The sequence below is a fragment of the Pseudomonas sp. PA-6-3C genome, assembly GCF_021605825.1.
Classification (GTDB): Bacteria; Pseudomonadota; Gammaproteobacteria; order Pseudomonadales; family Pseudomonadaceae; genus Aquipseudomonas; species Aquipseudomonas edaphica.
In genome coordinates, this window is the sequence record NZ_WKDV01000006.1 from 1 (window position 1) to 56,805 (window position 56,805).

At 60.4% G+C, this 56,805-nt stretch carries 55 protein-coding genes (1 of these 55 only partly in view); 12 read left to right on the forward strand and 43 right to left on the reverse strand.

Annotated features, from left to right (window positions below; all coding sequences use genetic code 11):
- From GIW48_RS05960 to GIW48_RS06140, 37 genes are all read right to left on the reverse strand, one after another.
- Window positions 1-476 (reverse strand): HipA N-terminal domain-containing protein (locus tag GIW48_RS05960; RefSeq protein WP_236460386.1); only part of this gene is annotated, 476 nt, incomplete at its 3' end.
- Window positions 473-769, reverse strand: coding sequence for a helix-turn-helix domain-containing protein (locus tag GIW48_RS05965; RefSeq protein WP_099548883.1), 297 nt, complete (start codon window positions 767-769; stop codon window positions 473-475). The genes GIW48_RS05960 and GIW48_RS05965, both read right to left, overlap by 4 nt.
- Window positions 770-1,123: 354 nt before the next feature.
- A complete protein-coding gene (gene flhB, locus GIW48_RS05970; RefSeq protein ID WP_056859763.1) occupies window positions 1,124-2,260 on the reverse strand; it encodes a flagellar biosynthesis protein FlhB in 1,137 nt (378 codons plus the stop codon).
- Between the two features lie 3 nt (window positions 2,261-2,263).
- The gene (fliR, locus tag GIW48_RS05975; RefSeq protein WP_017134949.1) at window positions 2,264-3,049 is read right to left on the reverse strand and encodes a flagellar biosynthetic protein FliR; all 786 of its coding nucleotides are present in this window, start codon (window positions 3,047-3,049) and stop codon (window positions 2,264-2,266) included.
- 4 nt (window positions 3,050-3,053) lie between these two features.
- On the reverse strand, window positions 3,054-3,323 hold the full coding sequence (gene fliQ / locus GIW48_RS05980; RefSeq protein ID WP_003214552.1) for a flagellar biosynthesis protein FliQ: 270 nt from the start codon (window positions 3,321-3,323) through the stop codon (window positions 3,054-3,056).
- A gap of 4 nt (window positions 3,324-3,327) precedes the next feature.
- The gene (gene fliP / locus GIW48_RS05985) at window positions 3,328-4,071 is read right to left on the reverse strand and encodes a flagellar type III secretion system pore protein FliP (RefSeq protein WP_056859761.1); all 744 of its coding nucleotides are present in this window, start codon (window positions 4,069-4,071) and stop codon (window positions 3,328-3,330) included.
- Entirely contained in the window at window positions 4,071-4,511 is a 441-nt protein-coding gene (fliO, locus tag GIW48_RS05990; RefSeq protein ID WP_170040638.1) for a flagellar biosynthetic protein FliO, read from the reverse strand. The genes fliP and fliO overlap by 1 nt, the downstream gene beginning before the upstream one ends.
- 1 nt (window position 4,512) lies before the next feature.
- Window positions 4,513-4,980, reverse strand: a complete 468-nt coding sequence (gene fliN, locus GIW48_RS05995; protein ID WP_017134946.1) for a flagellar motor switch protein FliN — start codon at window positions 4,978-4,980, stop codon at window positions 4,513-4,515.
- A 45-nt stretch (window positions 4,981-5,025) separates the two neighbouring features.
- A complete protein-coding gene (fliM, locus tag GIW48_RS06000) occupies window positions 5,026-5,994 on the reverse strand; it encodes a flagellar motor switch protein FliM (protein ID WP_010166091.1) in 969 nt (322 codons plus the stop codon).
- A 9-nt stretch (window positions 5,995-6,003) separates the two neighbouring features.
- A complete protein-coding gene (gene fliL, locus GIW48_RS06005) occupies window positions 6,004-6,507 on the reverse strand; it encodes a flagellar basal body-associated protein FliL (RefSeq protein ID WP_017134945.1) in 504 nt (167 codons plus the stop codon).
- A gap of 222 nt (window positions 6,508-6,729) precedes the next feature.
- Entirely contained in the window at window positions 6,730-8,070 is a 1,341-nt protein-coding gene (locus tag GIW48_RS06010; RefSeq protein WP_236460385.1) for a flagellar hook-length control protein FliK, read from the reverse strand.
- 218 nt (window positions 8,071-8,288) lie between these two features.
- Complete coding sequence (locus GIW48_RS06015; protein WP_099548879.1) at window positions 8,289-8,633, reverse strand: Hpt domain-containing protein; 345 nt, start codon at window positions 8,631-8,633, stop codon at window positions 8,289-8,291.
- A 30-nt stretch (window positions 8,634-8,663) separates the two neighbouring features.
- Window positions 8,664-10,382: an ATP-binding SpoIIE family protein phosphatase gene (locus GIW48_RS06020; protein WP_236460384.1), complete on the reverse strand. Its 1,719-nt coding sequence runs from the start codon at window positions 10,380-10,382 to the stop codon at window positions 8,664-8,666.
- Window positions 10,379-10,684 carry an STAS domain-containing protein gene (locus GIW48_RS06025; protein ID WP_017134941.1) on the reverse strand — a complete coding sequence of 102 codons (306 nt, stop codon included), beginning with the start codon at window positions 10,682-10,684 and terminating at the stop codon, window positions 10,379-10,381. Before GIW48_RS06025 ends, GIW48_RS06020 begins: the two co-directional genes overlap by 4 nt.
- A 129-nt stretch (window positions 10,685-10,813) precedes the next feature.
- A complete protein-coding gene (gene fliJ, locus GIW48_RS06030) occupies window positions 10,814-11,263 on the reverse strand; it encodes a flagellar export protein FliJ (RefSeq protein WP_236460383.1) in 450 nt (149 codons plus the stop codon).
- A gap of 3 nt (window positions 11,264-11,266) precedes the next feature.
- Window positions 11,267-12,625 (reverse strand): flagellar protein export ATPase FliI, encoded by a 1,359-nt coding sequence (gene fliI / locus GIW48_RS06035; RefSeq protein WP_017134940.1) that lies wholly within the window; start codon window positions 12,623-12,625, stop codon window positions 11,267-11,269.
- Window positions 12,615-13,379 carry a flagellar assembly protein FliH gene (gene fliH, locus GIW48_RS06040; protein ID WP_170040635.1) on the reverse strand — a complete coding sequence of 255 codons (765 nt, stop codon included), beginning with the start codon at window positions 13,377-13,379 and terminating at the stop codon, window positions 12,615-12,617. Before fliH ends, fliI begins: the two co-directional genes overlap by 11 nt.
- Window positions 13,380-13,389: 10 nt before the next feature.
- Window positions 13,390-14,409, reverse strand: a complete 1,020-nt coding sequence (gene fliG / locus GIW48_RS06045; protein WP_010208743.1) for a flagellar motor switch protein FliG — start codon at window positions 14,407-14,409, stop codon at window positions 13,390-13,392.
- Window positions 14,402-16,177 (reverse strand): flagellar basal-body MS-ring/collar protein FliF, encoded by a 1,776-nt coding sequence (gene fliF, locus GIW48_RS06050; protein ID WP_236460382.1) that lies wholly within the window; start codon window positions 16,175-16,177, stop codon window positions 14,402-14,404. The genes fliG and fliF overlap by 8 nt, the downstream gene beginning before the upstream one ends.
- Before the next feature lie 16 nt (window positions 16,178-16,193).
- Window positions 16,194-16,523 carry a flagellar hook-basal body complex protein FliE gene (gene fliE / locus GIW48_RS06055; RefSeq protein WP_017134937.1) on the reverse strand — a complete coding sequence of 110 codons (330 nt, stop codon included), beginning with the start codon at window positions 16,521-16,523 and terminating at the stop codon, window positions 16,194-16,196.
- A gap of 131 nt (window positions 16,524-16,654) precedes the next feature.
- Window positions 16,655-18,034, reverse strand: coding sequence for a sigma-54-dependent transcriptional regulator (locus GIW48_RS06060; RefSeq protein WP_236460381.1), 1,380 nt, complete (start codon window positions 18,032-18,034; stop codon window positions 16,655-16,657).
- Between the two features lie 7 nt (window positions 18,035-18,041).
- Window positions 18,042-19,253 carry a sensor histidine kinase gene (locus GIW48_RS06065; protein ID WP_176991503.1) on the reverse strand — a complete coding sequence of 404 codons (1,212 nt, stop codon included), beginning with the start codon at window positions 19,251-19,253 and terminating at the stop codon, window positions 18,042-18,044.
- 110 nt (window positions 19,254-19,363) lie between these two features.
- Window positions 19,364-20,839, reverse strand: a complete 1,476-nt coding sequence (locus tag GIW48_RS06070) for a sigma-54 dependent transcriptional regulator (RefSeq protein WP_017134934.1) — start codon at window positions 20,837-20,839, stop codon at window positions 19,364-19,366.
- Between the two features lie 169 nt (window positions 20,840-21,008).
- Window positions 21,009-21,305, reverse strand: a complete 297-nt coding sequence (gene fliT, locus GIW48_RS06075; RefSeq protein WP_170040633.1) for a flagellar protein FliT — start codon at window positions 21,303-21,305, stop codon at window positions 21,009-21,011.
- Window positions 21,306-21,330: 25 nt separating this feature from the next.
- Window positions 21,331-21,735, reverse strand: coding sequence for a flagellar export chaperone FliS (gene fliS, locus GIW48_RS06080; RefSeq protein ID WP_138452693.1), 405 nt, complete (start codon window positions 21,733-21,735; stop codon window positions 21,331-21,333).
- Between the two features lie 139 nt (window positions 21,736-21,874).
- On the reverse strand, window positions 21,875-23,281 hold the full coding sequence (gene fliD, locus GIW48_RS06085; RefSeq protein WP_170040632.1) for a flagellar filament capping protein FliD: 1,407 nt from the start codon (window positions 23,279-23,281) through the stop codon (window positions 21,875-21,877).
- Between the two features lie 81 nt (window positions 23,282-23,362).
- Window positions 23,363-23,713, reverse strand: coding sequence for a flagellar protein FlaG (locus tag GIW48_RS06090; protein WP_170040631.1), 351 nt, complete (start codon window positions 23,711-23,713; stop codon window positions 23,363-23,365).
- Between the two features lie 74 nt (window positions 23,714-23,787).
- Window positions 23,788-25,206: a flagellin N-terminal helical domain-containing protein gene (locus GIW48_RS06095; RefSeq protein ID WP_170040630.1), complete on the reverse strand. Its 1,419-nt coding sequence runs from the start codon at window positions 25,204-25,206 to the stop codon at window positions 23,788-23,790.
- A gap of 285 nt (window positions 25,207-25,491) precedes the next feature.
- The gene (locus GIW48_RS06100; protein WP_170040629.1) at window positions 25,492-26,421 is read right to left on the reverse strand and encodes a ketoacyl-ACP synthase III; all 930 of its coding nucleotides are present in this window, start codon (window positions 26,419-26,421) and stop codon (window positions 25,492-25,494) included.
- A gap of 279 nt (window positions 26,422-26,700) precedes the next feature.
- Complete coding sequence (locus GIW48_RS06105; protein WP_170040628.1) at window positions 26,701-28,302, reverse strand: flagellar hook-associated protein 3; 1,602 nt, start codon at window positions 28,300-28,302, stop codon at window positions 26,701-26,703.
- A 14-nt stretch (window positions 28,303-28,316) separates the two neighbouring features.
- The gene (gene flgK / locus GIW48_RS06110; protein ID WP_236460380.1) at window positions 28,317-30,362 is read right to left on the reverse strand and encodes a flagellar hook-associated protein FlgK; all 2,046 of its coding nucleotides are present in this window, start codon (window positions 30,360-30,362) and stop codon (window positions 28,317-28,319) included.
- A gap of 10 nt (window positions 30,363-30,372) precedes the next feature.
- Complete coding sequence (gene flgJ, locus GIW48_RS06115) at window positions 30,373-31,644, reverse strand: flagellar assembly peptidoglycan hydrolase FlgJ (protein ID WP_236460379.1); 1,272 nt, start codon at window positions 31,642-31,644, stop codon at window positions 30,373-30,375.
- Between the two features lie 4 nt (window positions 31,645-31,648).
- Complete coding sequence (locus GIW48_RS06120; RefSeq protein WP_225933067.1) at window positions 31,649-32,737, reverse strand: flagellar basal body P-ring protein FlgI; 1,089 nt, start codon at window positions 32,735-32,737, stop codon at window positions 31,649-31,651.
- Window positions 32,738-32,764: 27 nt separating this feature from the next.
- Window positions 32,765-33,460 (reverse strand): flagellar basal body L-ring protein FlgH, encoded by a 696-nt coding sequence (gene flgH / locus GIW48_RS06125; protein WP_017134923.1) that lies wholly within the window; start codon window positions 33,458-33,460, stop codon window positions 32,765-32,767.
- A 53-nt stretch (window positions 33,461-33,513) separates the two neighbouring features.
- Window positions 33,514-34,299: a flagellar basal-body rod protein FlgG gene (gene flgG, locus GIW48_RS06130; RefSeq protein ID WP_056859743.1), complete on the reverse strand. Its 786-nt coding sequence runs from the start codon at window positions 34,297-34,299 to the stop codon at window positions 33,514-33,516.
- Window positions 34,300-34,366: 67 nt separating this feature from the next.
- Window positions 34,367-35,107 (reverse strand): flagellar basal body rod protein FlgF, encoded by a 741-nt coding sequence (locus GIW48_RS06135; RefSeq protein WP_017134921.1) that lies wholly within the window; start codon window positions 35,105-35,107, stop codon window positions 34,367-34,369.
- 306 nt (window positions 35,108-35,413) lie between these two features.
- Window positions 35,414-36,979 (reverse strand): sigma-54-dependent transcriptional regulator, encoded by a 1,566-nt coding sequence (locus GIW48_RS06140; RefSeq protein ID WP_138450660.1) that lies wholly within the window; start codon window positions 36,977-36,979, stop codon window positions 35,414-35,416.
- 257 nt (window positions 36,980-37,236) lie between these two features.
- On the opposite strand from GIW48_RS06140, the gene phhA reads away from it, so the two are divergent.
- The 3 genes from phhA to GIW48_RS06155 all read left to right on the forward strand — a co-directional run bounded on the left by phhA (window position 37,237) and on the right by GIW48_RS06155 (window position 39,690).
- The gene (gene phhA, locus GIW48_RS06145; RefSeq protein ID WP_017134919.1) at window positions 37,237-38,043 is read left to right on the forward strand and encodes a phenylalanine 4-monooxygenase; all 807 of its coding nucleotides are present in this window, start codon (window positions 37,237-37,239) and stop codon (window positions 38,041-38,043) included.
- 97 nt (window positions 38,044-38,140) lie between these two features.
- Window positions 38,141-38,497, forward strand: coding sequence for a 4a-hydroxytetrahydrobiopterin dehydratase (locus tag GIW48_RS06150; RefSeq protein WP_017134918.1), 357 nt, complete (start codon window positions 38,141-38,143; stop codon window positions 38,495-38,497).
- On the forward strand, window positions 38,497-39,690 hold the full coding sequence (locus GIW48_RS06155; protein ID WP_236460378.1) for an amino acid aminotransferase: 1,194 nt from the start codon (window positions 38,497-38,499) through the stop codon (window positions 39,688-39,690). The genes GIW48_RS06150 and GIW48_RS06155 overlap by 1 nt, the downstream gene beginning before the upstream one ends.
- A 130-nt stretch (window positions 39,691-39,820) precedes the next feature.
- Here the strand turns inward: GIW48_RS06155 and GIW48_RS06160 are convergent, their stop codons facing one another.
- Window positions 39,821-40,630 carry a UDP-2,3-diacylglucosamine diphosphatase gene (locus GIW48_RS06160; protein ID WP_017134916.1) on the reverse strand — a complete coding sequence of 270 codons (810 nt, stop codon included), beginning with the start codon at window positions 40,628-40,630 and terminating at the stop codon, window positions 39,821-39,823.
- A gap of 137 nt (window positions 40,631-40,767) precedes the next feature.
- Between GIW48_RS06160 and GIW48_RS06165 the strand changes: the two genes are divergently transcribed.
- Together GIW48_RS06165 and GIW48_RS06170 are read left to right on the forward strand one after the other, a co-directional pair.
- Window positions 40,768-41,517 (forward strand): AraC family transcriptional regulator, encoded by a 750-nt coding sequence (locus GIW48_RS06165; protein ID WP_169984830.1) that lies wholly within the window; start codon window positions 40,768-40,770, stop codon window positions 41,515-41,517.
- Between the two features lie 276 nt (window positions 41,518-41,793).
- Complete coding sequence (locus tag GIW48_RS06170) at window positions 41,794-42,678, forward strand: DMT family transporter (protein WP_170040623.1); 885 nt, start codon at window positions 41,794-41,796, stop codon at window positions 42,676-42,678.
- Window positions 42,679-42,681: 3 nt separating this feature from the next.
- On the opposite strand, the gene GIW48_RS06175 is transcribed toward GIW48_RS06170, so the two are convergent.
- A complete protein-coding gene (locus GIW48_RS06175) occupies window positions 42,682-42,969 on the reverse strand; it encodes a SelT/SelW/SelH family protein (RefSeq protein ID WP_099548866.1) in 288 nt (95 codons plus the stop codon).
- Window positions 42,970-43,053: 84 nt separating this feature from the next.
- Here GIW48_RS06175 and GIW48_RS06180 point away from each other — a divergent pair, with 84 nt between their 5' ends.
- Window positions 43,054-45,243: a patatin-like phospholipase family protein gene (locus GIW48_RS06180; protein ID WP_099548865.1), complete on the forward strand. Its 2,190-nt coding sequence runs from the start codon at window positions 43,054-43,056 to the stop codon at window positions 45,241-45,243.
- 150 nt (window positions 45,244-45,393) lie between these two features.
- Here GIW48_RS06180 and GIW48_RS06185 read toward each other — a convergent pair whose 3' ends face one another.
- Window positions 45,394-45,828 (reverse strand): MarR family transcriptional regulator, encoded by a 435-nt coding sequence (locus tag GIW48_RS06185; RefSeq protein ID WP_017134911.1) that lies wholly within the window; start codon window positions 45,826-45,828, stop codon window positions 45,394-45,396.
- A gap of 121 nt (window positions 45,829-45,949) precedes the next feature.
- On the reverse strand, window positions 45,950-48,079 hold the full coding sequence (gene recQ / locus GIW48_RS06190; RefSeq protein WP_058422156.1) for a DNA helicase RecQ: 2,130 nt from the start codon (window positions 48,077-48,079) through the stop codon (window positions 45,950-45,952).
- Window positions 48,080-48,355: 276 nt separating this feature from the next.
- On the opposite strand from recQ, the gene GIW48_RS06195 reads away from it, so the two are divergent.
- The 3 genes from GIW48_RS06195 to GIW48_RS06205 all read left to right on the forward strand — a co-directional run bounded on the left by GIW48_RS06195 (window position 48,356) and on the right by GIW48_RS06205 (window position 52,937).
- On the forward strand, window positions 48,356-48,943 hold the full coding sequence (locus GIW48_RS06195; RefSeq protein ID WP_017134909.1) for a UPF0149 family protein: 588 nt from the start codon (window positions 48,356-48,358) through the stop codon (window positions 48,941-48,943).
- Window positions 48,944-48,954: 11 nt separating this feature from the next.
- Window positions 48,955-49,347 (forward strand): YbaN family protein, encoded by a 393-nt coding sequence (locus tag GIW48_RS06200; protein WP_169984834.1) that lies wholly within the window; start codon window positions 48,955-48,957, stop codon window positions 49,345-49,347.
- Between the two features lie 119 nt (window positions 49,348-49,466).
- Entirely contained in the window at window positions 49,467-52,937 is a 3,471-nt protein-coding gene (locus tag GIW48_RS06205; protein ID WP_017134907.1) for a hybrid sensor histidine kinase/response regulator, read from the forward strand.
- Window positions 52,938-52,972: 35 nt separating this feature from the next.
- Here GIW48_RS06205 and rmuC read toward each other — a convergent pair whose 3' ends face one another.
- Window positions 52,973-54,337 carry a DNA recombination protein RmuC gene (gene rmuC / locus GIW48_RS06210; RefSeq protein WP_163005473.1) on the reverse strand — a complete coding sequence of 455 codons (1,365 nt, stop codon included), beginning with the start codon at window positions 54,335-54,337 and terminating at the stop codon, window positions 52,973-52,975.
- A gap of 175 nt (window positions 54,338-54,512) precedes the next feature.
- Window positions 54,513-54,836, reverse strand: coding sequence for a hypothetical protein (locus tag GIW48_RS06215; RefSeq protein WP_099548863.1), 324 nt, complete (start codon window positions 54,834-54,836; stop codon window positions 54,513-54,515).
- Window positions 54,837-55,309: 473 nt separating this feature from the next.
- Here GIW48_RS06215 and GIW48_RS06220 point away from each other — a divergent pair, with 473 nt between their 5' ends.
- The 3 genes from GIW48_RS06220 to GIW48_RS06230 all read left to right on the forward strand — a co-directional run.
- Window positions 55,310-55,615 (forward strand): hypothetical protein, encoded by a 306-nt coding sequence (locus GIW48_RS06220; RefSeq protein WP_099548862.1) that lies wholly within the window; start codon window positions 55,310-55,312, stop codon window positions 55,613-55,615.
- 440 nt (window positions 55,616-56,055) lie between these two features.
- Window positions 56,056-56,280, forward strand: coding sequence for a hypothetical protein (locus tag GIW48_RS06225; RefSeq protein WP_005790139.1), 225 nt, complete (start codon window positions 56,056-56,058; stop codon window positions 56,278-56,280).
- A 276-nt stretch (window positions 56,281-56,556) separates the two neighbouring features.
- Window positions 56,557-56,805: the 5' portion of a hypothetical protein gene (locus GIW48_RS06230; protein WP_017134903.1), read on the forward strand. Its footprint extends 234 nt past the window's final position; 249 of the gene's 483 nt are visible here — the first part of the coding sequence; its start codon is at window positions 56,557-56,559; its stop codon lies off the right edge, out of view.

Genomic DNA, 56,805 nt, shown 5'->3' on the forward strand with positions numbered 1-56,805 from the left:
ACTCTTGTTTTAGGCTCATGGCGTCTCTCGTGTTCCAGGGCATGATGGCCTCCCGGCGAAGCTGGCTTCGCCGAGAAGTGTCCACCATGTCCCCGCACACCCGTCAACCATGTGTCCGGTCCGTACACCATGTAAGCGAGCCGATCCAGGGCAGTAACTGTGTAAGCAGTTCCCTCACCGAATGTGGCATTAAGGAATCTGTCCATCAGCAGCATGCCCCAGCCGTCTGGAAGAGAGTCCGCAAAGGGGCCGTGCAATCCTTCGAACAGTTCAGGAGCACGAGCAAGCTGGGGCTTGTCGTCAAACTTCATCGTGAACGGCGACAGGTTGAAGCCTGTAGCGAGCCATACCGGGTCGTAAGTGAAAAAAATCCCAACCCCCTCCTCCCTGTACAGATCACCGACTTTCACACCGCTTTTGGTGACCTCAAGGGATTCGAAACGCTTCAGCTTCGGATAATCCTGGCGCGGTTTCATTTAGAACCCCGTTTGCGCTTTGAGTTTTTCAGCTCTGTGAGGGAGTTCGGCTGCGAAGGTTTAAACAGAGTCGTTAGCGGAGTCAGCTCATCGAGCGCGGTGGCGAGCAGAATCATCGATTCGAGAGTAATAGAACCTGCAGTCTCGAACCGCTGGATCGACGACTCCGATACCCCTGAAAGCTCTGCCAAGGTCTTCCTCGTGAGGTTTTTCGATAGCCGTAGCTTTTTTGCATTTTTCCCCACATCGCGAGCGATCTCTGCGGGGGAGCTGAGCAAATGCATGAAGGACATGGCAGGCCTCGTTTAATTTTTCCTAATGGCTAAATCTGACTTATTAATGGCATAAAATCAGCATTATTAGTCAGTTTTGACCATTATAGTGCTATTGGCGTGCGCGAGGAAAAATCATATACCTTGCTAACAGTCAGATATGACTATTTATATGGAAAAATTCGCTTTAATAGGTCAGTTATGACTAATTATATCTTCCATGCGCACAGCTCAAACTTTGGTTGTCCGTCAGCCTCCGTATCCATTGGGGTTTAGATCATGCGCCGAACGGCGCGCTGCAAGCTCGGCGCACGGGCAGGAAAAAACGCGAGGTCGGAGCCGGGCTTGCCTGCGATGGCGTCGGTGCAGGACGACTCAGGAATCGCGGCGCAGCTCCGGCGGAATCGGCAGGTCCTTGAGCGGGTCTGGCCGCTTGCCCTTGCCCGCGCGGTATTGGCGGATCTGGTACACGTAGGCCAACACCTGCGCCACGGCCAGGTACAGGCCAGCGGGGATCTCCTGGTCGAGGTCGGTGGAGTAGAAGATCGACCGCGCCAGCTCCGGCGATTCCAGCAGCAGAATGTCGTTGGCCACGGCGATTTCGCGAATCTTCAGCGCGGTAAAGTCGCTGCCCTTGGCCAGCAACATCGGCGCGCCGCCCTTCTCCGGGTCGTACTTGAGCGCCACGGCGTAGTGGGTCGGGTTGGTGATGACCACGTCGGCATCCGGCACCGCCGCCATCATCTTGCGCTGGGACATTTCGCGTTGCAGTTGGCGAATCCGCTGTTTGACCTCGGGGCGACCTTCCTGGTCCTTGTGCTCGTCACGCACTTCCTGCTTGGTCATCAGCAGTTTCTTGTGGCTTTCCCACAGCTGAATCGGCGCGTCCACGGCGGCGATGATGATCAGCCCGCAGGCCATCCACAGCGCACTCCAGCCCACCACCTGCACACTGTGAATAATTGCGGATTCCAGCGGTTCATGGGCAATGCGCAACAAATCGTCGATGTCGGAGGACAACACCGTCAACGCCACAAACAGGATCAGGATAAATTTCGCCAGCGCCTTGAGCAGTTCCACCAGCGCCTTGGTGGAAAACATACGCTTAAGCCCAGGCCCAGGGTTCATGCGGCTGAACTTGGGCGCCATGCTGCCGGCGGCAAACAGCCAGCCACCCAAGGAAACCGGCCCGATCAGCGCCGCCAGCAACAGGGTGATAAGCACCGGCTGCACCGCCAGAATCGCGATCTTGCCCGAGTGCAACAGGTACTGGCCCATGGCGCCGGGGCTCAGCAGCACTTCGCGCGGCAGCGAAAAGTTGAGCTTCATCAGCTCCATCAGGTCCAGCGCCAGGCCACCGCCGTAGATCAGCAGGCCCCCGGCACCGGCGAGCATCACCGCCAGGGTATTGAGTTCTTTGGAGCGGGCAATCTCGCCCTTTTCCCTGGAGTCCTTTTTACGTTTCTCCGTGGGGTCTTCTGTTTTGTCCTGGCCACTCTCGCTCTCGGCCATGGCTCAACGCGCCCGTGCCAGATCACGTAAGAACTGCAAGGCGTCGGTGGCCAGCGGTTGATACTGATTGAGAATGTCGGCCATGCCGATCCAGAAAATCCCCATGCCCAACACCAGGGTCAGCGGGAAACCAATCGAAAAAATGTTCAGCTGCGGCGCCGCGCGAGTCATCACGCCAAACGCGATGTTGACCACCAGCAGCGCAGTAATCGCCGGCAACACCAGCAACAACGAGGCGCCCAATACCCAACTCATGCGGCCGACCAACTCCCAGAAGTGGTTGACCACCAACCCCGAGCCCACCGGCAAGGTGGTGAAGCTTTCGGTCATGACCTCGAACACCACCAGATGGCCGTTCATCGCCAGGAAAATCAAGGTCACCAGCATGGTCAGGAACTGCCCGATCACTGCCACCGACACGCCGTTGGTAGGGTCGACCATGGACGCGAAGCCCATGCCCATCTGGATCGAGATGATTTGCCCGGCGATTACAAAGGCCTGGAAGAACAACGTCAGCGAGAAGCCCATCAGCGCGCCGATCAATATCTGCTCGGCAATCAGCAACAACGCACTGAGGTCCAGGGCATTCACCGGCGGCATCGGCGGCAAACCGGGCACGATGACCACGGTAATGGCGAAGGCAAAATACAGGCGGATGCGCCTCGGCACCAAGGTGGTCCCGAACACCGGCATGGTCATCAGCACTGCCGTGACGCGAAACATTGGCAGGATAAAAGACGCCACCCAGGTGCTGATCTGGGTGTCGGTCAAGGCCAGTACCGATTGCATCCGGTCAGCCGATCAACTGCGGAATACTGCCGTACAGCTGCAGGATGTATTCCATAAAGGTTTGCACCAGCCACGGGCCGGCGACGATCAGGGTGATCAGCATCACCAGCAAACGCGGGAGGAAGCTCAAGGTCTGTTCGTTGATCTGGGTCGCGGCCTGGAACATCGCCACCAGCAGGCCCACCAACAGGCTCGGCACCACCAGCACGGCGACCATCATGGTGGTCAGCCACAGCGCTTCACGGAACAGGTCGACCGCTACTTCTGGCGTCATGTCACTACACCCCGCCGAAACTGCTGGCCAGGGTGCCGATAATCAGCGCCCAGCCGTCCACCAGCACAAACAGCATGATCTTGAACGGCAACGAAATAATCAGCGGCGACAGCATCATCATCCCCATGGCCATCAGCACGCTCGCCACCACCAGGTCGATGATCAGGAACGGGATAAAGATCATGAAGCCGATCTGGAACGCGGTTTTCAATTCGGAAGTGACGAAGGCCGGCACCAGGATGGTCAACGGCGCCTGATCCGGTGTGGCAATGTCGGTGCGCTTGGACAGGCGCATAAACAGCTCAAGGTCGCTGGAACGGGTTTGCGACAGCATGAAGTCCTTGATCGGACCCTGGGCCTTGTCGATCGCGTCCTGAGCCGAGAGTTTCTCCGCCAGATAGGGCTGCAAGGCTTGCTGGTTCACCTTGTCGAACACCGGCGCCATGATGAACAAGGTCAAAAACAGCGCCATGCCGGTAAGGATCTGGTTCGACGGTGTCTGCTGCAGGCCCAGGGCCTGACGCAGAATCGAGAACACGATGATAATCCGCGTAAAGCTGGTCATCAGCATGACAAACGCCGGGATAAAACTCAGCGCGGTCATGATCAGCAAAATCTGCAGGCTGACCGAGTATTCCTGGGCGCCGGCCGCGTTGGTGCCCAGGGTGATCGCTGGGATCGACAACGGATCGGCTGCCAACGCCAGCGGCGCGGCCAGCAACAGCATGAGCGTCAATAAAACGCGCATTACTTCTTATCCTTCTGATCCTTGCCCAGCAACTCCATCAGGCGCTGGGCGAATTCCGGCGTGGCGGTCTCGGTCCTGGTCGCTTCCACCGGCGTCTTGAGTACGTGCAACGGGGTGATGCGGCCGGGCGTGATACCCAGCAGGATTTGCTCTTCGCCCACCTGCACCAGCACCAGCCGATCACGCGGGCCGAGGGCGCGCGAGCCGATCATCTCGATCACCTGGGCATTGCCCGGCCCGATGCGCTGCACGCGGCGCATCAGCCAGGCGAGCACGAAGATCAGACCGACTACCAGCAACAACCCAAGCACCAGCTGGGTCAACTGGCCGCCGATACCACTGCTGACCACAGGTGCCGCAGCCGCCGCTTGGGCGACCGGCTCAGCCGCCAGGGCGCTCAATGGCAGCGCCAGAAACAGTCCCGCCATCGAATACTTCATCTCAGCGCAACTTCTTGATGCGTTCGCTTGGGCTGATCACGTCCGTCAGGCGGATGCCGAACTTCTCGTTGACCACCACCACCTCGCCATGGGCGATCAGGGTGCCGTTGACCAGCACGTCCAGCGGCTCACCGGCCAGGCGGTCGAGCTCGATCACCGAACCCTGGTTGAGTTGCAGCAGGTTGCGGATGTTGATTTCGGTGCTGCCGACTTCCATGGAGATCGACACCGGAATGTCGAGAATCACATCCAGGTTCGGGCCGTCGAGGGTCACCGGGTCGTTGTTTTTCGGCACGCTGCCGAATTCTTCCATCGGCAGGCGTTTGCCGGCCGGCGCCATGGCGGCGTCGGCGGCCAGCAGCGCGTCGATGTCGTCCTGGCCGACATCGCCGGTTTCTTCCAGGGCCGCAGCCCATTCGTCAGCCAGGGCCTGGTCTTCGGCGGAAGTGTTTTCGTGTTCGGTAGCCATTACATGTCCTCGGCGCAGCAAAAATTCATCGATAGAAGGGGCAGATCAGCGACGGTTGATCGGTTCGATCACTTGCAACGCCAGGTTGCCCTTGTGGGAACCGAGCTTGACCTTGAACGACGGCACGCCATTGGCGCGCATGATCAGCTCTTCCGGCAACTCCACGGGGATCACGTCCCCCGGTTGCATGTGCAAAATATCGCGCAAACGCAGCTGGCGACGGGCCACAGTGGCGCTCAAAGGCACGTCGACGTCCAGCAGGTCTTCGCGCAGGGCCTTGACCCAGCGTTCGTCCTGGTCGTCGAGGTCGGACTGGAAACCGGCGTCGAGCATTTCGCGCACCGGCTCGATCATCGAGTACGGCATGGTCACGTGCAGGTCGCCGCCACCGCCATCAAGCTCGATGTGGAAGGTGGAGACCACAATGGCTTCGCTGGGGCCGACGATGTTGGCCATGGCCGGGTTCACTTCCGAGTTGATGTACTCGAAATTGACTTCCATGATCGCCTGCCAGGCTTCCTTCAAGTCGATGAAGGCTTGCTCCAGCACCATGCGCACCACACGCAATTCGGTAGGGGTGAATTCACGCCCTTCGATCTTGGCGTGGCGGCCGTCGCCGCCGAAGAAGTTGTCCACCAGCTTGAACACCAGCTTGGCGTCGAGGATGAACAGCGCGGTACCGCGCAACGGTTTGATCTTGACCAGGTTGAGGCTGGTGGGCACATACAGCGAATGCACGTACTCGCCGAACTTCATCACCTGCACGCCGCCTACCGCTACGTCTGCCGAGCGGCGCAGCATGTTGAACATGCTGATACGGGTGTAACGGGCGAAACGCTCATTGATCATCTCCAGGGTCGGCATGCGCCCACGGACGATGCGATCCTGGCTGGTGAGGTCATAACTTTTGACGCTGCCGGGTTCGGCAGCCATTTCGGTCTGTACCAGACCATCGTCGACGCCATGCAACAGCGCGTCGATTTCATCCTGGGACAGCAGGTCTTGCACGGCCATGTCGTGATCCTACTGCAATACGAAGTTAGTGAAGAGCGCCTGCTCGACCACGACTTTGCCGAGCTCTTTCTGGGCCACTTCCTGCACGCTGGCAGTGACCTTCTGGCGCAGCATTTCCTGGCCGACCGGGGTGGCCAGGCTGTCGAAGCTCTGCCCGGAGAACAGCATCACCAGGTTGTTGCGGATCACCGGCATATGCACTTTAAGCGCATCCAGGTCCGCCTGGTTACGCGCCAGCAAGGTGATGCTCACCTGCAGGTAGCGTTGGCGACCGTTCTGATTGTAGTTGGCGACAAAGGCCGGCAGCATCGGCTCGAAGATTGCCGGTTGCTTGACGTTAGTGGCGGTTTCGGCGGCGGGAGCCGGTTTGCTCGCGCTGCTGTGCATGATGTACCACGTGCCGCCAATCGAGGCGCCAATGGCCAGGAGCAGGCCCAGCACAATCAGCAGGATCAGCTTGAGCTTGCCTTTGCCTGCGGGTGGGGTTGCTGCTGCGTCGTCACTCTTCGCCATGCCAATAATCCGTCACTATTCGGGGATTCATAGATCTACGGGAAGGCAAGAGCAAGTGTTATGCCAGAGTTGTCTGACTAACCGGGGAACGGCGAACACCCAAAATCAAATGTGGGAGCTGGCTTGCCTGCGATAGCGGTGGATCAGCTCACATCTCTGTGCCTGATACAGCGCCATCGCAGGCAAGCCAGCTCCCACATTGACCGCGTTTTTTGGCTCAAGTCAGGCGTAGTAATCGACGGCGCTGGAGCCGATCACGGTCTGGCTCACCGGCGCGACCGCCGCCGCCACTTCAGCAGCGTCACCCGCATCGCCGCCATCACCACGCCCACCACTGCCGCTTATGCCGCGGGCCTGATTCTGCTGCTGTTGCTCCTGGCCCTGACCCTGCCAGCCACGCGACTGGTCGGAGACGTTGACGTCGACCTGCCCCATGCCTTGCTGGGCAAACATCTCGCGCAAACGGCCGGACTGGCTTTCCAGCGCTTCACGTACCACGGCGTGGCCGCTCATGAAGTTGACCTGGGCTTGCTGGTCGGCGGTCATAGTGACCTTGATATCCAGGCGCCCCAGTTCAGCCGGTTGCAACTGAATCTCCGCCGACTTGAGGTTGGTGCTGGACAGGTACATCACGCGGTTGACCACCTCTTCGGTCCAGCCGCTCTGGTGCATGGCCAATGGCGCATTGGCCACGGGCGGCAAGGCGTTCGCGGTTTTCGGCGTGGCAGCCTGGGTCAGCGCGGCCAGGCGGTTGGCGAAATCATCCACCCGCGTGTCGCTGCCGGCGTCTTTCAAATGCTTGAGGCCACCTTCGATCAGCCCACTGAAGGCCTTGTCGCCGCCCTGGTCAGTGCTGTCTTTGGTGGCTTGCTGGTCGACCATACTGGCAAGACCTGCGGCAAAGTTCTGCGCGGCGGTTGGCTGGTCCTGAGTGGAGGTCGGCGCGGCTTTCTGAGGCGTCTGGCTGCTGGCCGACACATGGCCGCCCTGCTCCATGGCCAAGCGCACGGCCGGCATCGAATCCAGCGGATCGGCTTCGGGGTCGAAGGCCGGTTGCTTGGCGTCATCGGTGCCTGCAAGCGGCGCCGCGACCACCGGCTGGGCCGTGTCGTCATGGGTGGCTACCGGCGCGGGCGTTGGCACCGGAACAGGCACCGGCGTAACAACGGCGACCAATGCCGGGTCGACCACCGGATCAGCCGGGGGCTGCTGCGCCAGGGCCGGGTCGGCGGACTTGTCGTCATCACTGCTGGCGCTGTCGTCGGCCTTGGCCGGCTTGGCAGGCAAGGGATTGCCGCTATCGGCAACCGCTGGCGTACTGGCGGCAGGCTTGTCGTTGCTGGCAACCGGCTTGGTATTGGCGTCCGCAGGCTTGTCACGCGAGATTTTGACCGGAGTGTCATTGGTCTTCAGCGTGGGCTTGGGGCTTTGGTTGGCAAACACTTGAGCGAAACCAGGGCCCTTGTCCCGTGGGTCCGCGGCCGCTACAGGCGGTGTGGCGGCCGGCGCTTGAGGCTTGGCCGCGGGGGCAGCCTGAAGGAGCGAATTGGGGGCGACTGGCATAGGTAAAGGTCTCCACTGCACTGGGGGTCGGGGATGCAGTATTGGGAGGTAGAGCAAGAGTTGGGCCAGGTTTGGTTTTTTGACGGTAGATCCATTGTGCTCTGTGGGAGCTGGCTTGCCTGCGATGCAGACACCTCGGTGTATCAGGCAAAACCAGTCGATGCCATCGCAGGCAAGCCAGCTCCCACATTTGGCCGAGACCGGCTTGGCGACTCAATTCAAAGCTGAAAGCGCTGCCTTTCCGACTCATACAGCGGCCGCACCAACGCAAACTCATGATCAATCTGATCAACCAGCGCACCCAAGTCCGCCGACAACTCGACGGACTCCACCTCCAGCCGCTGACACAACTGCGCCAACCGCACCGCCCCAAGGTTGCCACTGCTGCCCTTGAAGCTATGGGCAATCCGGCCCAACGCCTTGGCGTCACCACGCGACTTGCGCAACGCATCGATACGCTTTTGCGAATCGTCCAGAAAGGTATCCAGCAATTTCGGATATTCGCTTTCCATCACTTCCTGCAGGCCCGTCAGCACATCAGGGTCCAGATGAATCTCAAGCACTTGTTCGCTCCTTGATCAAGAATCGGCGGATTATGCCAGAGCCCCCCAGCAAAACTCCACGCACACACTGCGCCCGCCATCGGTCCAGCGTACATCGCTGCTCAGTTGCCGTACCAGGCTCAGCCCCCGGCCAGACAAACGGTCGATATCCAGCGGCCGCGCCAGCACCTGTTCCACGTCAAACCCTGGGCCACTGTCTTCGATGCGCAGCGTCATTTTGCCGCCCGTGGCAGTCGGCAACACCTGCACATGTACCCGCACGTAACCGCTGTTCAACTGCGTCAGGCGCTCATTGCGCTGGCGGTAATACTCGGCAAATCCTTGGGCATCGCGCTTGAGTCGCGAATCCAGGCCCAGCACGCCATGCTCCAGCGCATTGGAATACAACTCGGCCATCACGCTGTACAGCGCCCCGCTTTGCCCACGCAGGCCATGAATCTCCAGCAGCAATTGCAACAGGTACGGCAACGGGTTGTAGCTTTTGAGCGTTCGCGCACGAAACTCGAAGCTCACCGACCAATCCAACGGGCACGACTGGCCACTGTCGGCATACAGCGGCTCAGCCGCCCGCGACGGCTGGCCAGGCTGCAAGGTGATCTCCACCATGCTGACATCATCGCGCGCCTCACCCCGGAACGCCGCCAGGGCCTGCTCAATCTCCTCAAACAAGCGGTCAGGCTTGCGATTGCTGGCAAATACCTGCTGCAAACGCGCCGCGCCAAATAACTGTTCACTGGCGTTGGCGGTATCCAGCACCCCATCGGACAACAAGAACACCCGGTCGCCCAAGGCCATGGGCCAGACTTCGGTGCTGTCATCAAACGCCTGTGCCGAAAGCACACCCAGCGGCAGGTGCCGGGATAACAAAGGCGTACGCTTGCCGGTGGCGATCTCATGCACATAGCCGTCGGGCATGCCGCCGTTCCATACCTCCACCACGCGCCGCTGGGTACTCAGGCACACCAGCGTGGCGCAGCAGAACATGTCCACCGGCAAGATGCGCTTGAGCTTGGCATTCATCTCGCGCAGGGTCTGCGCCAGGCCGTAACCCTTGGCGGTCATGCCGTAGAAGACTTCCGCCAGCGGCATGGCGCCCACCGCGGCCGGCAGGCCATGGCCGGTGAAGTCACCGAGCAGCACATGCATGTCGCCGGACGGCGTATACGCCGCCAACAACAGGTCGCCGTTGAACAGCGCATAGGGCGATTGCAGGTAACGAATGTTCGGCGCCGCATTGATGCAACCCGAATGCGCTACCTTGTCGAACACCGCCTTGGCCGCGCGTTGCTCATGCAACAGGTAATCGTGGTGCCGGGCGATCTGGTCGCGCTGGCGCAGCACCGTGGCCTGCAGGCGCCGCAGACGGTCCATGGCATTGATCTTGGCGGCCAGGATCAGCGGGTTGTAGGGTTTGGGCAGGAAATCATCGCCACCGGCATCCAGGCATTGGGCCAGGGCTTCGCTTTCGCGCAGCGAGGTGAGGAAGATGATCGGCACCAGCGCCTCACCCGCCAACTGTTTGATCCGCCGCGCCGCTTCAAAACCGTCCATCACCGGCATGAGGGCGTCCATCAACACCAGTTGCGGGCGCTCGCGGGTAAACACCTCGACGGCTTGTGCGCCATTGGTGGCGGTGAGCACTTGGTGGCCCTGACGCCGAATGATGGTCGACAGCAACAGCAAATCGGCGGCGCTGTCTTCGGCGATCAGGATCGTCAGTGGTTCAAGGACCGGGGCCAAGGTGCTCAACTGATGTCGAACAGTTTGTCGAAGTTGGAGATGCCGAGGATCTTGCGCACATCGGAGTTGCTGTTGATGACCTGCACTTCGGCCTCATCGCCACCGGCATGGTCCCGCAGCAGCAGGAGCATGCCGAGCGCCGAGCTGTCCAGATAGGTGGCTTCTTTCAGATCTACCACGTAGATGTCGGGCACCTTGTAGAACCGCTCGTAGGCATCGCGAAAGGTCTGGTGGCTTCCGAAATCGAATCGGCCTCTTACTTTAATCGTCAACTTCGTCCCATCCAGGGATACTTCTGACTCGACTGACATGTGACTGCTTCCTTGTCATTGGCAATGTGCAACAAGGTTTAGCAGCTGAACCGGATCTGGGCAACACCGAGCTCCCACCTAAGCCAGCACCCACACAGCCCGGCTCCCACAGTAGGCAAGTGGAAACTGTTAGTACTGTGACTGGCGGGGAAGGCGCTGTGACAGCTCATCGAGCAGCTTCTGCTCACGCTTGTCCTCAATCGCCCGCGCTTCGTCGATATAACGCTGCACCAGCTTGCGCAAGCCTTCAACGCGGGCAAACGCCGCCTGCCAACTTTCACGGGCTTTATCGAGATTGTTCTGGTGCCAGGCCAGGCTCTGGCGCTGCTGGCCCACAGCGGTTTCCAACTGGTTGAGAAAGCCCTGGTAGCCCATCAACCACTGGCCGGAGACGCCCTTGCTGCCACGCTCGATCCACTGCTGCTGGTATTCGCCGCGAAAGCGCTCCAGATCGCCCAGCTTGCTTTCCGCCAGGCGCACCTGACCCTGGAAGTAACCCAGGCGTTGCACGGCGGTTTTTTCGGCCTTTTCGGCCATGTCCACCACTGGGGCCAGGCGTGAAGAACGGCTGCTGGCCATGGCTTAACCGCCCGGCGCCGGAGCGAAGATCGAGCCCAGGTGAGCTTCGCTTTCGCCCATGCTGATCTTGTCGTTGAGCCCCTGGCGCAGGTAGCTCACCAGTTGCGGTTGCAGCGCGATGGCCAGGTCGGTTTCGCGATCACCACCGGCCACGTAGGCGCCGACGCTGATCAGGTCGCGGCTCTGCTGGTAGCGCGACCACAGTTGTTTGAAGTGCTGCGCACGCGCCATGTGCTCGGGCGTGACCACCGCCGGCATCACCCGGCTGATCGAAGCTTCGATGTCGATGGCCGGGTAGTGCCCTTCCTCGGCCAGGCGCCGCGACAGCACAATGTGGCCGTCGAGCACGCCCCGCGCCGAGTCGGCAATCGGGTCTTGCTGGTCATCGCCTTCGGACAACACCGTATAGAACGCGGTGATCGAACCACCACCGGCCTCGGCATTACCGGCGCGCTCCACCAGCTTGGGCAGCTTGGCGAACACTGAAGGCGGGTAGCCTTTGGTGGCGGGCGGTTCGCCGATGGCTAAGGCGATTTCCCGCTGGGCCTGGGCGAAACGTGTGAGCGAGTCCATCAGCAACAGGACATTCTTGCCCTTGTCGCGAAAATATTCGGCGATACGCGTGCAGTACATGGCGGCGCGCAGGCGCATCAGCGGCGCATCGTCCGCAGGCGACGCGACCACCACCGAGCGTTTGAGGCCTTCTTCACCGAGGCTGTGCTCGATGAACTCTTTCACTTCACGGCCGCGCTCGCCGATCAGCCCGACCACAATAATGTCGGCCTCGGTAAAGCGCGTCATCATGCCCAGCAACACTGACTTACCCACGCCGGTACCGGCAAACAGGCCCAGACGCTGGCCACGACCGACCGTCAATAAACCGTTGATGCTGCGAATGCCCACGTCCAGCGGCACGCTGATGGGGTTGCGGTTGAGCGGGTTGATGGTCGGGCCGTCCATCGGCACCCAGTCTTCGGCCTTCATGCCGCCCTTGCCGTCGAGTGCGCGGCCGGCGCCGTCGAGCACGCGACCGAGCATGCTCATGCCCATGGGCAGGCGGCCGGTGTCGGCCAAGGGCACCACGCGGGCGCCGGGAGCGATGCCCGCGAGGCTGCCGACCGGCATAAGGAAAATTTTGCTGCCGGAAAAGCCCATCACCTCGGCCTCGACCTGCACCGGGTGGTAGCTGTCGTCGTTGATTACCAGGCAGCGGCTGCCCATGGCGGCGCGCAGGCCTTCGGCTTCGAGGGTCAGGCCGACCATGCGCAGCAGGCGCCCTTCAAGAATCGGCTGGCCGGGCAACTCCGTGGCCTCGGCGTAGCCGCCCAGGCGCTTGGCGAAGCTGGTGCGATCAAGGCGCATCGGTGGCGTCCAGATCAACGCTCAGGTCAGGTTCGGCGGGGTTCAACACCTGCTCATGCACCTGATCCAACAGCTTGGCCATGATCTGGCTGATGCGGGTTTCCACCGTGGCATCGATGCGGCTGTGTTCGGTTTCCACGCGGCAACCACCGGGCAACAACGCCGCGTCCTCGACGATACGCCAGGTTTCTTCATGGCGCTCGCGCAGGGCTTTGACCTGTTCGAAATCCTGCGGGTTGATGTACAGGCGCACATTGCCCACGCCCAACGGCAGCAGCTTGAGGGCTTCGCGCATGACGCTTTCGATATGGCTGGAATCGAGCACCAGCTCGCGCTGGATGACCTGCCGGGCAATGTGCTCGACCAGGCCGACCATGGCTTTTTCGATCTGCGAGTCCTGCTCGGCAATCGGGTCGAACAGCGTACCCATCAGCCGCTCAAGGCTGGCGAGTTTGACGCCGAGCGCCTCTTCGGCTTCCTGGCGTACTTTGAGGGTAGTGCTGCGAAAGCCGTCTTTTTCGCCGGCCGCAAAGCCTTCGTTGTAGGCTTCCTGGCGGATGGCTTCCAACTCTTCAAGGGTCAGTGGCTGGACTTCATCCAGTGGCACTTCTTCCATCTCTACCGGCGTTTCAACCAACGGCTCGGGCTCAGGTTCCGGCACATGTGGATCGAAGCTGGGCAGCGACCAGATGTCGAACCCGCCGACATCCCGCGCGCGAATCAGATCGCTGGGCGTCTCATCTTTGTTCGACATGGGACGCGCCTTAGATCATTTCTTCGCCGCCCTTCCCACCGAGAACGATTTCTCCGGCTTCGGCCATACGGCGGGCAATGGTGAGGATTTCTTTCTGCGCGGTTTCGACGTCGCTGACGCGCACCGGGCCTTTGGCTTCGAGGTCGTCGCGCAACAGTTCGGACGCACGCTTGGACATGTTCTTGAAAATCTTCTCTTTGACGTTTTCGTCCGAGCCTTTGAGGGCCAGCACCAGCACGTCGGAGGAGACTTCGCGCAGCAACGCCTGGATGCCACGGTCATCGACATCGGAGAGGTTGTTGAACACGAACATGAGGTCTTCGATCTGGCCGGACAGGGTGTCGTCGATCTCGCGGATCGAGTCCATCAACTGGCCTTCGACCGAGCTGTCGAGGAAGTTCATGATGTCGGCCGCACGCTTGATGCCGCCCAAGGTGGTGCGCGAAGCGTTCGAGTTGCCAGAGAACTGCTTCTCCAGAATCGTGTTGAGTTCTTTCAGGGCTGCCGGCTGCACGGTGTTCAGCGACGACACGCGCAGAATGATATCCAGGCGTACTTTATGGTCGAAGTGGCCGAGCACTTCACCGGCCTGGTCCGGGTCGAGGTAAGCGACGACGATGGCCTGGATCTGCGGGTGCTCGTAGCGGATCACGTCGGCCACCGCGCGCGGCTCCATCCACTTGAGGCTGTCCAGGCCACTGGTGTTGCCACCCAGCAGGATGCGGTCGATCAGGCCGTTGGCCTTGTCTTCGCCGAGTGCCGAGGTGAGCATCTTGCGGATATAGCTGTCGGAGCCGACGCCCAGGCTGGTCTGGTCGCCGACGATCTCGACGAACTCACTCATCACCTGTTCGACTTGCTCGCGGTGCACATTGCGCATCTGCGCCATGGCCACGCCCACGCGCTGGACCTCTTTAGGCCCCATGTGGCGCAGCACTTGGGCAGCGTCGGTTTCACCCAGGGACAGCAGCAGGACTGCGGCTTTGTCGACCTTGGTGAGCTTGGCAACAGCGGCTCGATTATCACTCATCTGCGTTGATCCACTCTTTCACGACCTGGGCCACACGGCCCGGGTCTTCTGCTACCAGACTCTTGATTGCGTTCAGCTGAGCGTCATAGCCTTCGCTCGGGCTTGGCAACAGGATGCTTTGCGGGCCGCCGAGGCTGACGCGGTCGTTGGCCAGTTCGCCGTCCAGGCCGCCCATGCCACCCAACTCGACGTCGCCACCGGCCAAGGCCAGCTGTTTCTTGCCGTTGCCGGTGATGTTGTTGAGCACCGGACGCAGCACGCCGAACACCAGCACCAGAATGAACAACACACCCAGCACTTGTTTAACGATGTCCCAGAACCACGGCTGCGTGTAGAACGCCGGGTCGGCGATCACTTCGGCGCGCTCGGCGGAGAACGGCATGTTGATCACGCTGACGCTGTCACCCCGGCTGGCGTCGAAGCCGACGGCGTCCTGCACCAGGCGCGTGAAACGGGCCAATTCATCAGTGCTCCACGGCGCACGGGTGACGGCGCCGTCAGCCGGGTTGACCTTGACCTGATCATCGACCACCACCGACACCGACAGGCGATTGATCTTGCCCTGCTGCTGCTTGGTGTGGCTGATGGAACGGTCGAGTTCGAAGTTCTTGGTCGACTGGTTACGCTTGTCCGCCGGGTACGGCGCGAGCATCGGCTGGCCGGTGGCCGGGTCCATGATCTGCTGGCCGTTGGCGTCCAACAATGGCTGCCCAGGCTGGATCGCGCCAGCCGTAGCGGCCGCGCCACCGGTGGTTTGTGGTGCAGTCGCCGGAGCCGGTGGCTGGTTGCTCAGGGCACCCGGCACACCTTGCGGGCCATTGCTGGCGGTGCGTTGTTCGCTGGTGGACTGCTCGCTGCGCAGCGCCGGTTGGTCGGGGTTGAACTGTTCGGAGGTCGACTCGACCGCGCTGAAATCCACGTCGGCGGACACTTCAGCCTTGTAGCGATCGTTGCCCAACACCGGTTGCAGGATGTTGTGCACGCGCTGGGTCAGCATGCTTTCCATGCGACGGCTGTAGTCGAACTGCTTGCCGGCCTGGGTCAGCGCGGAGTTCTCGGCCTGGTCGGACAGCAGGTTGCCCTTCTGGTCGACCACGGTGATTTGCGACTTGCTCAATCCGGGAACGCTGGTGGCCACCAGGTTGATGATCGCCAGTACCTGGCCAGGCTCCAGGGAGCGGCCGGAAAACAGTTCAACCAACACCGAAGCACTGGGCTTGCGTTCGTCACGCACGAACACCGAGCTTTTCGGGATCGCCAGGTGCACGCGGGCGCCCTTGACGTTGTTCAGGCTGCTGATGGTGCGCGCCAGTTCGCCTTCCAGGCCACGCCGATAACGGGTGGCTTCCATGAACTGGCTGGTGCCCAGGCCCTGGTCCTTGTCGAGGATTTCAAAACCGATATTGCTGTCGGACGGCGTTACGCCGGCTGCAGCCAGCTTCATGCGCGCACGGGCCACGTCATCAGCCTTGACCAGCAAGGCGCCGGAGTTGGGCTCCACGGTGTAGGCGATGTCGGCGGCGGCCAGGGTTTCCATGATCTGCTTGGAATCCATGCCGGCCAGGCTGCCGTACAGCGGGCGGTAATCAGGTTGTTGCGACCACAACACCACGGCAAAACCAATCGCCACACTGGCGGCCAGGCCGACCATCAGGCCCACCTGACGCAGCATGGTCATTTCCGAGAGGTTTTCCAGGAACGACAGGCCAAACAGCGGCGGCTTGCCGTCTGCCTTGGCGGGTACGTTGTCGGAGACTGCTTCTGCCATGACTTAAATCTCGTCCTTAAACCGGCATCTGCATGATGTCTTGATAAGCCTGAACCAGCTTGTTGCGCACTTGGGTCAAGGCTTGAAAGGAAACGCTGGCCTTTTGCGAGGCGACCATCACATCGGTGAGGTCCACGCCGCTCTTGCCGATCTCGAAGGCGGTGGCCAACTGACTGGAGGCTTGCTGGGTGTCGCTGACTTTGTTGATTGCCTGACCGAGCATGTCGGCAAAACTGCTTTGGCCCAATTCCGGCGCTGGCGCGACGGATTTCGGTTGAGCCATGGCATCCATTTGCATGGAGCGCATATCCAACATCAACCGATTGAACTCAATACCCTGGCTCATGACCTTCTCTCTCCGACGACCCGCAATTTTTTGACACTACGCAGCGGTTACTACGGGTGGTAGCAACAAGGGTGCCAGCTCCGTGGCAATTCGTAAGAAAAGGCGACAAACCCTGTCAGCCCAAGAATTTTTCACGTGGCGAAAAGGTAGGCTTCCACGTCCATCCCGGCGTCGCGCATCTGTGCCAGCTTGTAGCGCAGGGTGCGCGGGCTGATGCCCAGGCGTTCAGCGGCCTCTTTGCGACGGCCGCGCTCGGCACGCAAGGTGTCGATGATCATCTGGAATTCGCGGCGGCGCAGGTCGTCGCCCAGGGCACCGCCGGACTCGGTTTCGGCAGCCGCCACCGGTGCGGGCGCCAGGCTCGGCAACGGCGCGCTGCCATTGCCCATGGCCAGGCAGAAGTCTTGCGGCTGGATCAAGCCGCCCTGCTGCAAAATCAGCGCGCGCTGGATGGCGTTGTCCAATTCGCGCACGTTGCCGGGCCATGGGTAGCTGATCAGGCAAGCCTGGGCCTCAGCCGACAACCGCGCCTGGGCGTGCTTCATTTTTTTGACGTGGTTGTTCAGCAGGCGCTCGGCCAGCGGGATGATATCCGCCGGGCGCTCGCGCAACGGGCGCCAGGCCAGCGGGAATACGGATAGCCGGTAGAACAGGTCTTCACGAAAGCGCCCCGCCGCCACTTCGCCCGCGAGGTCGCGGTTGGTGGTGGCAACCACGCGGATATCCAGCTGGATCGGCTTGCGTGCGCCCACACGCTCAACCTCACGCTCCTGCAACACCCGCAGCAGCTTGGCTTGCAGGCCCAGGGGCATTTCCGAGATTTCGTCGAGCAGGATGGTGCCGCCGTCGGCCTGTTCGAACTTGCCGGCCTGGGCCGCGATGGCGCCGGTGAACGAGCCTTTTTCATGGCCGAACAAGGTGGCTTCAAGCATGTTGTCGGGGATGGCCGCGCAGTTGATCGCGATAAAGGGTTGTTTGGCGCGGCTCGATTGCTGGTGGATATACCGCGCCAGCACTTCTTTACCGGTGCCGGACTCGCCGGAGATCAGCACGGTGGAATCGCTACGCGCCACACGCGCTGCCAGTTCCAGCAACTGTGCGCTGGCCAGCTCAAAGGCAATCGGGCCTTCGCCGTCGGCATTCGAAACAACGCCGAGTGCATGCCGGGCAACCAGCTCGATCAGGGCTTTGGGTTCAAAGGGTTTGACCAGGTAATCCGCCGCGCCCTGGCGCATGGCGTCCACCGCCCGCTCCACGGCGCCATGGGCGGTCATCAGCAGCACCGGCAACTGCGGCTGGCGCGCGCGCAGCAGGCCGAGCAACTGGTGGCCGTCCATGCCGGGCATGTTGACGTCACTGACCACCAGGCTGAAAGATTCCTGCTCGACCGCCTCCAAGGCTTCCTCGGCAGAACCGACCGCCCGGTAGTCATGGCCCGCCAACAGCAGCGTGTCAGCCAATGCTTCACGCAGGGCACGATCGTCTTCGACCAATAAAACCTTGATAGCCATAGTCCTTTTACTCCGCGCTTACCGTGCTGGAAAACAGCGGCAAGGTCATCAATGCACAGGTGCCACGCCCCAACCGGGAGTGCAGCTGCAATTCTCCCTGATGCGCACGCGCCACTGCCTTGACCACGGTCAGGCCGAGGCCGGTGCCGTTGGTCTTGGTGGTAAAAAACGGTTCGCCCAGGCGTTGCAGCACACGCGGCTCAATGCCACTGCCGCTGTCGCTGATACACAGGCGCAGGGTTTGCTCGCGGGTGTACAGGTGCACCTTGAGCCGCGCCCCGGGCAGACTTGCCTGGGTGGCGTTTTCGATCAGGTTGAGCAAAGCGCCGACCAGGGTGTCGCGGTTGCACAGCAACTCGCCCTGGTGGCTGTCGCACTGCCAACGCACCTGGGCGTCCTGGATATGGGTGGCCGCCGCCGCTTGCAGCGACTGCATCAACATAGCGGGCGTAACGCGGTCGGTCAGCGGCAATTCGCCGCGGGCAAACACCAGCATGTCGCGCACCTGGTGCTCCAACTCGTGCAGACGCTCTTTGAGGCGGCCAGCAAAACGTTGGTGGGTGGCGGCCGGCAATTGCTCATCAGTCAAATGACTGGCGTAGATCAGCGCCGCCGACAACGGCGTGCGGATCTGATGCGCCAAAGAAGCAACCATCCGCCCCAACGATGACAAGCGCTCATGACGCGCCAGTTGGTCTTGCAGGTGACGGGTTTCCGTCAGGTCGTTAAGCAGCACCAGTTGGCCGGGCTCGGCGTCCAGGGAACGGGTGGCGATGGACAGACGCCGGCCGTCCTTGAGGGAGATTTCGTGGCCGTCGTCTTCACGGGGGGCGAAGCAGCGGGCGATGACTTCCCGCCACAACTCGCCTTCCAGCGGCAGGCCGAGCATGTCGACGGCAGCCGGGTTGGCTTCACGCACGCGGCCCTGATCATCAATGACGATCACGCCACCGGGCAGCAGCGACAGCAGGTTTTGCAGACGGTTGGCCAGGCGCTCTTTCTCGGCCAGCTCTTGCATGCGCTGGGCACTGACCACCGCCAGCTCGCCTTTAAGCTCGGAAACCCGCGCCTCCAGCAAGCTGTAAGAGTCAGTCAGTTGGCTCGACATCTGGCTGAACTGCGAGAACGCCTGCTCAAGACCCTGCCGGGTAAGCGGCTCTGCAGACGGAACGAGCCCCGGGATAGCAGGGGCTGTAGAAAGTTGGGCGGCGTGGGGCATCATGCTCTCTCGCTTGGCTGACCGTCAGTTAAACGGAACGTTGCGAGGGCTATAGCAATACCCGTGCCGAAAAAAAACTACTGATATTTCAGTAGCTTAAAAAACAGGCGTCAATCATCCGCCTGTTCATCACCTTCTCGCCGGCTCATACCGTACTTGCGCATCTTCTCCACCAGGGTGGTTCGACGGATACGCAGGCGTTCGGCGGCACGGGCGACAATGCCGTTGGCATCGTCGAGCGCCTGCTGGATCAGGCCTTGTTCGAGGCTGCCGAGGTAGTCCTTCAAGTCCAGGCCTTCGGGCGGCAACATGGCGGTGGAGCCGAAGTCCGGCGTGTGGCCGTTGATGGCCACGCGCTCTTCGAGGTCGGTGCGCAGGCTGTCGACCAGTTGCTCGTCTTCGTCGTCGACGTAGCGGAATTTCTTCGGCAGCTCGACCACGCCGATCACACCGTAGGGGTGCATGATCGCCATGCGCTCCACCAGGTTGGCCAGCTCACGCACGTTGCCCGGCCAGCCGTGGCGGCACAGGGACATGATCGCCGCGGAGTTGAAGCGGATCGAACCGCGCTTTTCGTGCTCCATGCGCGAGATCAACTCGTTCATCAGCAACGGGATGTCTTCCACGCGCTCGCGCAGCGGGGCCATCTCGATGGGGAATACGTTGAGGCGGTAGTACAGGTCTTCGCGGAAGCTGCCGACCTCGATCATGCTTTCGAGGTTTTTGTGGGTGGCGGCAATGATGCGCACGTCGACGCTCTGGGTCTTGTTGCTGCCCACGCGCTCGAAGGTGCGCTCCTGCAACACGCGCAACAGCTTGACCTGCATCGGCAGCGGCATGTCGCCGATTTCGTCGAGGAACAAGGTGCCGCCGTTGGCTAGCTCAAAACGCCCGGCACGGCTGGTGATCGCCCCGGTAAAGGCGCCCTTCTCGTGGCCGAACAGTTCGCTTTCGAGCAGCTCTGCCGGGATCGCCCCGCAGTTGACCGGCACGAAAGGCCCGTCGCGGCGCTTGGAGTGGTAGTGCAGGTTGCGGGCGACCACTTCCTTGCCGGTGCCGGATTCGCCAAGGATCAGCACGCTGGCGTCGGTGTCAGCGACTTGCTGCATCATCTGGCGCACGTGCTGGATCGCACGGCTGGTGCCGACGAGGCTGCGGAACAGGTTGGGTTCACGGTGACGGCCGCGCTCGCGGGCCTGGTCGTACATCTCGCGATAGACCTGGGCACGGTGCAGCGAATCGAGCAATTTGCTGTAGCTGGGCGGCATTTCCAGGGTTGAAAGCACGCGGCGGCGCTGGTCTTCCGGCAGGTCCACGGAAGAAATATCGCCCATCAGCAACACCGGAAGGAACTCATCCCAGGTCGACAGTGTCTTTAACAGGCCCAAAATGGCGCCAGGAGCATTTACCGTCCCGATCAGCACACAGATAACTTCACGGCTCGACGACAAAGAGCTGACCGCCTGCTGCCAGTCATGGCTGCCGCAGGGTAAATTTTCTTCACCGAGAAAATTTAAAATCACCGCTAAATCGCGGCGGCGGACGCTATCGTCATCAATCAGCAGAATTTTGGTTTCACGCCACATGCAATAGCAACTTCCCTAGTAAAACTTCCTGCCCCAGAGTGAGGGCAATCGAGACGCCTGTAGGACTTCATACCTTACTGACGCCTGAAATCTGAAAACAGCACTAGTTAAGTCAAAAATACGAGCACAGTCAAATATATGACGCGCTGTTCGGATTAACTGAGCCAGTTCAGCCGAACAGATGGTAAACCTTTGACGCACTTTGCGCGCGGTTGATCTGCGACATCTCTTCGAAAATCGCCTGGCGCTCGCCGGTCGTCACTTCCAGCAACTGCTGATACACCGCCAGCAGGCTTTCCAGCTTTTCCCGCAGTGCATCCTCGTCCACCGGCGCTTCGCTGAGCACTTCATCGATGACGTTGCGGCAGCCCATATCCAGTTCACCAATGGCGTCCCAGTTGCGCTCCGCCAACGCGCCGATCAGCGCTTCACGGGTTTCATCAATGCGTTGCAGTGCGTGGCTCATGACGTATTCCTCAAGGCCGTTGGCCTTATTGTGCAGCACCTTGTGGCTCAGCGATGGCATCCCAGCCTTCTTTTACGGTAATCAGCAAACGGGCGACTTCGTCGATCATGTCGGCGTCGTTATGCAGGTTGGCTTCCATCAAACGGTTGGTCATGTACACATACAAGCCTTCCAATTGCTGGACGTATTCCTTGTTATCGCTTTTTTCCGCATTCAGGCCATCACGAAGGCCGATCAGGATATCGGTGGCCTTGCCCAGCATCAGGCCTTTCTGAGCGACGTCGCCACGCGCCAGCGCGCCTTTGGCTTGGGCCATACGGTCCAGGCCACCTTCCATCAGCATCTGCACCAGGCGATGCGGGCTGGCCTCAGAGATTTGGGCATGGGAATTGACCTTCTGGTATTGGCGAAGGGCTCTCATGGGATTCATGTTTCTACCTCGTGACAGGCAACAGCGAGAAGGTTTTCAGTAACCAATATGTCGACTGGGTCGCAAAAAACTTTAACCCGCCGGTCTCAGAAAGAACAAAGCCCAGGTCAACGGACCCGGGCTTTTTTTATGCGATCAATCAGCTGCTGCTGCTTTTCGAATTACTGATCGCATTGAGCGTGCCGAGAATGCTGTTGCTCTGCTGGCGCAACTGCGCCACCAGGGTATCCATGGCCGTGTACTTGCGGGTCAAGGCGTCTTGCATCGTCGTCAGACGCTCATCCAGATCGGTCTGCTGCTTGGTCAGATCTTTCAGGCTGTCGGCCAACGACGTCGTGCGTGTCGCCAGAATCCCGGTGGTGGGCTTGGCGTAGGAGTCGGTCGCGGCCGTCAAGCGTGCGAGCAGACCGGTCTTGCCGCTGAAGATACTGTTGATATCGGCGGCATTGGTCAGCACCGCCTTGTCCCACTGCTTGCTGTCGATGCTCAGCGCGCCTGTATCCTGGTCGGTGGTGACACCAAATTGCGCCAGGGACTTGATGGTACCGTTGCCGGAGAGTGAGTTGAACTCGTTACGGATCGCCGCCTGCAAGGTGCGCATGGTCGAGTCGCCGGTCAGGGTCGCGGCAATGGAGTTACCGGCAGCATCTTTGGTGACCTTGGTCTCGGCGTTCATGGCCTTGAGCAGGGCGTTATAAGTGTCGACGAAGCCCTTGACCCCGGACTTGAGCGCGGTGGTGCTGGTGGTGACCGAAATGGTCATGGCCGTACGTGGCGCGTCTTTAGTCTGATCGTTGGCCGTGACCGTAGGCGACAGCGACAGCAATTTAATGCTCACCCCACTCACCGCATCCGTGATGCTGTTGGATTTGGACTCCGCCGCAATACCATCAATGGTGTACTTGGCGTTCTGAGGCGGGCTGACTACCGTGTAGCCGGTATCAATCCCAGAGTTGCCCGACATCGTCAGGTCCGAACCAACCCCGCCATTGGTGGAGGTCAGAATAAGACGCGAACCCGTGGAGTCTGTGAGGATGTTGGCACTCAAGCCGGCGGTGCCGAACGTGGTGTTGATCGAATCACGCACCTGTTGCAGCGTCGCGCCCGCCGGCACACTCAGGTCGAAGTTCTTGCCCGACTGCGAGATGGTCAGCGTTGTCGGCGTGGTGCCGGCGTTCACGACTGTCGACTGGCCACCGACAAACGTTTTGGTCGATAGCTTCGACGGTGTGGCCAGCTGGTTGACGATCAACGAAAAGCTACCGTTCGCAGCCCCCGGGTTAGCCGTCATGGTGGCGACCTTTTCATCCGAAGACGTACCGGTCAAGCCACTGAAGCTGTTATCGGTGCCCATGCTGGTCAGCGCACCACGGAAGGCGTCCAGGGCAGCCTGGATCTTGCCGATCGACGACAGCTGGGTAGTTGCCTTTTGCGATTGGGTGTTGATCTGCGCCTGTTTCGGCGCGCGCTCGGCATCCACCAGGGACTTCACAATCGCCTGGGTATCGAAGCCCGATCCCACGCCCGTAATCGTTGTACCCGCCATCATCTTTCTCCTGTTCCGGTGGCTGCCGTTATCTTGACGAACAACACTTCAAGTCGTAGCAGCAACAAATTTCATGCCAGCTTAAGCCTTGTCGTCAAACAACACGTGGCTGGCGCTGGACAAGCTTTGCGCCAGCTTCAAGGCAGTTTCCGAGGGAATCTGGCGGATCACTTCACCGGTGTCGGTGGCAATGACCTTGACCACAACCCTGTGGGTGGAATCATCAATAGAAAAATCCAGATTACGCTGGGCCGCTTGTACGAATTCTTTAATATCAGTGACCGCTTTTTCCAGATCGCCCTTTTGGGACGCGTCTGCGGTTGGCGCGGCCGGCTCAACCTTGCTCTTGTCTTTGTCAGCAACCACAGGTGCCGCACTGCCTTGAGTGGCCAGCGGCGGATAAGACAAGTTCAACTTTACATTCATGTCCATGCCCAATCTCCTCTGATTGGAAAAGACGAAAGGGCACGTAAACGCGCCCTTCCGTCAGTTACCAAGTGCCGTGATTACTGAAGCAGCTTCAGTACAGCGGATGGCAGCTGGTTAGCCTGCGACAGGATCGCAGTGGAAGCGGACTGCAGGGTTTGCTGCTTGGTCAGTTCAGCGGCTTCGGAAGCGAAGTCGACGTCCTGGATGGTGGAGCGAGCAGCGGTGCTGTTTTTCTGGATGTTGGACAGGTTATCCACAGTGCTGGTCAGACGGTTCTGTACCGCACCCAGGCCCGAACGGGAGCTGGAGATGGTAGCGATAGCCTGGTCGATCACGGACACAGCGTTCTGGGCCTTGGTGGCGTCAGTCACGTCGGTCTGCGATACGAGGGTCTTGGTCGAAGCAGCCGAAGTAGCGGCACCGAAGACATCGGTCACACCAGCACCTTCCAAGGAGTAACCCTTCGAGGAGTTCAAGTTCACAGCGCCGGTAGCGATTAGGCCGTCGGCCAGGGCAATACCAGTGCCGTAAGCGCCGGCACCGTTTTTAGTGGCAACAGTGATCGAACCGGCAGCAGTCGAAGAGCTGAAAGTCAGGTTTTCGCCGGTGTCGGATTTAACCGACAGGGTGCCTTTGGATTGGTCAAAGTTAACGCTGATACCCAGTTTGGCCGAGTTGGACTTCAGCTGTTCTGCCAGGCTGGCGGTGTCAGTCACGCCAACGAACGTAGTGGCTTGGCCGCCAACGGTCATGGTGAACGAAGCCGGAGCGGTAGCAGCAGCGCCGCCGACCACGAACTGTGCTTCGGTGCTGGCGGTAGCGCTCAGACCACCGATAGCACCGTTCAGCTGGGCAGCAATTTGTTGAGCAGAAGCTTTAGCACCGATAGTAACGGAGGCAGTCTGGCCGTTACCGGTTACGGCGATTGGGCCACCTGCAACTCCCGTAGTGCTCGGAGCGATGCCCAGGCTGCTGATCTGCTGCGAACCGATGTTGTTGGCTGCAACGTTGTCCAGGGACAGGTTGATGGTTTCGTTAGCGTTGGCGCCAACCTGGATAGCTTTGGTACCGTACGAACCGTCCAGCAGCTTCTGGCCACCGAAAGTAGTGGTTTGAGCGATACGGGTCAGTTCCGAAGTCAGAGCCTGGTATTCGTCGTTGTTCGACTTACGGTCGTCGGTGCTCAGGGAGCCGGTAGCCGAGGACAGAGCCAGGGTACGCATTTTTTGCAGAATGTCGGTCGAAGCCTGCATTGCGCCTTCAGCGGTCTGCGCGATGGAGATACCATCGTTGGCGTTCTTTACAGCTTGACCCAGGCCGTTGATCTGGCTGGTCATGCGGTTAGCGATACCGAGGCCGGCGGCGTCGTCTTTAGCGCTGTTGATACGCAGGCCGGAAGACAGGCGCTGCATGGAAGTGGCCAGGGCGCCGCCAGCTTTGTTCAGGTTGCCCTGAGTAGTGATCGAAGCAATGTTGGTGTTTACTGTTAAAGCCATGACGAAATCCTCGTTGGATGGATACTGCGGCTTCCGGCCCTGGCAACCGCCGGGTGTGGCCTGAGAACCTACGTAATAGTTATCGTCGTGGGAGCCGGTTGCTTGAGGGTTTTTTTGAAATTTTTTACTAGCCCTATGCCATCCCTTGCATTTCAAGGGTTTACGGTAGCTCAAAACCCCGGATTCATTGGCTTTTCTGGCGCCAAATAAAAAACGCCGATGATCGGTCGATCATCGGCGTTTTTTTATGAAGCGCTCGTAGAGCGCGTTCAGGCTATTAAAGCGTCACGGGCGATAGAGAATCGCCGAGCCCCAGGACAGGCCCACACCAAAGCCACTGATCGCCACGCGCTTCCAGGTCGCGCCCATCACGTGCTTCTCCAGCAGCAGTGGAATGCTTGACGACACGGTGTTACCGGTCTCGACCATGTCCTTGATGAACTTGTCCACCGGCGCATCTTCAAAACGCCGCGCCACGGCATCGACAATCGCCGCACTGCCTTGGTGAATGCAGAACGCATCGATGTCGTCAGCCTTGAGGTCGGACTCATTGAGCAACTCGTGCAAATGCGCCGGCACCTTTAGCAAGGCAAAGTTGAATACCTGGCGGCCATTCATAAAGAACACGCCGTCGCTGACCTTCAGGTGCGGTGCGCCGGAACCATCAGTGCCGAACTTGGACTTGCCCAGCAACCATGGCGCGTCTTCGCCCATCCAGGTGGCGGTGGCGGCGTCGCCGAACAACATGGTGGTGTTGCGATCTTCTGGGTCGACGATTTTCGAATACGGGTCGGCGGTGATCAGCAGTCCGTTTTTCAGGCCAGCGGCTTCCATGAAACCCTTCATCGCGTAAATGCCGTAGACATAGCCGGAGCAGCCCAGGGAAATATCGAAGGCGGCCACATGGGTCGGCAGGCCGAGCTTGTCCTGAACGATGGCGGCGGTGTGGGGCAGACCCTCTTCGTCGCCGTTCTGGGTCACGACGATCAGCGCGTCAATCGACTCACGCTTCAAATCCGGGTTGTTGGCAAACAAAGCGTTGACCGCCTCGACACACAGATCGGAGGTTTCCTGCGCGGCTTCCTTGCGCGGCAAGAACGCCGAACCGATCTTGCCAATGATGAATTCTTCATCCTTGGCGAATTTGGCACCCTGGGCGTAGTTATCGATCCCGTCTGCCGGCACGTAACTGGCGATGCTTTTTATGCCAATCATTGTGGCTTCCCAATACTAAATAGCTGGAGAACACCCCGCGAACGGTGTCGGGGGCGCTGACAATAAAGGGGATAACCCCACAAAAATCTCGCTGAAAGCCTGCGCGCAACGACCTGGCGACGACTTATCCTTTTCACACGATACAGTGAAGATGCGCTTTATGACTCACAGGTCACTCAATTTTGTGTGCTTTGTGCAAAACCTTCAAACAATTAAGCCGCACAAACGACAACGGCCCAGCCTGTTTCCAGGCTGGGCCGCTGCGTATTCGCGATGAATTTACATGCGGCTGAACAGGGTCAACTGGGAAATTTTCACGAAAGCCAGCTGCGACGCCTGCAGCATGGTTTGCTGCAACGTCAGGTTGATCGCCGCCTCACCCATGTCGATGTTGGCCAGATCACTCATGGTGCTGGTATTGGCCAAGCCAATACTGGTGTTTTCACCGGCCTGGATATCCAGGGCATTCTGCCGCGCACCGATGGAGCCGCGCACGTTATCGAGCTGGGTACGTGAATTGGCCAGGTTGCTGATCGATGCATCCAGGACATCCTTGAGCTTGATCGCCGCCGCCGGATTGTTGTCGGCAGGTTGCTCCAGTGCCTGACGCAACTGGCTGAGGGTATCCAGCGCGTTCTGGGTTTTCTTGGTACTGGCACCGACTGAGAACTGATCACCCGCCTGCGGTGGCCCGGCATTCACATCAAACGTCACCCCAGCCGCCGTGACCGTTGTACCGCCGCCGGTATCACCGGTGGCAATGGCCTTGCTGTCGGCCGAGTAAGGCTGGGCGTACACCTCGTAGGCGGTGGCGCTGGTGAACTTGATAACCGCGCCACTGTTGGCCGGGAACGTGCTGGCGTAGTCCGCCTGATTGGACACACGGGCACCGGTCAATTGTGCGGTGGAGGCATTGCTTGGCGTGCGCGAGACACTGAAGGTATCCGGCTTGGCTTCCAGGCTGAACGAACGATCCTTGACCAGTGCATCAGAGTTGGCGCCGGGCGCGACATCGCCCAGGTTCAACGTGATGTCGAACTTCACACCGCGCAACGCAACGCTGGTACTGCCTTCCTTGGTGGCATCGAACGTGCCGTTGCCCGGAATCTCGGACGTCACGTCGTTGCCGTCCTTGTCGGCCACTTTGTATTGCGTGCTGCTGGTAAAGGTCAGCTTGTAAGGCTGGCCATCGGCGAATTTCTTGGTGTAGTCGATGCCCGAAGTGACCAACCCGGCCGACAGCGCGACCTTGTTATCGTTGACCGTAGGCGGCACCGTCTGCGGCACCGGTGGCAGCCACGTGGCCTGGGTACGCCCAGAGTTTGCTGCGCCTTCCAGAATGGTCTTGCCGGTATCACCAGCACTGACATTCAGTGTATTGGAAACCTGCAGGCTCAGCGGCGTTTCATCGCCCTGATAGCTGTAGGTGCCATCGCTGTTACGCGAATACGGCGGGGTCTGGGACTTGGAGCCGGAGAACATATAGTTGCCGGACGAGTCTTTGCTGTTGAGCAGCCCCAGTACCTGATTTTCAATCGCGCCGATCTCGCTGGCGATAGACCGGCGATCAGCGTCGCTGATCGAACCACCGGCACGCAAGGCCAACTGGCTGGCGCGCTGCATGGCATCGTCGATCGAACTCAGTACGCTTTCTTCGTTGGTCAGGGAGTTCTTCAGGCTGGTGACGTTGCCGCTGAACTGGCCCAGCATGTCTTTTTGCTGTTGCAGCAACAACAAACGCGCCGCCGCTACCGGATCATCCGCGGCGGTTTGCACACGCACACCGGAGCTGGCCTGCTCCTGGGCCTTGACCACACTGGAGTAGTTATCTGAATACTTGGTGGAGCTGGTTTCAAAATATTGAGCAGTAGAAATACGCATCGTCCCAGGCTCCCTTAAAGACTATTGATCAATGTGCTGAAGGTTTCTTGCGCAGCCTTGATGATCTGCGACGACGCGGTGTAGTACTGCTGGAACTTGATCATGTTGCCCGCCTCTTCATCCAGGTTCACCTGGGACACTGAGTTGCGTGCGTCCTGGTTGGCCTTGAGCAACGCACCGGTAGCCGTGGTGTCGGTAATCGCCGACGCCGCCTTGGCCCCCACGGTCGATACCAGTCGGCTGTTGGCCGCCACCAGGCTCACACCGCCGCCGCTGCCGTCCGACAGACCGACTGTGGCTTTGGTCTGCAAGTCCAGCAGCGCTTGAGCATTGCGGTTGTCCGACTTGCCCGAAGCGTTGAAAGAGAACGTGGTGCTGTCGCCATCGGCCGGCAAGCCGCCCACGGTCGTATCAAACTTGAAGCTCTTGGCTGGCGATACCAACGCGCCGTTGGCATCACGCATCGGTACGTTGATGGTGATTTTGTTGCTTTGACCCGGAACGATAGTGCCGCTGCCGATCGGATTTCCCTGAGAATCGTTGAGCGTGTAGGCCTGCGTGCCATCAGCAGCCGGCTTGCCGAATACCATTTTCACCGGCATCGAATGTTCAATCCCGGTACGCAGTTGAGCGGTGTCCGCACCACCGTGAATGTCGATAGGCAAGGTCAGAGTCGGTGGCGTAAAGGTGCCGGTACCTTGATTGGTCTTGCTGCCCTCGCCCAGCAACGGCCCGGCGAATGCAATTTTATTGGCATCCGTCAGGTCTGTGCCGATATTGGTAGCGCCGTTGGCGGTCGGGCTGACTTTGAAACTGTCGCCAGCGCCCACCGGCCCTTTGCCGTCCAAGGCCAGGGTGAACCCGTCAATGACCGGCGGCGGCGTGGTAGTGGTGTCGAATGCGCCCATGGCTTTACCGTCGGAACGCATCACGGTGTAGTTACTGCCACTGGTGAAGGTGACTTTATAGTCGTATGTCGACAGCTTGCTGCTGTCTTTGATGCTCACATTCAGGTTGCCGGAACCGACGCTGTTGCCCGCCGCACCTTGGCTGCGTTGCGCAATGGCCGCCGCGCTGTTGATGTCCTTAAACAGCGACGTGCCGAAGTCACCGTTCAAATCCAGGCCCTGGCCCAATTGACTGTTGACGGTATCGGCAGTGGCAATCGCAATACGCCCCAGGTCGTTGATGGCGGGCATCAACGCATCGCTACGATAACGCAGCAAGCCGCCAATGCTTCCGCCGCTGAGCACATTACCCAGGTCAATCGCCGTACCGCCGCCAGCGTTGAGCTGGATGGTGTACTGGCTCGGGTCGCTGGCGCTCGGCACCGCAGAAATGGTGTTGGACTGATCACCCAGCACCAGCGACTGGCCGGTGCCGGTGCTGACGCTGAACACGCCGTTCTTCTCGCTGGCAGTGACGCCCACCAATTCATTGAGCGAGCGCACGGCTTCATTACGAGCGTCCAGCAGGTTGGCCGGGGCACTGTTGCTTGACCCCTGGACCTGAGTGATCTGCTTGTTGAGCGAAGCAATCGAGGCAGTCAATTGGTTGACCTGATCACTCATAGTGCTCAACTGGCCGTTGATCGACTCTTTTTGCTGGTTCAACTGGTTGGAGATCGAGTTGAAACGGTTGCTCAGCGTCTGGGCGCTGGTCAACAGCACTTGTCGGGCAGACACGTCGCTCGGGTTGGCCGACGAGGTCTGTACTGCGGCGAAAAACGCACTCAGCACCGAGGACATGCCGGTGGTCTTGTCCGACAGGGTCTTATCAATCGCACTCGCCTGGCTTGAGTAGGCCTTAGCATCGTTATTGAGCGACGTGCTGTTTTGATAGGCCTGATCAAGGAACTCGTTGTAGACCCGGCGCACATCCGCCAGGGTCGTGCCGCTACCGATGAATACGCCGCCATACGGGTTGTTGGCGTTGGCGTTCTGGGTGGTCTGCTGGCGCGAGTATCCCGGGGTATTGACGTTGGCAATGTTGTTACTCAAGACCGACAACGAGCCTTGAGCGGCATTGAGTCCTGACATCCCGATACTGAGCAAACTCATGGTTCAGACCTTATAAATGTGTGGTTGCGCCAGCGGCAGCGAAATTCTGGTAACTGTTCATCGTTTTGGCGATCTGCGAAATCTTGCTGGCGTAGTCCGGGTCGGTTGCATATCCGGCTTTTTGCAACTCGCGTACAAACTGTTCCGGGTTGTCGGCTGATTTCACAACTTCTTTATAGCGATCATTGCTTTGCAGCAATGTCACGAGGTCGTGGAAGCTGTCCTGGTAGGAGTTGTAGGAGCGAAATTGCGCCGTTTCCTTGACCATCGACCCATCACGAAACTCGCTGGTGATTGCACGCGCCTGGCCGCCCTGCCAGCTCTGCCCGGCCTTGATGCCGAACAGATTGTGGCTGCTGCTGCCGTCCTCGGCGCGCATCACCGATTTACCCCAGCCGGTTTCCAGCGCGGCCTGGGCCACCAGGTACTTGGGATCCACGCCGATGCGCGCGGCGGCCGCCTTGGCCATCGGCAGCATGGTGGCGACAAATTCATCCTGCGAGCTGAAGGCTTTTTTCGCCGGCGCCAGCGGTGGCTGGGCAATCGCTCGGCCATAGACCTGCATGCGCCCGCTCGGCACGGCAAAGTTGCGCGCGGTGCTGTTGACCACGTTATCGGTGGCGGCGCTGTTACGCAGTGGCGCACTCGCGGCCTGCGTGGCGGGCTGAGTGCTCGGCACGATGCCGGCCAGCAGGCGGTCGGTCAGCTTGCTCGGCAACGCCATGCGGCGCTGGTTCATCAGTTCCATGTCGTTGGTGTGCGCACTGGCGCCTTGCGGCTCTGCAACGCGGTAAGCCCACAACGGCCGCTGGCCATTGGAGCGCCCCAACGGGCCATTAGCCTGGGTGCCGGCGCCGATTTCAGTCGGCACATCAACCTTCTTGGCCTTGACCGGCTCGGCCGCCGCCGGGCCTTGCAAGGTCGAGGACTGCGCCTCGACCGGCTTGTTCTTCTGCATCTGGCGCATCAGCACGTCAGCCAAACCGATACCACCGCCTTCGCGGGACATCGAGACCGCCAACTGCTGGTCGTACATTTCCTGATACTGCTTGGCAGCCGGGGTGTTCAGCGGGTTGTCCTTGCCCAGCGCCTCGGTGGCCGAACGCATGGACTTGAGCATCTCGCTCAGGAACAGCGACTCGAACTCCTGCGCCACTTTGCGCATGTTGCCTTCGCTGTTCTTGTCGGCGCCGACCTTGAGCTGGTTCAGCCGGTTGAGGTCGGAGTAAGACCCCGAATCCGCCGTGCTGGTGAACCCGCTTTTGTGCATATCCATGGCCATGGCCTTAGATCACGATCAGGTCGGCTTGCAAGGCGCCGGCCTGTTTCAAAGCTTCGAGAATCGCCATCAAGTCGCCGGGCGCTGCGCCCACCTGGTTCACCGCGCGGACAATCTCATCCAGGGTGGTTCCGGGGCCGAACTTGAACATCGGCTTGGCTTCTTGCTGGGCATTGACCCGCGAGCGCGGTACCACTGCCGTCTGGCCATTGGACAGCGGCCCAGGCTGGCTGACGATCGGGTCTTCGGTGATGGTCACGGTCAGGCTGCCGTGGGTGACCGCCGCTGGCGACACCTTGACGTTCTGGCCGATCACGATGGTGCCGGTGCGCGAATTGATGATGACTTTGGCCACCGCCTGGCCCGGGTCGACTTCAAGGTTTTCCAGGATCGACAGGTAGTCGACACGCTGGCTTGGGTCGAGCGGCGCCGTCACACGGATCGAGCCGCCGTCGATGGCTTGTGCTACGCCAGGGCCGAGCATGTCGTTGATCTTGTCGACCACACGCTTGGCGGTGGTGAAGTCCGAACGGTTGAGGTTCAGGGTCAGGCTGTTGCCCTGGTTGAAACCGCTGGGCACGGTGCGTTCAACCGTGGCGCCGCCAGGAATGCGGCCGGCGGATGGCACGTTCACAGTGATTTTCGAGCCGTCACGGCCCTCGGCGTCAAAACCGCCGACCACCAGGTTGCCCTGGGCAATGGCGTAGACGTTGCCGTCGATACCTTTGAGCGGCGTCATCAGCAAGGTGCCGCCGCGCAGGCTTTTCGAGTTACCGATGGAGGACACGGTGATATCCACCACCTGGCCCGGCTTGGAGAACGCCGGCAAGTCGGCACTGATCGACACGGCCGCGACGTTCTTGAGCTGCACGTTGCCCGACCCAGGCGGCACCTTGATGCCGAACTGCGAGAGCATGTTGTTGAAGGTCTGCAGGGTGAACGGCGTCTGGGTGGTCTGGTCACCCGTACCGTTAAGCCCCACCACCAGCCCGTAGCCGATCAATTGGTTGGAGCGCACGCCGGAAATACTGGCGATGTCTTTCAACCGCTCGGCGTGTGCTCCTGCGCTCAAGGCCAGCAATAACGCGGCAGCCATCAGCTGTTTGAGGTTCAAAATGGCCACCTAGAAAGGGAACAGCGGGCTAAGGAAGAAACGGTCGAACCAGCCCGGCTGACTCGCATCAGCAAACGAACCCGTACCCGAGTAGGTAATGCGTGCATCGGCAATGCGCGTGGACGGCACGGTGTTGTCGGTGGAAATATCATCGGCACGCACCATGCCCGCGATACGCACCAGCTCGTCGCCGGTGTTGAGGGTCATCCACTTTTCACCGCGTACGGCGATGATGCCGTTGGGCAATACATCCGCCACCGTTACGGTGATCGAACCGGTCAGGCTGTTGCCCTGCCCCGCCGCGCTCTTGCCATTGGTGGCACGGTCGCCGCTGTAACCGGCGTTGAGGCTCAGGTCGCCATCGCCCAAAGGGTTATTGGTGGTCAGGCCGCCACCAAACAGCGAGGTCAGGCCGATGCCGGTCTTGCTGGTCTTGCCGATCTGCGAGTTGGCATTCTTGCTGGCCTGGGTCTTCTCGTTCAACGTGATAGTGATGATGTCACCCACACGGAAGGCCTTGCGGTCGCTGTACAGGTTCTGTTCGAAACCGGCCTGGTAAATCGAGCCATTGTTGGCCGCCGCCGGCAACGGCGTGCGCGGCAACACCGGCGCGTAGTACGGGTCATTGGGTTTTGGCGTCGGGGCGACACAGCCCGCGAGCACGGCGATCCCACTCAATGCCAGAACAGAAACATAGCGATTCATGACCCTTACCTCACGGTGTTGCAGGCGCCGCAATAGGCGCCCCATAGACTTGATTACAGATTCTGCGTTACGAACGAAAGCATCTGGTCGGCGGTGGAAATCACCTTGGAGTTCATCTCGTAGGCGCGTTGGGTGGTGATCATGTTGACCATCTCCTCAACCGTGCTGACGTTGGAGGTTTCCAGGGTTTGCTGCAGGGTGGTACCGAAGCCGTTGAGACCTGGCGTGCCGATTTGCGGCGCGCCGCTGGAGGCGGTTTCCAGGAACAGGTTGTTACCCATGGCCTGCAGGCCGGCCGGGTTGATGAAGTCGGCGGTTTGCAGGTTGCCGATCACTTGCGACGCCGGGTTGCCGGCCACGGTGATAGACACGGTGCCGTCGGTGCCGACGGTAAAGGTCTTGGCATCGGCTGGAACCACCACAGCCGGCTCCAGCGCGAAGCCGTTGGCGGTGACGATCTGGCCGTTGGAGTCCAGGTGAAAAGTACCGTCACGGGTGTAGGAAGTAGTGCCATCCGGCTGCAGGATCTGGAAGAAACCCCGGCCGTTGATGGCCATGTCCAGCGGCTGGTTGGTTTGCTGCAGGTTACCGGCGCTGAAGTTCTTCTGGGTGCCGACGATCTGCACACCGGTACCCAGTTGCAGGCCCGACGGCAGTTCGCTGTCCTGGGTCGACTGGGCGCCTGGCTGGCGCTTGATCTGATAAAGCAAGTCCTGGAACTCGGCGCGATCACGTTTGAAACCCGTGGTCGACACGTTCGCCAAGTTGTTGGAGATGGTGGTCAGGTTGGTGTCCTGCGCGGCCAAACCTGTTTTGGCAACCCATAGAGCCGGAAGCATAGTGTTCTCCTTCGTGCGCCTGTTTGTTGGCGCTGTGCTGCAAAATTAGTCTTCAGTAAACCGGCAATCAGCTCATCGACAGAACGCGGGTCATGGCCTGGTCGTCTTCTTTAGCGCTGTTCATCATCTTGATGTGCAACTCGAACTGCTTGGAGAGCGACAGCACGGCGGTCATTTCTTCCACCGCATTGACGTTGCTCGCCTGCAGGAAACCCGAGGTCAGCCGCACGTTCGCGTCGGCCTGGGCCGGTTTGCCATCCTTGGTATGGATGGCGCCATCCAGGCCCTTGGTCATGTTCTTGAGGTCGGGCTGGACCAGCTTGATGCGGTCCACTTCAGCCATCACGCGCGGGCCTTCGCCCATGGCGCGGATGCTGATGGTGCCGTCGGCGCCCACTTCGATTTTCTGCTCGGGCGGCACGGCAATCGGGCCACCGTTGCCCATCACCGGCATGCCGTTGCCGGCACGCAACACGCCCAACGCATCCACATTCATGCTGGCGCTGCGCACGTAGGCTTCGCCGCCATCCGGGGTTTGCACGGCCATCCAGCCGTCACCGCTGACCGCCACATCGAGGTCGCGACCGGTTTCAATCATGGCGCCCTGGGAGAAGTCGGTGCCCGGCCGTTCGGTCATGGCAAATGCCCGCGCCGGAAAGCTGTCACCGAACACCGGCATCGAACGCGCCTGCTCCAGGTCCCGTTGGAAACCGTTGGTGGAAATGTTCGCCAGATTGTTGGCATGGGCCTTTTGCGCCAGTGCATTCTGGCTGGCGCCGGTCATTGCCACATAAAGGTACTTGTCCACGCTCTATCCTCTTTCTGACGGACGCTTGCCGCCCACCGTTGCTCTGATGAGGCTTAAGCAATTTGCGAACCAACTTTTGAAAATAGATTGAAGTCCATGTACGGCGGGGGTTTGCGGGCAGGCTTAGAGATTAGGTGGCAGGGATAGAGTCGAAAAAACGGCGGACTACTGCCGCCTGCGGCAAGCACCGGTCTTAAGGACGACAAAGATCAACTGTGGGAGCTGGCTTGCCTGCGATAGCGGTGTATCAGCGACACATGAGCCAACTGACCCACCGTCATCGCAGGCAAGCCAGCTCCCACAGGTTTAACCGCGTTCATTCTTCAGAATTTCGTAATCACGCAACTTATTCGCGATCGTGGTGTGCGACACGCCTAGGCGCTTACCCAACTGCCGACTGCTCGGGTGCTCGGCGTACAAAGCCTCCAGCACCGCCTTTTCAAACCGCCCAACGATGTTCTCCAACCCGCCTTCCAGGGAAAAATCCCCAAGGGGCTGGCGCACCCCATAATCCGGCAGGCGAATATGCTCAGCCTTGACCATGCCGCCGTCGCACAACGACACCGCCTGAAACAACACGTTTTCCAACTGCCGCACATTGCCCGGCCAATGGTAGTGACTGAGCCGGTCCATCGCCGCCGTCGCCAGCTTGGGCAGCGGGCAACCAATCTGTCGGCTGGCCTGGTCAAGAAAGTGCTCAACCAGCGGCGCCAAGCCATCCAGGCATTCACGCAGCGGCGGGATATGCAGCGACAGCACGTTGAGCCGGTGATACAGGTCCTGACGGAATTCGCCACGGGCGCAGAGTTCCGACAGGTCCACCTGGGTGGCACAGATCACCCGCACATCGAGGTACACCTCTTCATCACTGCCCACCCGGCGAAAGCAGCCGTCCTGCAAAAAGCGCAGCAATTTCACCTGCAAGCGTGCGCTCATTTCCCCCACGCCATCGAGAAACAACGTACCGCCCGCCGTCAGCTCCAGCAGGCCCAACTTGCCCTCGGCCCGCGCCCCTTCAAATGCGCCGGGGCCGTAGCCGAACAGCTCGGTCTCGGCCATCGACTCCGGCAGGCCCGCGCAATTGAGCGCCATCAAGGGCGATTGCCCGCGCGGACTGGCCAAGTGGCAAGCGCGTGCCAGCAACTCTTTGCCGGTGCCGGTTTCGCCTTCTATTAATAGCGGCGCATCCAGCGGCGCCATGCGCCGGGCTTCGCGCACCACCGCGGCCATGACCCTGGAGCTTTGGAAAATACTGTCGAAGCCGCGCAGCTCTTGCTTGCGCACATTGTAGATACGCTCGCCCACACGGTCGGCACGGTGCAGGGTCAGCACGGCACCGGCCATGGCCTCGCTGTCGTCGTGTTCGGAAGACTGCAGCGGCGCGATGTCCGCCAAAAACACGTCACCCTTGACCTTGACCCGCAAGCCGTTGATGCGCGATTTGCTCGCACGCACCAACTCCGGCAGGTCGAAATCCTCGGCATAACGCGACAGCGGAATGCCCGGCACCTCGTCCACCCGCACCCCGAGCAACTGCGCCGCCGCGCGGTTGGCGGCGACGATGGAGCCGCCCATATCAATCGACAACACCGGAAACTCCAGAGCGCCGAGCAGCGCATTGAGCTCCATATGCCGACGTTCGCTGGGCATCAGCCCTACCCTTTTAACGCCAAATACCCCGGCAATTGCTTCGAATTGCGGGCGCAGCGCCTGGAACTGCATGTTCACAAGGTTGGGGCAAAACAGGTAAATGGCGTTGCCATGTTCACCGCCTACCTCGCCTTTGGCGACGTTGACGCCGTATTCCACCAGCAGGTTGAGAATGTCCCGCAGGATGCCGATACGGTTCTGGCAGTGCACTTTAATACGCATGAAAAAGCCCAAATGGTGGGAAAGCGCCGGGGCTTTTTGCCGCTGGGCGCAGATAGTCGTCAAGATTATGTGACAGCTTGTGACCTTTTCCCAGCCCAAGACAACGAGAGGCCGGCATACCGTAACGAAAACTTTACGAATGACGGTAACTTTTCCTACGCGCAAGCACCGAAGCCCGATGGAATCCGTCGCCTTCCGCGTTATCAATAGGCTCATCGCAGGACATAACAAGAACGAATGCCTAGCAGGAGAGCCGTATGAAGCAGACGCACTACGTGGCCCGCGAGCCCGATGCGCAAGGTTTTATCCACTACCCGCCGGAAGAACACGCGGTGTGGAACACCCTGATCACGCGCCAATTGAAAGTGATCGAAGGACGCGCCTGCCAGGAATACCTGGACGGCATCGACAAGCTCGGCCTGCCCCTGGACCGCATCCCGCAACTGGGTGAGATCAACAAGGTGTTGGCCGAAACCACCGGCTGGCAAGTTGCCCGCGTCCCCGCACTGATCCCCTTCCAGACCTTCTTTGAATTGCTCGCCAGCAAGCAATTTCCGGTGGCGACCTTTATTCGCACCCGCGAAGAACTGGACTACCTGCAAGAGCCGGATATTTTCCACGAGATCTTTGGCCACTGCCCGCTGCTGACCAACCCATGGTTTGCCGAGTTCACCCACACTTACGGCAAGCTCGGCCTCGCGGCCACCAAAGAGCAACGCGTGTACCTGGCGCGCCTGTACTGGATGACCATCGAATTCGGTTTGGTGGACACGCCGCAAGGTCGACGCATCTACGGTGGCGGCATCTTGTCGTCGCCTAAAGAAAGCGTGTATTGCCTGTCGGATGAACCCGAACACCAGGCCTTCGACCCGCTGGAAGCAATGCGTACGCCGTATCGCATCGACATCCTGCAACCGCTGTACTTCGTACTGCCCGAGCTTAAGCGCCTGTTTGAAGTGGCGCAGGAAGACATCATGGGCATGGTCGAGCGCGGTATGCAGTTGGGTCTGCATGCGCCGCTCTTCACCCCAAAGGCAGTGCCGCCCAAACCCGAAGCTGCTTGAACCTTACATTTTGAGGCCAGGTGAATCTGTTCCCTGGCCGCGCGTTGCTTTAGGGTAACGCCCACTGATCTCAATCTTTCGAATTCAGGACACCCCCATGACCACCTTGAACCAAGCCCACTGCGAAGCCTGCCGCGCCGACGCCCCACAAGTCAGCGACGAAGAGCTGCCGGTACTGATCAAGCAGATTCCCGACTGGAACATCGAAGTACGCGACGGCGTGATGCAGCTGGAAAAGGTTTTCCTGTTCAAGAACTTCAAATTCGCCCTGGCCTTTACCAACGCCATGGGTGAAATCTCCGAAGCCGAAGGCCATCACCCGGGCCTGCTCACCGAGTGGGGCAAAGTCACCGTGACCTGGTGGAGCCACTCGATCAAAGGCCTGCACCGCAACGACTTCATCATGGCTGCGCGCACCGACGAAGTGGCCAAGGACGCCGAGGGCCGCAAGTAATGCATTTTGATGCCATTGGCCGCGTGCCCGGGGACCCGATCCTCGGGCTGATGGACCTGTATGCTCAGGACGCCAACCCGAACAAGTTCGACCTGGGCGTGGGTGTGTATAAGGACGACCAGGGCCTGACGCCGATTCCGCACTCGGTAAAACTGGCCGAACAGCGCCTGGTGGACACGCAAACCACCAAGACCTATATCGGCGGCCATGGCAATGCGGCCTTCGGTTCGCTGATCAGTGAGCTGGTGCTGGGCGCCGATTCAGCGCTGATTCGCGAACGTCGCGCCGGTGCTACGCAAACCCCTGGCGGCACCGGCGCGCTACGCCTGAGTGCCGACTTTATCGCGCAAAACCTGCCCGGCCGCGGCGTGTGGCTGAGCAACCCGACCTGGCCGATCCACGAAACCATCTTCGCCAAGGCCGGGCTCAAGGTCAGCCATTACCCGTATGTGGGCGCGGATAACCGCCTGGACGTGGCCGCGATGCTCGCAACGCTGGCCACCGTGCCCACAGGCGACGTGGTGTTGTTGCATGCCTGCTGCCATAACCCGACCGGTTTTGACTTGTCCCAGGACGACTGGCGCCAGGTGTTGCACATCGTGCGCGAACGGCAATTGCTGCCATTGATCGACTTCGCCTACCAGGGCTTTGGCGACGGCCTGGAGCAGGACGCCTGGGCGGTACGGTTGTTTGCCGCCGAGCTGCCGGAAGTGCTGGTCACCAGTTCCTGCTCGAAGAACTTCGGCCTGTACAGCGACCGTGTCGGCGCGCTGATCGTGTGCGCGGCAGACGCCGAGAAGCTCACGGACGTGCGCAGCCAACTGGCGAATATCGCGCGCAACCTGTGGTCGACGCCGCCGGATCATGGCGCCGCAGTGGTAGCGACCATCCTGGGCGACGCCGAGCTGAAAAAGCGCTGGAGCGATGAAGTCGAGGCCATGCGTTCACGCATTGCCCAGCTGCGCTCCGGGCTGGTGGAGGCGCTGGCGCCCCACGGGCTGGCCGAGAAGTTTGCGCATATTGGTGCGCAGCGCGGGATGTTTTCCTATACCGGTTTGAGTGCTGAGCAGGTCAAGCAACTGCGCGAGAAGCACAGCGTGTATATGGTCAGTTCGGGGCGGGCGAATGTGGCGGGTATTGACGCGACACGCCTGGCATTACTGGCCGAGGCCATCGCCGACGTCTCGAAGTAACTGAAGAAATCCAATCAAATTGTGGGAGCTGGCTTGCCTGCGATTACGGTGTGTCAGTCACTGAATAAGTTGACTGAACAACCGCCATCGCAGGCAAGCCAGCTCCCACATTTTTGACCGTGCGAACCTTCTAGCCCGCAACCATCTCAGCTTTGAGCAGCGCCTCTTTAGCCTGCGCATCCGCCAACCGATACAACTCGATACTGCCATCCCAGTGCTCGATCAACGCGGTGCACGACTCCACCCAATCCCCGCAATTAAGGTAGTCCACCTCGCCCACCTTGCGAATCTCGGCATGGTGAATATGCCCGCACACCACACCATGCAACTCGCGCTTGGTCACTTCGTGGGCGATCGCCTCTTCGAAATCACTGATAAAACTCACCGCCGTCTTGACCTTGTGTTTCAGGTACGCCGACAGCGACCAGTAGCCATAGCCATACCGCGCACGCCAGTGATTGAGCCAGCGGTTGAGCGTGAGGGTGAACTCATAGGCCGAATCGCCCAGGAACGCCAGCCAACGGTGGTATCGGGTGATCACATCAAATTGATCACCATGAATCACCAGGAGATGGCGGCCATCGGCAGTGACGTGCACGGCCTCGTCCACCAGCTGGATATTGCCCAGGATCAGCTTGGAGTAGCGGCGCAGGAATTCGTCGTGGTTGCCGGTGACGTAGATCACCTCGGTGCCGCGCTTGGCCATGGTCAGCAGGCGGCGGATCACATTAGTATGAGCCTGAGGCCAGTACATGCCGCCGCGCATTTTCCAGCCGTCGATGATATCGCCGACCAGGTAGACCTTGTCGGCGTGGTAGCCCTTGAGGAACTGTGACAGGTGCTCGGCCTGGCAATCCCGGGTGCCCAAGTGCACGTCGGAGATCCACAGGGTACGAACCCGTTGTTTGCGGCTGGGTTTGGCGAACTCGGCACTGGTCATGGGCATCCCTCGACGGTGTTTTCGCGAGCTTGCGCCCAGGCGGTTAATAGCCCATGACAACTGTGCGTCAGTCTGATGACAGCGATCAAAGCCCTTGAAGCGTTGTAGACTGCAGGCCTGCTGCCCAGGAGACCGCGATGAGACCGACCCTCACGCTGCGCCACTACATTGAAGAGCCGCTCGCCCACAGCCATGACCACGCCCAACTGGTGTTCGGGTTGTCGGGGCATCTGGACCTGGAAGTCGATGGCCTGGGCAGCCAGGTGCACGCCAGCAGCGTGATGGTGCTGCCCTTCTCGGCCCACCATGCCTGCGGCAGTCGCGACGGCAGCCGCTGCCTGGTGCTGGATGTGCCCGACGAACATTGGGTGGCGCAGTCCTTGGGCGAGCACGCCGACACCAGTCGCCGCCTGCTCGATCAACCGGCGCGACTGACACTGGACGCCCGGCAAAGCCAGTTGGTGCAATGGCTGGCACACAGCCCGGTGGATGACCCGCTGATCGCCCAGCAAGGCGCGGTGTTGCTGCTGGCCAGTCTCAATCATCCGCTGGCCCAACCGCTACCGGGCAAGCGTTTGCCGTATGCCGCGTTCAATGCGCACATCGAACGCCATGCTGCGCACCCGTTGCAGGTGGCCGATCTGGCGCGTATTGCCGATCTCTCGGTAGCGCGCCTGCATGCGCGCTTTATGGCCGAGTGCGGGCAAACCCCCATGGACTACCTGCGCGGCCGTCGTCTGCACATGGCGCTGAAGCTCCTGCGCGAGACGCCACTGCCCGTTGGCGAAATTGCCGAGCGCGTCGGCTACGCCTCGCAAAGTGCCTTCTCTGCCGCCATGTTGCGTGAGTTTGGCGCCTCACCGGGCACCTTACGCCGCTCATCGTAATCATCAACGCTGACCGCCCAGGCGGCTGATCCCAACCGCGAACACCGTCACTGTGGCGAGCGGGCTTGCCCCGCGTTGGACTGCGCAGCAGTCCCATTTTTGGGGTCGCTTCGCAACCCAACGCAGGGCAAGCCTGCTCGCCACAGGTTATTCGTTGCCTAATGGGATGATTATGATGAGAGGCTGGCGCTAAGATTCGCGAGGTCCGCGACAGACACCGGCGCCCTCGAACCTCTAGACTGCGATTCTGTCACCCCCGTTGTTTCAAGGATCGCAATGACTCCCCGCTCAGCCCTTGGCGCCCTGCATATCGGCGCACTGATGTTTGGCCTCACTGGTGTTTTCGGCAAGCTGGCAGCCGCCTCGCCGGCCATCATCGTGTTTGGTCGCGCCGCCTTTGCCGTAATCGCCCTGGCGATCTTTGCGCGATTTGCCAGCAACACCACCTGGAAAACCCTGGAGATGCGCGACTGGCGTCGCCTCGTGGTCAGTGGCGTGCTGCTGGCGGCGCATTGGGTGACCTTCTTCATTGCCGTCAAAGTCGCCGGGGTGGCCGTCGCCACCCTTGGCTTCACCGCGTTCCCGGCCTTTACCGTGATGCTTGAAGGGCTGATCTTCCGTGAGCGCATTCGCGCCAACGAAGTGTTGCTGGTTGCGCTGGTCACGGTGGGCCTGGTGTTGGTCACGCCAGACTTCGACCTCGCCAGCCAAGCCACGGGCGGCCTGCTGTGGGGGATTCTCTCGGGCCTGTTGTTCTCGCTGCTGTCGCTGAACAACCGCGCCAGCTCCGGGCGCATTCCGGCGGTGCAGGCTGCGCTGTGCCAGAACGTGGTGGTCGCGGCGTGCCTGCTGCCAGTCGCAGCACCGGGCCTGGCGGATGTACGTGCGATTGACTGGCTGTGGATCGGTCTGCTCGGGGTGTTCTGCACCGGCCTGGCCCATAGCTTGTTTGTCGCCAGCCTCGCGGTGATCAAGGCGCGCACCGCGTCCGTGGTGTTCGCCATGGAGCCGGTCTATGGCATCACCGCGGCCTGGCTGCTGTTTGCCGAAACCCCGACCTTGCGCATGCTGCTGGGCGGCGCGCTGATCATTGTCGCCATCGTGCTCTCAGGCTTGATGGGCAGTGCCAGCCAGGCCAAACAGCCGGCAGCCACCGCGTAGCCTTCAGGCTTGGCGGTCGTTGTGCCCCAGGTCGCGCTGCGGGTCGATCTGGTCGCGCACGCGCTGCTTGAGTACCTTGGCCTCTGGAAAGCCGCCGTCGGCCTTGCGCTCCCAAATTTGCACACCGTCGCAGGTGATGCGAAACGCCCCGCCGGTGGCTGGCTCAAGCGCCACACGGCCCAAGTCATCGGCAAATGTACTCAACAATTCCTGGGCCAGCCACGCCGCGCGCAACAGCCATTGGCATTGGGTGCAATAGGTGATGACGATCTCGGGTTTGCTGGCAGACATAATTAGAGAAGTTCCTGACATATCGGGCACGGACGATCGAGTGACTATAATACCGGCCTTTATCGCCCAGCCTCGAGATTCATGATGCGCCGCCTGTTGTCCTGCCTGTTTCTGTGCCTGCTTCCCCTGATCGCCGATGCCGTCGAAAGCCCACGCCCCAAAATCGGCCTGGTGCTGTCCGGCGGTGCCGCCCGTGGCCTTGCGCATATTGGCGTGCTCAAGGCCCTGGAGGAGCAAGGTATCCATATCGATGCTATCGCCGGCACCAGCATGGGCGCGGTGATTGGCGGCCTGTACGCCTCGGGCTACAAGATCGATGAACTGGAAAAGCTCGCGCTCAATATCGACTGGCAGCAGGCATTGTCCGACGCCCCGCCGCGCGAAGATGTGCCGTTTCGGCGCAAACAGGATGACCGCGATTTCCTCGTCAAACAAAAACTCAGCTTTCGCGATGACGGCAGCCTTGGCCTGCCGCTCGGCGTGATCCAGGGCCAGAACCTGGCGCTGCTGCTGGAAAGCATGTTCGCCCACTCCAGCAATACGCGTAACTTCGACAAGCTGCCAATCCCGTTCCGCGCTGTGGCCACCGACATCACCACCGGCGAAAAAGTGGTGTTCAGCAAGGGTCACTTGCCCCAGGTGATCCGTGCGAGCATGTCGATCCCGGCAGTGTTCGCTCCGGTGGAACTGGACGGACGGCTGTTGGTGGACGGCGGCATGACCGACAACATCCCACTGGATGTGGCGCGCGAAATGGGCGTCGACATCGCTATCGTCGTGGACATCGGCACGCCGCTGCGCTCACGCAAGCAACTGGCGACGGTCGTGGACGTGCTCAACCAGTCCATCACCCTGATGACCCGGCGCAACTCAGAAGAACAACTCAAGGCCCTGCATCCCAAGGATGTGCTGATCCAGCCACCGCTGGCCGCCTACGGCGTGACGGACTTCGGCCGCGCCAAGGACATGATCGACGCCGGCTACCGCGCCACCCGCGCCCTCGACGTGCGCCTGGCGCATTTGCGCCCCGCCGAACCGATCGACCCGCAATTGGTTGAGGCCCGCACCCCGGGCGAACGCACGCCGGTGATCACCGCCATCAAGGTGGAGAACGACTCGAAAGTCAGTGACGACGTAATTCGCTACTACATCCGCCAAACCCTGGGCGAGCCGCTGAACCTGGGCCGCCTGCAAACCGACATGGGCACGTTGTACGGCCTGGATTACTTCGAGCAGGTGCAATACCGCGTGGTGAAAAAGGGCCAGGACAATACCCTGGTCATCAGCGCGCGCGGCAAACGCAGCGGCACCGACTATTTGCGCCTGGGCCTGAACCTGTCGGATGACATGCGCGGCGCCAGCGCTTACAACCTCGGCGCCAGTTACCGCATGAACGGCATCAACCGCCTTGGCGCCGAATGGCTGACGCGCGTGCAGATTGGTGATCGCCAAGAGCTGTACAGCGAGTTCTACCAGCCACTGGATGTGGGCTCGCGCTATTTCGTCGCGCCTTATATCAGTGCCCAGGCGCAGAACGTCGACCTGGTGCTGGACAGCGACCCTATCGCCGAATATCGCCTGGAGCGCTACGGTTTTGGTTTGAACGTGGGGCGCCAGATTGGCAATAGCGGCGAGATCCGCTTCGGCGTCGGTGAAGCCTGGGGCAAGGCAGATGTGCGTGTTGGCGAGCGCGACTTGCCGAGTGTGAGCTTCAATGAGGGTTTCTATGAGCTCAAGTACTCGTTCGATTCGCTGGATAACGTGTACTTCCCCCATACCGGCGAAGACATCGGCCTGGCCTTCCGAGAGTTCGAGCCCGGCCTGGGTTCAGACCAGCGCTACCGACAGTGGGAGTTCAAGCTGGACAAGGCCATGAGCCACGGCCCGGACACCTTGATACTCGGCGGTCGTTATGGGCGCACGCTGGATAAATCCGACGTGGTGGTTTCCAGCTTTCTGCTCGGCGGTGCGCGGCAATTATCAGGCTTTCGCGAAGACTCAATCTCGGGGCAGAACATCGCCCTGATGCGTGCTGTGTACTACCGCCGCCTGACGCCGCGCTCATACCTGCCGCTGGATTTCCCGCTGTACCTCGGCGCCTCGGTGGAACGCGGCCGGGCGTGGAACAACGATAACCAGTTTGATAGCGGGTACATCAATGCCGCGAGTATTTTCCTCGGTTTTGATACGCCGTTAGGGCCGCTGAATTTCAGCTATGGGTTCAATGATGACAAGCAGCAGGCGGTGTACCTGAACCTGGGGCAGACGTTCTAGCTGGATGCCAGGCTACTGTGGCGAGGGAGCTTGCTCCCGCTGGGGTGCGAAGCGCCCCCAATGCGGTGAATGCGATCATTCAGGTGCAACGAGGTTGATGGCTTTGGGGCTGCTACGCAGCCCAGCGGGAGCAAGCTCCCTCGCCACACCTCAGGACTTTTCCAGGTTCGCCAGAATGTGCCCATGCACGCGCATGCACACGCGCAAATCTTCTTCATCCACGCCCACGAACAACTCATGGCGCAAGGCCGTGGCGATGGTTTCGATCTGATCAATCAACGGACGGGCGGTGTCGCACAACAGAATGCGTTTGGCGCGACGATCCTCCAGCACCGCCTGGCGCTGCACCAGGCCCTGGCCTTCAAGGCTGTCGAGCAGGCGCGCCAGGGTCGGACCTTCTACGCCGACGCTTTGCGCCAGTTCACGCTGGGTGGGCGCATCTACAAAACGGGCCAGGTGCAACAGCACCAGCCAACGCGCCTGGGACAAGCCCAGCCCCGCCAAACGGCGGTCGAGTTCGGCGCGCCAGCCTCGGGACATTTGCGCCAACTGCATGCCAAAGCGGTGTTGTTCGGTTAACGGCATAAAAAACTCATGATTTAGACTGAAAATAGAATGTGGCTAATTATTAGTCAGCTAAGCATGAGCCATGCCAGGAGGCAAGTGGTGCTATGTACTGATTCGTTACATTGTCGTAATTGGCACATTAAATTTCGAATTCAGACTGCAAAGCGGCACGTACGCAATACAAAACCCCCTCAGGAACACGCCCGGTAAACAGCGGTGCGATCTCTGTAACAGGTGGCAATTCGCCTTCTCCGTCGAGGAAGGCATCCTGGATTTCACCGAGCAGATCTTCCGGTAAATCAAGGGCCTGCTCCAACGACAACTGTTGCTTGCCGATGGATTCAGCCAGCAAGGTGTAGACGTTTTTTTCCGAGCATTGCAGCTGGCCGGCAATCTGGATCGGGGTCATGCCGGCACGTGCCAGGCTGATCAGTTCATGGCGGATGTCGGCGACTTCCTTGGGCGCCTCGGCCTGGCCGCCGAGCACCTCGAGGAAGGCCTGGCCGTAGCGTTCCAGCTTGCGCGCACCCACGCCGCTGACCTTGGCCATCTCGGCCATGCTGGTCGGTTGCTCGCGCAGCATCTCCAGCAACGTGGAGTCGGGGAAGATGACGTAAGGCGGCACACTGTGTTCCTGCGCCAGTTTGCGCCGCAGGGTGCGCAAGGCTTCCCACTGTTCGCGTTCTTCGCCACGCACCAATTGGCTGGCCGGGCTGGTGCTGCTGCTTTTTGCGGTGGTTTGCGGCTTAAGGTCGCGGCGCAGCTCCAGGCTCACCTCGCCCTTGAGCAATGGCCGGCAACTGTCGTTCAGGCGCAAGCCGCCGTAGCCTTCGATGTCGATGTCCACCAGGTTGCGCGCGACCATCTGCCGGAACAACGAACGCCATTCGCCTTCGGCGCGCGCCTTGCCGACGCCGTACACCGAGAGTTTTTCGTGGCCGAAGCTGCGCACTTTCTCGTTGTCCTTGCCCAGCAATACGTCCACCAGATGCCCCACGCCGTAGCGCTGGCCGGTACGGTAGATGGTCGACAACGCCTGGCGCGCCGGCTCGGTAGCGTCCCAGGTCTGTACGCCATCGGTGCAATTGTCACAGTGCCCGCATGGCTCGGGCATGTCCTCGTCGAAATACGCCAGCAGCGTCTGTCGGCGGCAGCGGGTCTCTTCGCACAGCGAGAGCATGGCATCGAGCTTGTGTTGTTCCAGGCGTTTGTGGCGCTCATCGCCTTCGGAGTTCTGCAACATCTGCTTGAGCATCACCACGTCTTGCAGGCCGTAGACCATCCAGGCATCCGCCGGCAGGCCATCACGGCCGGCGCGACCGGTTTCCTGGTAGTAGGCCTCAAGGGACTTTGGCAGGTCCATGTGTGCAACAAAACGCACGTTGGATTTGTCGATGCCCATGCCGAACGCGATGGTGGCCACCATGATCAGGCCTTCCTCGTTGAGGAAGCGCTTCTGATGGGCAGAGCGCGTGTCATTGGGCAGCCCCGCGTGATACGGCAGCGCCGGGTAGCCTTGCTCGCAGAGAAACGCGGCCACTTCATCGACCTTCTTGCGCGACAGGCAATACACGATGCCTGCGTCGCTGCGCCGCTCGGACAGGAACGCCAGCAACTGCTTGCGCGGTTGTTCCTTGGGCACGATGCGGTAAAAAATATTCGGCCGGTCGAAGCTCGACAGAAAGCGCTCGGCGTTCTGCAGATGCAGGCGCTCGACGATTTCTTCGCGGGTGCGTTTGTCGGCGGTAGCAGTCAGGGCGATGCGCGGCACGTCGGGGAACAATTCCGCCAGTTGGCCCAGTTGCAGGTATTCGCGACGGAAATCGTGGCCCCATTGCGACACGCAGTGGGCTTCGTCGATGGCGAACAACGCAATTTCCAGGCTCTGCAGGAAGGCCAGCATGCGCGGCTGCACCAAACGCTCAGGCGCCAGGTAGAGCATCTTCACTTCGCCGCGCTTGATGCGCGCTGCCAGCTCGCGCTGCTGCTCGGCACTCAAGGTGGAGTTCAAGGCGGCGGCGGCGACACCGAGTTCTTCTAGGGTGGCGACCTGATCATCCATTAACGCGATCAGCGGCGACACCACCACGGCCAAGCCATTGCGCAACAGCGCCGGCACCTGAAAGCACAGCGACTTGCCGCCGCCGGTAGGCATCAGGACCAGGGCATCACCGCCACTGGCCACGCGCTCAATGATCGCACCCTGGCGGCCACGAAAACTGTCGTAGCCGAAGATGTCCTTGAGGACGCGTTGAGCCTGTTCGAGCATGTAAAACTCCAAAATGGTGCCGAAATCCCTCTGTACAGGCTGGCCGAAAAAACACCGCTTCACGGGAAATAATCCGTAAGCGAAGTTTTCGCGGATTGGCGCTTGGCCTGCAGGGGCATCACAAAACGCGGCAGTATACCCGAGCGTTACCTGGCAAAGGGCGCCACTGACGAATAGTCACCCCGCTCCAGAACCCGGCAAATATGCCTTGCAGCTGGCCTGGACGCTCAAGAAAGCCTAGAATTGCGCATCGTTTATTCCCAAGGTAGCCCTTCAATGTCCTTCGCTGAGCAACTAACCCGCCTGCAAGCCTTCCTCGACGCCGATGAGCTGCATGACGAGGCGCTGGACTACGTGGCCGCTCACGGCTACCTGACCGCCCTGTCGATCTGCGCCGACGTCGTGCCCGACCGTGAATGGATCGACGCGCTGTTCGCCGAAGAACCGCACTACGCCGACGCCGCCCAACGCGAAGAAATCGAATCCACCCTGCTGGCCCTCAAGGCCCACATTGGTCGCCAACTGGCTTCCGATGAGGAATTCGAGCTGCCGTGCGAGCTGGACCTGGGCGAGGAGCCGGATGACTCCGACCTGCGCGGCTGGTGCATCGGCTTCATGGAAGGTGTGTTCCTGCGCGAAGCCGCCTGGTTCGAAACTGCCGAGGAAGAAGTCAGCGAAATGCTGCTGCCGATCATGGTCGGTTCGGGCCTGTTCGACGACCAGCCGGAATTCTCCGACATCGCCGCCGATGCCAACCTGATGGACGACATGATCGTACAGATCCCGGAAGCCCTCACCGCCTTGTACCTGCTGTGCAATGCGCCTGACGAAAAACCGGCGATCCTCAAGCCACGTCACCACTGAGTCGGTTGCCCATGACGCCCATGGGCAAGCGCTCACTGCTCCTGCGCTACGTGCTGCTGGCCATCGGCTGGCTGAGCGTAGCGCTGGGAGTGATCGGTATCTTCCTGCCGGTATTGCCGACCACGCCCTTCCTGCTACTCGCAGCCGCCTGCTTCGCCCGAAGCTCCCCGCGCTTCTACCAATGGCTGGTGGAACACCCGCGCCTGGGGCCGTGGATCAAAGACTATCTGGACGGCAATGGCATTCCGCTCAAGGGCAAGGTCTACGCCATCGGCCTGATGTGGCTGAGCATTGGTTTTTCCTGCTACCTGGTGCCGCTGCCTTGGGCACGTGGGTTTATGCTGACCAGTGCAGTGTTGGTGAGCATTTACATCTTGCGTCAGAAAACCCTGCCACCGCGTTGAACACGCTCTGCGACATTCGATCCCACACGACCTTGGTCGACACTGACTAACCCCCAGCATCATGCGAGACTGTCCCACCGGGCTCGGAATGCCCGGGTGTTCTTATGCTCGGAGTTACCATGACGCTGTCCAGCGGGCTGATCGCCGCCGTTGCCCTGGCCTATATGGCCATTATGTTTGCCATCGCCTTTTACGGTGATCGCCGCCACGCGCCGCTACCGCCACGAATACGTGCCTGGGTATACAGCCTGTCGCTGGCCGTTTACTGCACCAGTTGGACCTTCTTCGGCGCCGTAGGCCAGGCCGCCGAGCAGCTGTGGGCGTTTTTACCGATCTACCTGGGACCTGTCCTGCTGCTGGTGCTGGCACCTTGGGTGTTGCAGAAGATGATTCTGATCAGCAAACAGGAAAACATCACCTCCATTGCCGACTTTATCGCCGCACGCTACGGCAAATCCCAATCGTTGGCGGTGGTGGTGGCGCTGATCTGCCTGGTCGGCGTGCTGCCCTATATCGCTCTGCAACTCAAAGGCATCGTGCTGGGCGTGAACCTGTTGATCGGTTCCGGCCCCGACACCACCGGCACCCGCGCCCAGGACACCGCGTTGATCGTGTCGCTGGTATTGGCGCTGTTCACCATTGTGTTCGGTACCCGCAACCTCGATGCCACCGAACACCACCGTGGCATGGTGCTGGCGATTGCGTTTGAATCCCTGGTCAAGCTGTTCGCCTTTCTGGCGGTAGGCGCATTCGTGACCTTCGGCCTATACGATGGTTTTGGCGATCTGTTCAGCCAGGCCATGCTCGCCCCGCGCCTTGAGGAATACTGGACAGAAACCATTAACTGGCCATCGATGGTGGTGCAGACTGGCGTAGCGATGATGGCGATTATCTGCCTGCCCCGGCAGTTTCACGTCACCGTGGTAGAGAACATCGACCCGCAGGATTTACGCCTGGCCAAGTGGGTGTTCCCGGCGTACCTGATCCTCGCCGCGCTGTTCGTCATCCCTATCGCCCTCGGCGGCAAAATGCTCTTGCCCGCCTCGGTATTGCCGGACTCCTACGTGATCAGCCTGCCCATGGCCGAAGCGCACCCGGCCCTTGCCGTGCTGGCGTTTATCGGCGGCGCTTCGGCGGCCACCGGCATGGTGATTGTGGCGAGCATTGCCTTGTCGACCATGGTCTCCAACGACATGTTGCTGCCGTGGCTGTTGCGCCGCTCCAGCGCAGAGCGGCCGTTCGAAGTGTTCCGCCACTGGATGCTGTCGGTGCGCCGCGTCAGCATTGTGATCATCCTGTTGCTGGCCTACGTGAGTTACCGCCTGCTCGGCTCCAGCGCGAGCCTGGCAACCATCGGCCAGATCGCGTTCGCCGCCGTTACCCAACTGGCGCCAGCGATGCTTGGCGCGTTGTATTGGAAGCAGGCCAACCGACGAGGCGTATTTGCCGGCTTGGCGGCTGGCACTTTCTTGTGGTTCTACACCTTGGTCCTGCCGGTGACGGCGAAAAGCCTGGGGTGGTCGTTGAGCCTTTTCCCCGGCCTGACGTGGATGCATTCGCACCCCTTTGGTTTCACCGTCACCTCGTTGACCCTGGGTACTGTGTTTTCTCTTGCGGGCAATTTCACGCTGTTTGTGTGGGTCTCGATGCTGTCGCGCACACGGGTATCCGAGCATTGGCAGGCCGGGCGCTTTATCGGCCAGGAAATCAGCCAGCGCGCCAATGCGCGCTCGATGCTGTCGGTGCAAATCAGCGACCTGCTCAGCCTCGCGGCACGTTTTGTCGGCAAGGAACGCGCCGAGCAGAGCTTTATCCGATTTGCCTATCGCCAAGGCAAAGGCTTCAACCCCAACCAGAATGCCGATAACGACTGGATCGCCCACACCGAACGCCTGCTGGCCGGCGTACTCGGCGCCTCGTCGACACGCGCAGTGGTAAAAGCCGCGATTGAAGGCCGGGAGATGCAGCTGGAGGACGTAGTACGCATCGCCGACGAAGCCTCCGAGGTGTTGCAATTCAACCGCGCATTACTGCAAGGCGCGATCGAAAACATCACCCAAGGCATCAGTGTGGTCGACCAGTCCCTCAAGCTGGTGGCCTGGAACCGCCGCTACCTGGAGCTGTTCAACTACCCTGAAGGCCTGATCAGCGTGGGCCGGCCGATTGCCGACATTATTCGCTACAACGCCGAGCGCGGCCTGTGTGGGCCGGGTGAGGCCCAGGTGCACGTAGCGCGCCGCCTGCATTGGATGCGCCAAGGCCGCGCGCACACCTCCGAGCGTTTGTTCCCGAATGGCCGCGTGATTGAGCTGATCGGCAACCCGATGCCCGGCGGTGGGTTTGTCATGAGCTTTACCGACATCACTGCGTTCCGGGAGGCCGAGCAGGCGCTGACCGAGGCCAACGAAGGCCTTGAGCAACGGGTGACCGAGCGTACCCATGAGCTTTCCCAGCTCAATGTCGCTTTGACCGACGCCAAGGGCGTGGCCGAATCCGCCAGCCAGTCTAAGACCCGCTTCCTTGCGGCTGTCAGCCACGACCTGATGCAACCCTTGAACGCTGCACGCCTGTTCTCCGCAGCCCTTTCCCACCAGCACGACGGCCTGTCTGCCGACGCGCGGCAATTGGTGCAACATTTGGACAGCTCGCTGCGCTCGGCCGAAGACTTGATCAGCGACTTGTTGGATATTTCACGCCTGGAAAATGGCAAGATCAACCCGCAGCGGCAGCCCTTTGTGCTCAACGAGCTGTTCGACACCCTCGGCGCCGAATTCAAGGCGCTGGCTCAGGAGCAGAACCTGCGCTTCCGCCTGCGCGGCAGCCGGTTGCGGATAGACAGTGACATCAAGTTGCTCAGGCGGATTCTGCAGAATTTTCTCACCAACGCGTTCCGCTATGCCGACGGCCCCGTGCTTTTGGGCGTGCGCAGGCGCAAGGACGAATTGTGCCTGGAAGTGTGGGACCGTGGCCCTGGCATCCCGCTGGATAAACAGAAGGTCATCTTTGAAGAGTTCAAGCGCCTGGACAGCCACCAGACCCGCGCCGAGAAGGGTCTGGGCCTGGGTTTGGCAATCGCTGACGGCCTGTGCCGCGTGCTCGGGCATACGTTGAGCGTGCGCTCGTGGCCGGGCAAAGGCAGCGTGTTCAGCGTGCGCGTGCCGCTGGCGCGTAACCAGGCCAGCCCGCAGGCCAAGATCGCGCCAGACAATGGGCTGCCATTAAGCGGCGCGCAGGTGCTGTGTGTGGATAACGAGGAAAGCATCCTGATCGGCATGCGCAGCCTGCTGACGCGCTGGGGCTGCGAAGTGTGGACGGCCACCGACCAGGCGCAGTGCGCGGCACTGCTGGCCGAGGGCGTGCGCCCGCAACTGGCGTTGGTGGATTACCACCTGGACCACGGCGAGACGGGCACGGAGCTGATGGGCTGGCTGCGGGCGCAGTTGGCAGAACCGATTCCCGGGGTGGTGATCAGTGCCGATGGGCGACCGGAGATGGTGGCCGAGGTGCATGCGGCAGGGTTGGATTACTTGGCCAAGCCGGTGAAGCCGGCGGCGTTGCGGGCGTTGTTGAGTCGGCATTTACCGCTTTAAACAGAGTGTACTCGGCCTCACATTTTGGATTGTATTTACTCAGGCAGATGCGCCACACCGTCTGAATCGGTCATCGCCCGTTCAAGCAAATCCGCTGGCAGACTTTTACTCGCACGCGCACCCAGCAACCGCAATTGCTCGGTACGGCTGACCAGATTCCCACGCCCATCTGTCAGCTTGTTACGCGCCGCGCTGTAAGCCTTATCCAACTGTTGTAGACGGTTGCCCACTTCATCCAGGTCCTGGATGAACAGCACGAATTTGTCGTACAGCCAGCCGGCCCGTTCGGCAATTTCCCGCGCATTCTGGCTTTGGCGCTCCTGCTTCCACAGGCTGTCGATCACTCGCAGGGTAGCCAGCAAGGTCGTGGGGCTGACAATCACGATATGGCGGTCAAACGCCTCCTGAAACAGGTTCGGCTCGGCCTGCAGGGCGGCGGAAAATGCGGCCTCGATGGGGACGAACAGCAACACGAAATCCAGGCTGTGCAGCCCTTCCAGACGCTTGTAATCCTTGCCGGCCAAGCCTTTGACGTGGTTACGCAGGGACAGCACATGCTGCTTGAGGGCCGCCTGGCCAATCACCTCATCATCTGCCGCGACGTATTGCTGATAGGCCGTGAGGCTGACCTTGGAGTCGACCACCACCTGCTTGTCGCCCGGCAACATGATCAGCACGTCCGGCTGGAAGCGCTCGCCGTCCGGCCCTTTGAGGCTCACCTGGGTCTGGTACTCGCGGCCCTTCTCCAGCCCGGCATGTTCCAGTACCCGCTCAAGAATCAGCTCGCCCCAGTTGCCCTGGGTCTTCTGGCCCTTGAGGGCACGGGTCAGGTTGGTGGCTTCGTCTGACAGGCGCAGGTTCAATTGCTGCAGACGCTCAAGCTCTTTAGCCAGGGAAAAACGCTCGCGGGCTTCGTTCTGATAGCTTTCTTCCACACGCTTTTCGAAGGACTGGATGCGTTCCTTCAGTGGGTCAAGCAACTGGCCCAGGCGTTCCTGGCTGGTTTCGGCGAAACGCTGCTCACGCTCATCGAAGATCTTCCCGGCCAGCTCGGCAAACTGCGCGCGCAACTCATCGCGCGAGCCTTGCAGGTCGGCGAGGCGTTGTTGATGACTGTCCTGTTGTTCACGCAATTCGGCGCGCAAGGCAGCTGACAGCGCATCGAGGCGGCGCAGCTCGGTTTCCTTGGCGCTACGGTCGAGGTTCCAGGCATGGGCGGCATCGCGGGCGTTATCGCGGTCGATTTGCAGCAGTTCGACTTCGCGGCGCATGGCGGCCAGGTCGGCCTGTTTCGCGGCATTGGCCTGGCTGAGGTCGCTGATTTCATCGCGGCTGGCGTCCAGTTGCGCGGCCAGCCCTTCCTGGGCCAGTTGCGCGGTTGCCAGGCGCTCTTCGAGCAGCTCCCAACCGGTCATGCGCGCGGTCAGTCGACGTTGAATCTGCCAGCACAGGGCCAATAAAGGCACTGCTGCACCCGCCAGACCCAAGGCAATACTGGTCCAGTCAAAAACCATAGCCATTTCTGCCATCACCGAAAAGGAGCAAGGTTAACCAAGCATGGGGCTTGAGGACAGCTCAGTCTTCGACCTGCCCCAACTCGCGCAGGGCGCGGCGGTCGCCAGCGCGAGCCGCCAGGCGCAGCAGGTCGTGGCCTATGCGGCGGTCGCGGGCGTTGCCGCACTCGCGGCACATCAACTGGCCCAGCCGACTTTGAGCGGCGACCACGCCATCGCGGGCCGGCTGCTTGAGCAAGCGTCCGGCGAAGTGCTTGATGTTGGCGTTATGCCCCAGCCGCGGGCTGTCGAGCAGCCACAAGGCAACCTTCAACGAAAATCGCTTGGGTGTGGTAACAGTTTGAGGGGTATCGGTAACAGAGGGTGATACTGAGCGAAACTTCATAAAGCACTGTGGGACAGAATGGAAGGCGCGCCACTCTACTCTTTTTTTCGCGCAGGTAAAGCTGGATAAATCCTACACGCCCGTTCTAGAGCAAGCGCTCGGGACAATCCACAGAAGCTGTGGATAACTCAGTGGACAACCCACCTTGAACCCGCTCAAAGCCCCATGAAACGGGGGCCGCAGTCAAACTGACGATTTTTTCACCAATAAAAAAAAGCGATGTTTTTCATTGACTTAAATTTTCGTTGCAGGCAAACGACGGCACTTGCGGGCAGTTGACAGAGTGGTTACACACCGCGCAACGAATGTGCACAAGTACCCATCCACTGGTTATATCGCCGACACTTTTTGCTTCAATCTGTCCGAAAATGTTACCGCCACAGAGCAACCGGCCTGCAAAACAGAGCACTTTTCAAAACCGCCCGCGCTCGCCACACTGCTGCACCAACGATGTCACTCTCCTGTAGGCGCAGATGAAAGGAATCCTGTTGTTCGCCGTGTTGCTGCTCGCCATCTGCGCGACATCATTGGGAATCAATGCAGCTTTGCCCTCGCCGGACGGGGCGTTGTTTGCCATCGCCATCCTGTTATCAGCGGCCTTTACTGCGGTAAGCCTGTGCATCGAGCTGGGTGAAGGCCGGATCAATGACATGCGCGACGTGATGAAGGTGATCGAAACCGGCCGCTCCTGGCGCCTGACCCTCGCGGCCTACGTGCTGGGCTGCTCGCTGGCGGCCGCCGTAACAGTGCTGGTCTATCGTGGTTTTCTAGGCAGCTGATAAAAGTTTTTTGCTCAGCCGCTTCCCTTCCCGGTTTCGATCCGTTACTATCCGCGGCGTTAGTACCAAGCTGAAAGTCAATTCTGGTCGAACAACTCCCCTGAACAACACGGGACCGACCACCTCGATGGTTTCCAGGTATCACTTGCGACGACACTGCCTTTGAACATGCAAAGGGTGCCGCGAAGTCTCAATACTCTGACCGAACCAACCTGCAAATTGATCAGGATCTTCACCCCGGGCCCAGAACCTTTGCCCCTGTTGTGCTGCCTGCCCTCCTAAGTACCTACCTGCCAGCCCAAGCGCGCCAACTTAATAGCGCTTCAAACTGGCTGCTTTGTTCCAGTCGGTTCTTCGTTTGATCAATGGTGATCAACGTTACTGGAACGTTTTAACGCTGCACGGTTCTTATCCGTGTCATTTGTAGGAACACCAATAATATGAACGCTCAAATCCACACTCAGGATGCCATTCGCACCCTCACCAACGCTTTTGCACCAATGAACTGCCTGATCATGGCCGCTCGCAAAGGCTGCTTCAGCTTCACCCTGGTCAACGAACACGGCATCGCTCGTCACAGCGAACGCCTGTACCCCGATCAATACTCCAGCGCAGAGCCGCTGCAGGCCGTGATCGAGCGTACCCGTCAGGCACTGACTGCCTGATCGACCCGAGTCGCTGAAACACAAAAACCCTGTTTAAAAAGCAGGGTTTTTTATTGCCTGAAATTCGGCATTGAAACATTTTCGCTAAGTTCAAATAGATATAAACGTTATAACTAAATGAAGAAGATGTTTTAAAAACAGTCCTTTACATCGTAAATATGACACTACACTTCAACTCAAGCGGCTTGATCCGCTTGCGACGGGCCTGAGATCCGATTCACAGCTGCCAAGCCCCCTCTCAGGCACCGTCGACCACTTTCATGGACCGAGGCTTGTATGGGTATCGCCGCCAGCGAATTGTGTCGTTATGTGATCCGGCCGACGTTGATTTACCTCGGCCGCCATAATGCGACAGCCGAAGCCCTGCTGCTGGGCATTGCTGCCAGCCAGTCGGAACTCGGCTCGGCCCTGCACGACCGTCGTGGCCACGGCCTGTACAGCATCACCGAACCGCGCCACCGCGCCCTTTGGGACCATTACCTGGCGCGCGACCCCGAGCGCGCCAGCCTGGTACGCGGCCTGGCC

Excerpts from the sequence above, each read along its gene's own strand:
- GIW48_RS05965 (WP_099548883.1), bottom strand. The coding sequence starts at position 769 with ATGTCCTTCATGCATTTGCTCAGCTCCCCCGCAGAGATCGCTCGCGAT.
- flhB (WP_056859763.1), bottom strand. The coding sequence starts at position 2,260 with ATGGCCGAGAGCGAGAGTGGCCAGGACAAAACAGAAGACCCCACGGAG.
- fliR (WP_017134949.1), bottom strand. The coding sequence starts at position 3,049 with ATGCAATCGGTACTGGCCTTGACCGACACCCAGATCAGCACCTGGGTG.
- fliQ (WP_003214552.1), bottom strand. The coding sequence starts at position 3,323 with ATGACGCCAGAAGTAGCGGTCGACCTGTTCCGTGAAGCGCTGTGGCTG.
- fliP (WP_056859761.1), bottom strand. The coding sequence starts at position 4,071 with ATGCGCGTTTTATTGACGCTCATGCTGTTGCTGGCCGCGCCGCTGGCG.
- fliO (WP_170040638.1), bottom strand. The coding sequence starts at position 4,511 with ATGAAGTATTCGATGGCGGGACTGTTTCTGGCGCTGCCATTGAGCGCC.
- fliN (WP_017134946.1), bottom strand. The coding sequence starts at position 4,980 with ATGGCTACCGAACACGAAAACACTTCCGCCGAAGACCAGGCCCTGGCT.
- fliM (WP_010166091.1), bottom strand. The coding sequence starts at position 5,994 with ATGGCCGTGCAAGACCTGCTGTCCCAGGATGAAATCGACGCGCTGTTG.
- fliL (WP_017134945.1), bottom strand. The coding sequence starts at position 6,507 with ATGGCGAAGAGTGACGACGCAGCAGCAACCCCACCCGCAGGCAAAGGC.
- GIW48_RS06010 (WP_236460385.1), bottom strand. The coding sequence starts at position 8,070 with ATGCCAGTCGCCCCCAATTCGCTCCTTCAGGCTGCCCCCGCGGCCAAG.
- GIW48_RS06025 (WP_017134941.1), bottom strand. The coding sequence starts at position 10,684 with ATGTCAGTCGAGTCAGAAGTATCCCTGGATGGGACGAAGTTGACGATT.
- fliJ (WP_236460383.1), bottom strand. The coding sequence starts at position 11,263 with ATGGCCAGCAGCCGTTCTTCACGCCTGGCCCCAGTGGTGGACATGGCC.
- fliI (WP_017134940.1), bottom strand. The coding sequence starts at position 12,625 with ATGCGCCTTGATCGCACCAGCTTCGCCAAGCGCCTGGGCGGCTACGCC.
- fliH (WP_170040635.1), bottom strand. The coding sequence starts at position 13,379 with ATGTCGAACAAAGATGAGACGCCCAGCGATCTGATTCGCGCGCGGGAT.
- fliG (WP_010208743.1), bottom strand. The coding sequence starts at position 14,409 with ATGAGTGATAATCGAGCCGCTGTTGCCAAGCTCACCAAGGTCGACAAA.
- fliF (WP_236460382.1), bottom strand. The coding sequence starts at position 16,177 with ATGGCAGAAGCAGTCTCCGACAACGTACCCGCCAAGGCAGACGGCAAG.
- fliE (WP_017134937.1), bottom strand. The coding sequence starts at position 16,523 with ATGAGCCAGGGTATTGAGTTCAATCGGTTGATGTTGGATATGCGCTCC.
- GIW48_RS06060 (WP_236460381.1), bottom strand. The coding sequence starts at position 18,034 with ATGGCTATCAAGGTTTTATTGGTCGAAGACGATCGTGCCCTGCGTGAA.
- GIW48_RS06065 (WP_176991503.1), bottom strand. The coding sequence starts at position 19,253 with ATGCCCCACGCCGCCCAACTTTCTACAGCCCCTGCTATCCCGGGGCTC.
- GIW48_RS06070 (WP_017134934.1), bottom strand. The coding sequence starts at position 20,839 with ATGTGGCGTGAAACCAAAATTCTGCTGATTGATGACGATAGCGTCCGC.
- fliT (WP_170040633.1), bottom strand. The coding sequence starts at position 21,305 with ATGAGCCACGCACTGCAACGCATTGATGAAACCCGTGAAGCGCTGATC.
- fliS (WP_138452693.1), bottom strand. The coding sequence starts at position 21,735 with ATGAATCCCATGAGAGCCCTTCGCCAATACCAGAAGGTCAATTCCCAT.
- fliD (WP_170040632.1), bottom strand. The coding sequence starts at position 23,281 with ATGGCGGGTACAACGATTACGGGCGTGGGATCGGGCTTCGATACCCAG.
- GIW48_RS06090 (WP_170040631.1), bottom strand. The coding sequence starts at position 23,713 with ATGGACATGAATGTAAAGTTGAACTTGTCTTATCCGCCGCTGGCCACT.
- GIW48_RS06095 (WP_170040630.1), bottom strand. The coding sequence starts at position 25,206 with ATGGCTTTAACAGTAAACACCAACATTGCTTCGATCACTACTCAGGGC.
- GIW48_RS06100 (WP_170040629.1), bottom strand. The coding sequence starts at position 26,421 with ATGATTGGCATAAAAAGCATCGCCAGTTACGTGCCGGCAGACGGGATC.
- GIW48_RS06105 (WP_170040628.1), bottom strand. The coding sequence starts at position 28,302 with ATGCGTATTTCTACTGCTCAATATTTTGAAACCAGCTCCACCAAGTAT.
- flgK (WP_236460380.1), bottom strand. The coding sequence starts at position 30,362 with ATGAGTTTGCTCAGTATCGGGATGTCAGGACTCAATGCCGCTCAAGGC.
- flgJ (WP_236460379.1), bottom strand. The coding sequence starts at position 31,644 with ATGGCCATGGATATGCACAAAAGCGGGTTCACCAGCACGGCGGATTCG.
- GIW48_RS06120 (WP_225933067.1), bottom strand. The coding sequence starts at position 32,737 with ATGGCTGCCGCGTTATTGCTGGCCTTGAGCGCAGGAGCACACGCCGAG.
- flgH (WP_017134923.1), bottom strand. The coding sequence starts at position 33,460 with ATGAATCGCTATGTTTCTGTTCTGGCATTGAGTGGGATCGCCGTGCTC.
- flgG (WP_056859743.1), bottom strand. The coding sequence starts at position 34,299 with ATGCTTCCGGCTCTATGGGTTGCCAAAACAGGTTTGGCCGCGCAGGAC.
- GIW48_RS06140 (WP_138450660.1), bottom strand. The coding sequence starts at position 36,979 with ATGCGTATTAAAGTGCACTGCCAGAACCGTATCGGCATCCTGCGGGAC.
- phhA (WP_017134919.1), top strand. The coding sequence starts at position 37,237 with ATGAAGCAGACGCACTACGTGGCCCGCGAGCCCGATGCGCAAGGTTTT.
- GIW48_RS06150 (WP_017134918.1), top strand. The coding sequence starts at position 38,141 with ATGACCACCTTGAACCAAGCCCACTGCGAAGCCTGCCGCGCCGACGCC.
- GIW48_RS06155 (WP_236460378.1), top strand. The coding sequence starts at position 38,497 with ATGCATTTTGATGCCATTGGCCGCGTGCCCGGGGACCCGATCCTCGGG.
- GIW48_RS06160 (WP_017134916.1), bottom strand. The coding sequence starts at position 40,630 with ATGACCAGTGCCGAGTTCGCCAAACCCAGCCGCAAACAACGGGTTCGT.
- GIW48_RS06165 (WP_169984830.1), top strand. The coding sequence starts at position 40,768 with ATGAGACCGACCCTCACGCTGCGCCACTACATTGAAGAGCCGCTCGCC.
- GIW48_RS06170 (WP_170040623.1), top strand. The coding sequence starts at position 41,794 with ATGACTCCCCGCTCAGCCCTTGGCGCCCTGCATATCGGCGCACTGATG.
- GIW48_RS06175 (WP_099548866.1), bottom strand. The coding sequence starts at position 42,969 with ATGTCTGCCAGCAAACCCGAGATCGTCATCACCTATTGCACCCAATGC.
- GIW48_RS06180 (WP_099548865.1), top strand. The coding sequence starts at position 43,054 with ATGCGCCGCCTGTTGTCCTGCCTGTTTCTGTGCCTGCTTCCCCTGATC.
- GIW48_RS06185 (WP_017134911.1), bottom strand. The coding sequence starts at position 45,828 with ATGCCGTTAACCGAACAACACCGCTTTGGCATGCAGTTGGCGCAAATG.
- recQ (WP_058422156.1), bottom strand. The coding sequence starts at position 48,079 with ATGCTCGAACAGGCTCAACGCGTCCTCAAGGACATCTTCGGCTACGAC.
- GIW48_RS06195 (WP_017134909.1), top strand. The coding sequence starts at position 48,356 with ATGTCCTTCGCTGAGCAACTAACCCGCCTGCAAGCCTTCCTCGACGCC.
- GIW48_RS06200 (WP_169984834.1), top strand. The coding sequence starts at position 48,955 with ATGACGCCCATGGGCAAGCGCTCACTGCTCCTGCGCTACGTGCTGCTG.
- GIW48_RS06205 (WP_017134907.1), top strand. The coding sequence starts at position 49,467 with ATGACGCTGTCCAGCGGGCTGATCGCCGCCGTTGCCCTGGCCTATATG.
- GIW48_RS06215 (WP_099548863.1), bottom strand. The coding sequence starts at position 54,836 with ATGAAGTTTCGCTCAGTATCACCCTCTGTTACCGATACCCCTCAAACT.
- GIW48_RS06220 (WP_099548862.1), top strand. The coding sequence starts at position 55,310 with ATGAAAGGAATCCTGTTGTTCGCCGTGTTGCTGCTCGCCATCTGCGCG.
- GIW48_RS06225 (WP_005790139.1), top strand. The coding sequence starts at position 56,056 with ATGAACGCTCAAATCCACACTCAGGATGCCATTCGCACCCTCACCAAC.